A 57671-nucleotide genomic window follows, 5' to 3' on the forward strand; every position below is an offset into this window, starting at 1 on the left:
ACTATGTTAAATAAGTCTTACAATGAAGGAGTTTACAAATTATTTCAAAATGATATAAAGTTAGTGGATTAGTCAGGGACGTCCCCGAGAATTTCAGTCAGGGACGTCCCCGAGAATTTCTCAGAGATGTAGCGCGTAATCCTAAGATGATTGAAAAACCAAAATTTAGCAAATAAACAGGGAAAAAATATGTAAATCCAACTTCATCTAATTCAACAGCCATGAATGCAAGGTTATGAACAAACACAGGCCAAAATACCCAATAGCAAATTTTCAATCGTGCGTATAAAATATAAATACAAAAAATAGCATATAGAATTGCATATGTTTTTAATAGTGAATGTATAATGTCTATACTTACATAAGACATACACATTATTGATACTATTATGATTAAGTTGGCAAGAAATATCTTGCCCTCATTCTGTTTTCGAACTTTCATGGCATCCAATAATATCTTCATATCACATTACCCAATCAATAGCATACTCCCAAAGTTTTTTTAGGCCTTCAACAGGTTTAGTTTTGATGGTTTCTAGAGCATCCGTAACCTGATCTCGCTTCTTCTTAAATGCTTCTGCTATTGTTTCATCAGGATCATCAATGTCCTGCCCCAGAGGCAACAACCCCATCAAATTCTTTATATGTCCCAAGGAGACTTCACCATCTGCTTCACACCAACCTTCAGTAATCTGTTGCGTGCCTCTTATCGTTAAGCCAGGCATTTTAAGTCCTAAATTATATCCCGCAGCAAGGGTCTGAAACATCGAGAGAGGCCAACCCAAACCAGCACCTGCTGACACAACACCTATCGATATGTCAGCGACCCCCTCGCAACCAGCTTTCACTCCTCTCACAAAATTTATAATACCTACCGCAGTTTTTGTAACATTCAAAAGCCCATAAGGATCAACCAAACCAATCGGATTTTTTGAGGCATAGGAATAAAGATTAAGACCTCCCTCTATCCCAATCGGATCCGTTTTCAGATAATGCCCTGTTTCTGGGTCGTAATAACGGAAAAGGTTATAATGAAGCCCCGTTTCAGCTTCAAAATACTGCCCGGGAAACCGTAGATTATTTTCGATGGTAGAGCCTATTTCCACCTCGGCTTCGCCGAATGCATGGTAGACTGCTGACCAAACCACGGCGCCGTTGGAGGCGATGAGCTTCTGGGGCGTTCCCAGATGATCGTTTTGGTAATAATAATACTCCGAATCCCGGACCATGAAAAGGGGATTTGTGGTCCAGGTGGAATTAGGCTTGTATCCATAAGACTTTATTAAAGTCCCTTCAGCCGTATTCAAGGGGACGTCCCTTAATAAATCAATAACTTTTTAACTATTCAAAATCATATATTATTTTTTGGTATTCAAGGGGACGTCCCTTAATAAATCAATAACTTTTTAACTATTCAAAATCATATATTATTTTTTGGTAAACCTCTCGCTAACGTATTCAAGGGGACGTCCCTTAATAAATCAATAACTTTTTAACTATTCAAAATCATATATTATTTTTTGGTATTCAAGGGGACGTCCCTTAATAAATCAATAACTTTTTAACTATTCAAAATCATATATTATTTTTTGGTAAACCTCTCGCTAAAAAGCGAACTTAATCGCCTTTTTCGAAGAACAACATGTCGCTATGCGACACCGGCAGGGTACTGCTCTGCCGGGGCTGCCCGATCAACTGTCATCCCCGCAAGGTCGATCCGCTTTTTGGGATCGGCCGCAAGCGGGGACCCAGCGTCCTTTTTTTTGGATTTACATGGCGCGGGCTGGCTTCCTCCTCGCTGAATTACAGCTGATCTTCATTTGGCGGCAATATGCGCGGCCAGGCGTTTGCCCAGGCTGGCCAGGGTGTAGGAAGGCGGCACGCCCCAGGCTTCGGGGATGACCGAGCAATCGCACACGAACAGGTTTTCTATGCGGGTCATGAGGTTGGCGTCCACCACGTCTCCTATCTTGGCCGTGCCGCCGGGATGTCCGGCGATGTACCAGGTTTTGAAGCAATCCACGGCGCCCGCCCCTTTCAGGATCTTTTTTGCGATCCCGTACCCCTTTCTTAAACGCCCCCAATCCGCTTTGCCCAGGTTTTTCATGACCCCGCCCCGGTCCGTCAGACGGCCGCCCAAGTCGTCCCGGATTTTCACCATAATGCCCAACACCTTTTTATGGGCCAAAACCTGATCGAACCGCATCATTTGGGCTGTAAAGCCCATGTACACCGAGGGATGCACGGAAAGGTCGGTCAGCATGATTCCCTCGTCCTCAAAATGCACGCCCGCGGTCATGGGAACCTCGCCGCCGCCCACGGAATCCCCGGTCACGCCAAAGGCCATCACCAGGGGATCCACGAAAAAGTCGAAGCCCGCCTCTTTTATGCCCGAGCGGCGGAGAATGATAGGCGTTCCCAAGCCTCCGGCGCCCAAAACCACCATGGGCGCAGAAATCTTGCGCTCCCGGCCCTTATGCCGGAAGACGACGCCTTCGGCCCGGCCGTTTTTGACGATCACCCGGCGAACCCGGGCGCGATCCAGCAGTTGGGCGCCGTTGCCAACCGCATCGTGGGCGAAATTGCGCGCGGTCCATTTGGCGCCGTAGGGGCAGCCTGTATAGCACTTGTAGCAATCCAGGCGGCATTTATCCTGATAGATGAACTTGCGGATTTTCTTCCAATCGTATCCCAGGGAGCGGGCCGAGTCGGTCAAACGCCGGACGCCTTCTCCCGTCAGGGAGTCTTTCAAGGGAGCGCAGGGAATATCGTCAAGGACCTCCGCCGCCTCTTGGGAGACGTCCACTCCGTACCGTTCAAGCATTGCAACAGGAGGGTCGAACGCAGTGGCGCAATACAAGGACGTGCTGCCCCCCACGGTGGTCGCCCGGCCGACGATCAATCCCTGGGGCGTGACAAAGACGTTCTTCCCGGGCGCGCCGATCATGGAAAGGCTCTGAACCTGGGAGCCGTTAAAAGGCTCCCCGCCTCCCCATTCCAGCATGAGCACCCTGGCGCCTTTGGCGCTGAGTCCCCGGGCCGTGGAAGCGCCGCCCGGCCCCGTTCCGACGATGATGGCGTCGTATTGCATGGACATTCCTCCGTTCGAGGCCTTTATTCTACGGTTGGTATAAAAAAGGATAATGCAACGGCTGCTGGAATGCAAGAAAATTCGAAATCAGCCGTGTACTAAGAATGGATCAGAAAAAGAAATTCAAAATGTACTTTCCGGCGACGAACAACACGCAAAAGCACAGAACCATTTTAATGGTTCTTGGAGCAAAATACTTCTGGCAGCGGGCGCCCATATAGATGCCGGCCAGGCCTCCCAGGCCGAACAACAGCCCCAGGCCAATGTCCGGGGCGACGGAAACGCCTGGATAGTATCTTGCCAGAAAGCTGTAAAAGGCGACTCCCGCAATGGACGTGGCGAAGGTGCCCATAAGCGCCGCACCGGCCACCGTGTAGACGGGCAAGCCGAATATGGCCACCATGAACGGCGCGATAATGGAGCCTCCGCCGATGCCGTATATGCCCCCGATAATCCCGACAATAAAGCACAGCAGATAAATTTTGAGGGTGGATACGGAATAGGAGTCCTGGTCAAATTCAAAGGAGATGGTGGACATGGAGAATTTCGCCTGTCCCACGGAGGGGCGATTTTCTGCATTAGCCGCCATGCCCTTGCCCTTGCTTCCCTTGAACACGTCCAATACCAGGCGATATCCAAGATATAAAAGCACTATTCCGGCGAAAAACTTGAAATTTTTGGGATCAGGAAGCCATTGCACCCGGACCCAGGCGCCGATAAACACGCCGGGAAGCGTGCCGATCACCACGGCCCAGGCCAGAGGCCAAAGCATGCGCTGCTCCCTGATGAACCGGTAAATCCCTCCCGGGATGGCGACAATGTTAAACAGTTGGTTTGTAGCGCTGACGGACGGGGACGAGTACCCCAGCACGCTCACTTGAAAGGGAAGGAGCATGAATGCGCCTGACACCCCGCCCATGGAGGTGAAAAAGGACACGGCGAACGCCACCAGGGGCGGGACCAGGGGATGGACGTTAATATCTGCAACGGGAAAATACATGGCTGCTCCTGAACGTTAAAAGCTCGGATCCAAGCGCTCGATCGATTTGAAGCATACCCATGCCATATGCTTGCTGATCTTATCTATGCCATATATACGGCTTCCAGCCAAGTAAAATGCGCCCGGCACTACCACAAGGTGGTATACATAATTCAGGCTGCAGGAAGTCTCTTGCGCCCTTAAACCGCCCGTGATACTTTACCTGATCTCCGGGGCGTCCGACAAACGTCCCGATGCGGATCGTTTTTTACCATAACAAGGAGAACCTTTATGCAGGTGCTTGTAGAAAAAAACGGACCGGTCTTTACGGTAGTCATCAACCGGCCTGACAAAAAAAACGCCGTGGACGGCCCCACCGCCCAACTTCTTGCAGACGCATTTCGAGAATTCGACGCAGACGACTCCGCCAGCGTGGCCGTATTGTGCGGCGCGGACGGGACCTTTTGCTCGGGCGCGGACCTATCGGCGGTGGCGGACCCGGAGGGGGGGCGGCTGCATCAGTTGAACGAAGACATGAACCAGGACGGCCCCATGGGCCCCAGCCGCATGCTGTTGTCCAAGCCGGTCATTGCAGCGGTTTCCGGCTACGCCGTGGCCGGCGGTCTGGAACTGGCCCTGTGGTGCGATTTGCGCGTGATGGAGTCGGACGCCGTATTCGGCGTGTATTGCCGCAGGTACGGAGTGCCCTTGATAGACGGGGGAACCCAGCGCCTGGCCCGTTTGATAGGCCAGAGCCGGGCTTTGGACATGGTGCTTACCGGACGCAGCATCGGGGCGGAAGAGGCGTTCGCCATGGGTTTGGCCAACCGGGTGGTCGGCCCGGGATCATCCCGTCAGGCGGCCGAGGAGTTGGCCGCGCGCATTTCCAAATTTCCCCAGACTTGCATGCGAAGCGACCGCATGGCCCTGCTAAAAGGCTTTAACATGGATTTTGACAAAGCCATGGAAATGGAATTTCAAATGGGCCTGAACGTGATTCGAAGCGGAGAAACCGTGTCAGGCGCCCAACGGTTCGTGGCCGGCCAGGATCGGGAAAAGCCCTGAGCTTATTATAATATTTATGGAAGCCGCAAAACCCCATAGCCCCATGCCCCCGAATCTGGAATCCAAGGTGCAGCAAGTCCGGGACATGCTGGCCGCCCAAAAGTCCGTGCTCGTGGCTTTTTCCGGCGGCGTGGATTCCAGTCTGCTCTTAGCCCTGGCCCAACAGGCCCTGGGAAACAAAACCGCCGCAGGCACGGTGGACTCGCCCCTGCTTCCGCAGTGCGAAAAACAGGAAGCCGCCCTTCTTGCGCAACAGCTTGGAATCAAACATCATATTATTAAAGCAGGCGAGATGGAGTCCCGGGAATTCAGGGCCAACCCAAAAAACCGGTGCTATATTTGCAAAGGACTTCATATGCGGGCTCTGATGGAGCTTGCAAAATCGCTGGGGCTTGCTAAAGTCGCCCACGGAGCGAACACGGACGACTATTCGGATTACCGCCCCGGCCTCCAGGCCGCCCGGGAGTTGGGCGTTTTATCTCCCCTGGCGGACGCGGGAATGACTAAGCAGGAAATCAGGGACGCCTCCAAAGTTCTTGGGCTGAAAACCTGGGACAAGCCGTCCATGGCTTGCCTTGCCTCCCGGATTCCTTACGGCAGCGAAGTGACTGCGGAAAAACTGGCGGCCATTGAAAAGGCCGAGGATTTTTTACGCAGCCAGGGATTCAAGCAGTTTCGGGTGCGCCATCACGGCGAAATCGCCCGCATTGAAGTGGATGAGGAAGACTTTGAAAGAATTTTGCTCAAGCCGCTCCGCCAGGCCCTTTTAAAGGAGTTGGAAGGCTTGGGTTTTTCTTATGTAAGCCTGGATCTGTCAGGATATAAAACCGGCAACCTTAATAAAGGGATTGTTTAATGCCGCACCCTGCGGCCAAGCGGTCCGAAGAAGTTGAAAGACATGCCAAAAATAGAACTTAAAGACGCTATCAAGACGCAAAACCAAGATCAGGACAAGGTCATCACGCCGGAGGAAACGTTGGAACGATTCCGGGAAAGGCTAGCCCAGGTGGACCTGGACATCCTGGAGAAAACCGTGCGCGTGGACAACGGCCGCCTGGACATCCCGGTTTTTATGAGCATGTGCGGCGGCGACGCCCGGGCGCTCACCGGAAACCGGAAGCAAATGGGCAAGGGGGGAAACCCGGCCCAGGCCGAAGCCAGCGCGGTCATGGAGTTGGCCGAACGCTTCAGCTTATATGCTTTTTCCAACAATCCGGGCAATTTTGTGGTGGACACCCAGTTGAACCTGCGGGGCCGGGCCATGGCACCCCATTTAATCGCCCAGTCCGTCAATGACGACTCCGAGGATCTGGAAAAGGCCCTGGGGCTGTTCTCCCGCTATCCCCAAAGATGGTGCCTGGGCGCCAATCTCACCACCGGCCAGCAGGTGATGGTTCCCTTTGACTGGTTTTTCTCCATCAACGAGTTCAATGGAACTTCGGCCGGCAACGTGACGGAAGAGGCCTTGTGCCAGGGAATCAGCGAAGTGGTGGAGCGCCATGTTTGCGCCCGGGTTTCCAGGGAATCCATTCCATGCCCCCTGATCCGCAGGGACAGCATTACGGATCCCATGGCCCTGGAGCTTATCCGGAAATTCGATGATAACGGGGTGGAGCTATTCCTTGTGGACCTGACGCTGGACATGGGAATTCCCACGGTCGGGGCTTTGGCCTACGATCCGGCAACCATGGGCGAAAGCAGCGAAATAGTCTGGACCGCCGGAACCGCGCCCAACCCGCAAAAGGCCCTGTGCCGCGCCATTACCGAAGTGGCGCAGCTGGCCGGGGATTTCAACTCCGGCGCCAACTACCTTGCCAGCGGCCTGCCCAAGCCGAAATCTCTGGAAGAACTTGATTTTATCCTAAAATCCGGCCTGGAAACCCGAATTCAGGACATGCCCGACCTGTCCAACGACAATATCCGCCTGGAAGTGGAGGCCCTGGCTGCGGCCCTGGAGCCCAAGAACATGGAGGTCATAGCCATTGAGACCACCCATCCCGGCCTGGGCATCCCGGCTTTTTACAGCATTATTCCCGGCGCTCATTTCAGGGAAAGGGCCAAACGCAACCGGGTGGGCCTGTTCCTCTCAAAGCTCATCTCGGAAAACGAACCGCCCCACGAGGCCATGTCCTGGCTGCTGAACATGGACGCCGCCCTGCCCGGCCGGTATTATTTGATTTTTAATATCGGCGTGCAATACATGGCCCTGGACGATCCGGAAACCGCCCTGACCTGCTTTAAAAAGGCCATGGAGTTCGACCCGGAGCCTGAAGACGCCCCCAGCATCCTGGTTTATATGGGAGTCGCCTTAAAGGACATGGGCCGCTATCAAGAAGCTCTCGGCATCCTGAAAAAAGCCGAAGCCATGGACCCGGACCGCACGGACTGTCACAACCTTATGGGCTTTTGCTATTTCAGCCTCAGGCGGCACGAAGAAGCCATCGCCAGCTTTCAGAAAGTCATAGACCTGGATCCGGGCTCGGCCATCGACTACGCCAATATCGCTTCCAATTACAGGGATATGGGCGAAACGGAAATGGCCATCCAATACTACAAGCAGGCTTTGGCCCTGGATCCCTCCATTGATTTTGCCAGAGCCAACCTGGAGCGTCTGGCAAGCTGACAGACCCAAAACGCCTGTCCGGGGCCGCCCGGACAGGCGTCAAATATTCGTCTCAATGTCATTGATTTGACAACCGTCAATCCCTCAATCTTAGTCCCTAGGCTTTCCCCAGCACCCGGTTTTTAAAGATTTGAAAGCCCTTCACGATAGAGTTCCAGATGAACAGCACCGCGTCCCGCGGGTCGAACATGGGGCTCGGCAGCTTAAACACGTAAGGGACCTTGATCATAAGATCCCGGACTCCTATGGGGCAGCCTTTGATCCTGTATACCTTTTGCGCCTCCAGCTTGCCCGTCACCTTGGCGCAGGAGCCAATAAGCATGACCGGGCCGTCCGGGACGATCACGTCGCCCTCATACACCCCGCACACAATGGCGCCGGGTTTTGCCTGTTTCAAGCTGCCGGGGGTGCGCTTTTCGATGGTTCCCAGGCATCCTTTCAAACCGCCTTCGCAGCCGCCGTCGCAGAGCATGCCCGTGTCCCAGGCGTTACCGGAGTAAAACTTGATGGGCGTATCCAGTTCGCTAAGAACCTGGAACAGGCTGTTCCTGCCCTTGGGCCGGGCCTTGAGTTCTTCCAAATCCGCGTCGCCCGAAACATCGATATCGTCAATATTCAAGGAGCCGTAGCCGCGTTCCTCAGCGATTTTCAGGTGCACCACGTCATGGGGGTCGTAGCCCATAATGTGAGCGGCGACCACGTCGGCCGCCAGGGGGTTGTCCGCAAAAATCAGCAGGCCCAGCCTCACCGGATAAGGGGCGGATTCAAAGCCGTAAGTAATGTCAATGGCGTCCCCGACTACTAGGTCCGGGTATCCGGGTTCCAGAAGGTCCACGATTTTTTCGTGAATGCGGTGGTCGTGATAAAGCATCCGCTCCTTGTGGACCAGCAGGCCGATGTTCAGCTTTAATGCGTGGGTGATGGACGCAAAAATATGGTACTTGAGCTTGGGCATCCAGACTTTGACGTCCGCCTCGGCGATGTATTTGGAAAGCAGCATCTCCTTATGCCATTTGGCTTTGGAGAGCTTTGTCTTAATGAGCGGATGCTCGTTCAGGTCCAGCAGGGTTATTCCTTCCTTTTTCGCCATGTCAAAATAGCCGGACTCTTTAAAAAACAAGCGGGAGGGAATTCCGAATCCCCCGGATTCTCCAATCACCAGGCTTTCCGGCTGATCCTTGCGGATTACTTCGGCCATGGCCGCCGCCAGCTGGGGATGCGTGAAAGAATTGTGGATATATTTTTTGTTAGCTGTCACCACATTAGGTTTTATAAAGACCTTGCCCTGAAACCGAAAGCCCAGTTCCTGCACGGTTTCCTTTATAATCCCCCCCATAAGATCCCGATTGTAGTCGGCGCAGGACCTTAGAATAACCCTCGGTTTTTGCATGAAATTTTCCTCCAGGATGGTATAGAACGTACTGATGCAATATATCATCAGGATAGTGGAATGACAAGCCTTTGGGCTTCGGTATTTCCGTCCTGCGCTGACAATCCCTGACTTCAAGCAAAGATATAAAGGAGTTCAGGACAATCTTCCGGCCCCAAATGCTTGACTCATGAAATTTTTCAGGGTAAACTTACGTACTTACGTCCAGAACAACCCAATTGGCGAAAATGTGAAGTTAAACACTCAACGCTGTTCAGCCCAGAATGCTGTTTTTGTGCGCTTAATCCGGAGGAATTATACTAATGGGCGTCCTTAGAAAGCACCCCGCTGTTTTTCTCGGTCTTTTCATCATGCTGCTTTTTTTTGTTCTTAACGCTGTACGCGTGGAGTTTTTAGACGCTCTGGACAATAAGTTGTACGACATTGCCATGAATATTCGCGGCGATTTTGAAGCGCCCAGCGACGTGGTCCTGGTGGAGGTTGACGAAGAATCCATCAAGCGGCTCGGCCGCTGGCCCTGGCCCCGGACGATCCTGGCCGAGGGCATTGACATTATCGGCCAGGGCCAGCCCAAGGTTATCGGCCTGAATGTTATTTTGTCCGAAGCCCAGACAACGGACAGCGTTGAAATATTGGAAGCTCTCAAAGAGATGTTCTCCACGGCCTTCGGGGACGTGCAAGACCCGGAGCTTCAGGAAAGGGCCGGCGTTTTCATGCAGTCCATGAACGAGGCCCAGCAGGCTCTGGATTTTGACGGCGCCTTGGCTTCAGCCATGGATATGGCCGGGAATGTGGTGCTGCCCGTCTACTATTCCATGTCCGACGCGGTTCCGCCTCCTGATGAGCCTAATGAGGCGCTGTATCCTCTGGCCCTGTCCCTGGAAATTCCCGACGGAACCCTGGTCCCTTACCCCGCTTCGGAAATCATTCTTCCCATAGACCAATTTCTTTACGCCTGCATAGGCATTGGCCATATCAACGTCAGCCCGGACCCGGACGGAGTGGTTCGGCGGGAAGTCCTTTACTTTAACGGCGGCGGGGTGAACGAAGTGCTGCCCATCCCCTCCTATACGGTCAGCCTGCTTTGGCATTACCTTGGCGCAGGCCAGGACGAGGCCACGGCGGCTTTGGGCTACGGCCTCAGGATCAAAGGACGCGAAATACCCACCCTGGCCGACGGCTCCATCATGGTCAGCTACAAGGGCCCCCCGGGAGCGTTCCAGTCCTACTCGTTTTTTGAAGTCGCCAACGGCTCGGTCAAACCCGCCGTGTTTAAAAACAAACTGGTCATCCTGACCATCACGGCCCCCGGCATTACGGACCTTTTATCCACGCCCACAGGGGATATGACTCCCGGCGAATTTTCCGCCAACTCCATCTGGACCATGCTGAATAATGACTTTATTCAACAGCCGCCCTGGACGGGCACGGCCCAGTTGGCGTTCATCCTGGTCATCGGCTTGCTCAGCGCCCTGGTGCTGCCCAGGATCAAAGCCCTGTTCGCCGCGCTCATCTTTATCGTGCTTCTTTTCGGCCTTGCCGGCGGCAGCTTTTACATGTTGACGGCCAGCGGCGTGTGGATGCCGGTCATGTACGCCATCATCCAGCTGATTCTCAGCTATATCGGCGCGGTGACCATCCAGTACTTTGTCAGTGAAACCGGCATGGAAAAAGCCAAGGGCGAGTCCGCCGAAACCAACCGCATGCTGGGCCTTTCCTTCCAGAACCAGGGCATGCTGGACATGGCCTTTGACAAATTCCGGCGGGTTCCCGTGGACGACGAAGTCAAAGACCTTTTGTACAACCTGGCCCTGGACTTTGAGCGCAAAAGACAGTTCAACAAGGCCGCCAGCGTGTATGAATACATTGAAGAGCATGACCAGAAGTTTAAAGACGTCGCCCAAAGAAAAACCAAGCTCATGCAGGCCAGCGAAACCATGGTATTCGGTCCCGGCATTTTGGGAGGCGGCGGGGTAAGCGACACCCTGATCTCCGAAGGCTCGGACACCAAACCCACTTTGGGCCGTTACGAAGTCAGCAAGATGCTCGGCAAGGGCGCCATGGGCATCGTGTACCTGGGCAAGGATCCCCGGATCAACCGCACCACGGCTATTAAGACCGTCCGCTTCTCCGACGATTTCCAGGAAGAGGAAGCCGCAAAGATGAAGGAAAAGTTCTTCCGGGAGGCGGAAAGCGCAGGCACCTTGTCCCACCCCAATATCGTGACCATATACGATGCGGGCGAGGAGCAGGATCTGGCCTACATCGCCATGGAGTTTTTGGAAGGCGGGGACCTGGAGGACCATATCAAGCCGGACAAACTCCTGCCCATGCGCAAGGTCATCGGCCACATGGCTGACATCTGCGACGCGTTGGACTACGCCCACTCCAAGGGCATCGTCCATCGGGACATCAAGCCCGCAAACATCATGCTTTTAAAAACCGGCGTGTGTAAAATTACGGACTTCGGCATCGCCCGCATCACGGCCACGTCCCAGACCCAGACGGGCGTTGTCAAAGGCACGCCTTACTATATGAGTCCCGAGCAAATCGCTGGACAAAAGGTGGACGGCAGGTCCGACATCTTTTCCGTGGGCGTTATGACCTATCAACTGCTCACGGGCAAACTGCCCTTTCACGGCGATTCCGTGGCGGCATTGATGCACCAGATTATGAATGTCGCCCATCCCGACCCCAGGCAGTTCAACCCCAAGATTCCCAAGCCCTTGGCGGCGATCATTAACAAGGCCCTGGAAAAGGATCGGGATAAGCGCTATCAAAAAGCCGGACAGATGGCATCCCACCTTCGTCAACTTGGGCAGAGAATAGACGCCATGGCGGCCCAAAAGAAGGAAGGAGGGGCGTAGACGCCCGAATTTTGTGTTTTTTTCCTGAGTCTTGTTGAATAAACAGGGAAAATCAAGTATAGTACACTATCCATATTGTTGGGATATCAGACGCAAAAAAGGCGCAGCCCAGGAAGGCGGAAATGAATATATGAGCTTGGTAGTGGAGTCAGCCGGCAAAACTGACGTGGGCCAGAAGCGAAAAGGCAATGAAGACAGCCTTTTTCTGGACGACGCGTTAGGCTTGTACGTTGTTGCCGACGGAATGGGGGGACACCTTGCCGGGGAAGTGGCCAGCCGAATGGTTGTAGACACCATGGCCGACTATGTTCGCAGAGCCGCCAACGCCGGAAACGACCGGGAGGATATGGCGATTCATGAACCCGCCTACTCCATGGAAGCCAACCGCCTTTTGTCTTCGGTGTTCCTGGCCAACCAGGTTGTTTACGAAGTCTCCACCCAAAAGAAGGAATACCGCGGCATGGGGTCCACGGTCAGCGGAATCTACCTGACCCAGGACACCTTTGTAGCCGTCAACGTGGGGGACAGCCCCATATATCTTATTCACGACGGTCAAATAGAAACCATCTCCGTGCCTCATACGGTCATGGACGAACAAAGAGCCATAGACCCGGAAGCCGCCGATCAGCTTGACGGCAAGTTTGAGCACATGCTCACCCGGGCCATGGGCGTTCATGCAGACGTGGAGCCCTCTGTCTCCGAAATCCAGTGCTTCGGCGGGGATATTCTGGTAGTCGGATCGGACGGCCTTACCAACAAGGTCAACGACCGGGAAATCCTGGAAGTCGTCACAACTCATAAAGCAGACGCAGCATGCTCTTTCCTGGTGGATATGGCAAACGACCGGGGCGGAGAAGACAATATTACGGTCATCGTCCTGAAAATCAAAAAGGTCAAGCATGGCAACGGCATTTTGTCCATGGTGACCAATTTCTTCAGGCGGTAGCTAAACGGGAATTATGTATCAGGCTTTGCCTGAAGGGGGTTCGCCAGCCCCAATAGATAAACAATAATAAAGAGGGTACAGAAAAATGCCGACTTTGACGCTGAAGTTCAAGGACAATATCATCGCCGAATATCCCGTCAAAACAGGGCAAAGCCTCACCATCGGCAGATTGAGCGACAACAATGTGGTGGTGGAAAACCTTGCTGTCAGCGGGCATCACGCCAAACTGGACTCCGTAGGAGACGGATACCTGCTGACCGACCTGCAAAGTAAAAACCATACCTTTGTCAATGCCCAGATGATTACCTCGCATTGGCTTAAGCACGGGGATGTTGTGACCGTTGGAAAGCACACCCTGTTGTTCACTGACCAGGAAGGCGCCGCCAAGGTTCCCGAAGGCGCCGGCGGCGATATGGATAAAACCATGGTCATGGACACCAGCGATCACCGGCAGATGGTCGCCAAAAGCGCTCCGGCTGAATCCGCCGCCGCCCCGGCCACAGCCATGCTTTCGTATCTGTCCGGCGGAGAAGGCGAAATTCCTTTGAGCAAAAAACTGTTTAAAATCGGCAAGGCTGCTGCCAACGACATTGTGGTGGGCGGGCTGCTCATGGGACAGACGGCGGCTACGATCAGCCAACGGCCCAACGGCTATTTCATTGCCTTCGTCGGCGGCCGGGTTAAACCCAAAGTCAACGGTGAAGTTGTGAAAGATACTGTAAAACTTAACGATTTTGACACCATAGAAGTGGGCTCCGCCAAGATGCAGTTTCTGGCCGGAAAGAGCAAAAAATAAAAAGCCGGTTTTTTGAACCCAAATATTTTTTGATTATCTGCGCCCGAAACGCCCCTGCTTTATGCGGGCGACTCGGGCGCTTTTGGTTGGGCTTCTTGCAAAACACTGGATCTATTTATGTCTACCAACAGCATGGAAGAACGGCTTTTGGCCTTGTCCGACCTTTCCAAAGTCGGACGTTATGAGATTGTGCGCAAACTGGGCCAAGGCGGCGCCAGTTTGGTTTTTTTGGGACGAGATCCCTACATCAAAAGGCTGGTGGCTCTCAAACTGGCGCCCCTGGCGTCCTCCGGAGTAAGCGACAAGTTTTTCAAGGAAATCCAATCCACCGGCAGGATGACTCACCCGAACATAGTGGCTGTGTATGACGCCGGCCTTGCCAGGGATTATTGCTACATAGCCATGGAGTATGTAGACGGCCCCCAGCTTTCTGAGTATTGCAGGCCGGACAGCCTGATGCCCCTGGCCAACGCCGTGGAGTGCATCTACAAAGTCGTACGCGCCATAGGGTTCGCCCATGAAAAAGGGATTGTGCACCGGGACCTGAAACCTTCCAATATCATCATGGAAGATACAAAGACTCCGAAAATCAGCGACTTCGGCATTGCCGTGGTCACGGAGGAAACCGCCCCCTTGGAGCAGGCGGGAACGCCCAGTTACATGTCTCCCGAGCAGTTGAAGGACGAAACGTGCTGCCCTCAAAGCGATATATACGCCCTTGGGTGCGTGCTTTATGAACTGCTTACAGGGCAAAAGGCCTTTGATGGGGACAGCTTTTTTTCCATCATGTACAAGGTGATCAATGAAAAGCCGGTAGGGATTCGCACCCTGAATCCTGAACTGCCGCCTATTTTGGAAAAAATTGTCAGCAAGGCAATGGCCAAGGACAAGCTGTACCGCTACTCCTCCTGCGAAGAGTTCGCCTTTGAGCTTAAAGTCGCCCTCCGCGGCCTGAGCGCCCCGGCGAAACTGGCCAAAAACAATGACGTCATTGAGTATGTGCAAAGCGTTTCGTTTTTCGCCGAGTTTTCCAAAATTCATGTTCGCGAACTTATGCGCGCCAGTGAGATGGTTCAGGTGAAAGACGGCGAATGCATTGTTGAGGAAGGCGAGATCGACGATAGCTTTTACATTGTTCTTTCCGGGGCCGCCAAGGTGGTCCGCAGGGGAAATAAAGTAGCAATCATCGGGGTTGGGGAGTGCTTCGGCGAAATGGCTTATATTGGAGGAAGGCCCCGGAGCGCCTCTGTTATTTCGGAAGGCGACTGCATCCTGATGAAAATCAACGGAGCCCTTCTGGACAGAGCGCCGGCCAAGATTCAGCTGCTTTTCTTCAAGCAATTCGCACTGACCCTGGTCAACCGTTTGTCCCGGAGCAGCTTTGATCCCAAAGCATGTCTTGAGTCGGTTGTATAGTGGATGAAGGCGGCCTGAACGGCCTTGTAAAGAGCCGCCGGCATCAAAACTTTCGCTGCGCCGGGGGTGGCGCAGAATATACAAACGCCGTCGTTTCAGGCGGTATTGCAACAGATTGCTTCACATTGCTTCATCAAAGGCGGCGCCTTGGTATAACCTCGCGCATTTCGCCGATCATCGCTTTTTATCGTCTTGCACGCTCTGCGTTCGCTCGCGGCGCCGGAGTTGAAGCGCATATCAATTACTTCGCATTGATGAGGTCCTCATGGAAGACAAAAAAAGAAAAGTTCCCAGGGCGTCCAAAACTCCCAAAGGCGAAAAAACGCCCAAACCCTCCAAAGCCTCCTCCCTGGCCCGGGGATTGAGCATGGCCAAAGTGGTGGACAAGTTGCAGGCTTCCCTGAAAAACCTGGTGGAAGTGGGGGTTGTGGAGGATCTCAGCGCCCTGCTGAAAGCCGTCGCCGATAACAAGGACAATGTGGTCGCGCTGCTGGAAAGAGGAACTTCCATGGCGGAGGAAGGGGAGCGCCTAGTTACAGACAACCGGGACGAACTGGACAGCATCATCAGAAAAGGCGAGAAATCCCTCGCGGCCCTGGCTTCGTCGGTGGAGCCGCTGCTGGAAAACCTGGTCGGCATTACCGATATGGCGGTCCGGAATAGGGACAAAATCAGCTCCCTGTTAACCAAAGCGGACGACATCCTGGAAGATACGGAGGGCATCAAGGCGCTGACCAAAAGCACCCTGTTCGACGACCTTTCCACCATTGCCCGCACCGTTGCCTCCAACAGCCAGAGGATCGAGTCCATCATCGTGAAGGCCGACGACCTGCTGGACGATACGGACGGCCTGAAAGCCCTCATGAGCGCTCCTTTTATAGATAACTTGAACGTCATAACCGGCGCTGTGGCGGGTGAAAGCAAAGCCATCGCCTCGGTGATCGGCAAGGCGGACGATCTGCTGGACGAGCCGGAGGAAATGAAGGGGCTTTTGAAAAATGCAGGCCGCATGGCAACGGCCCTTGCGGATCAAATGGAGGCCGTAGCCCAGGATCTGCCCACCTTGACGGACGGCGGCAAGTACGTCCTGGACTCCCTGCACCGTCTGCTGCCCAAGGTGGAAGCCATAGACGAAAAAGCCCTGAACAACTTCATGCTGAACAAGGGCATTAGGGTGTTTTTAAAGGCCTTTCCCAAACTTTAAGCAGAGGAAGATATTACCCTGGCTGGCCGGACTGCTTCCCGGTCATTTCCCGCGTATTTACGGCGAAAACCGTCGTGTTTTTAAGCGAAGCCTCGGGAAAAGGCGGCCAGCTTTCCGTGTAACGGGCCATGATCAGGTCCAGGGCCTTCTTTTTTTCCTCCAGGTCCTCGATAAACACGGCTTCGCCCATGGCCGCCACGCTTTGAAAGCGCATGCCCCATTCGCAAGGGCCGTCGCCGGGAACGGGCGTAACCCCGATGTCCAGCTCCACGCATACCAGGGGGTTTTTCCTCAGTATTTCGATTTTCCTGCCCTGGTTTGCGCTGTGGAAATAAAAAACTCCTGAACAATACCCGAAGCTCATGGGGATCACATAAGGCTGACCCTGGTCGGACAAGGCCAGCCTGCAAACCTGCGCCTTGGCAATGATGCTCTCGATATCCTGTAAATCAACAATCTCTTTATCTTTGCGCCTCATGCTTCTCCCTCAATAAGTACATAAGGCGGCTCATGCCGCCTCAAAATCAAAATTGTTTTGTTGTAAATATTTCTGTTAGCGGCCGGCGTCTAGGGCCTTTTTGATGGCCTGGGTCAGCTCGGAGATTTCAATAGGCTTGGACAGGTAGCCGGAAATTTTTTGGCGAACTCCATCTTCCAGCGCATCGGGGCCGGCGTCGTCAAAGCCGGACATCATGATGATTTTAGCGTCGGGATTGATCTCGAGAATATTCTCCACCATCTCGCATCCGCTTGCATCGGGCATGTTTCTATCCAATAGAACGACGTCCGGCTTCCATTCGGAGTATTCCTGCAAGCCCTTCACGGCCGAACTGACCGCTCGGGGAGTGTATCCCGTGGCTGTCAGCAAATCAGCCAGAGGCTCAAGAAATGTTTTGTCGTCGTCAATCACAAGAATTTTTTCCGCCTGGCCGGTGATGGTTTCAAGACAAGCTTCGGGCGCCGCCTTAGGAATCTGCGAGGTATGGGGCAGCAGAACCGTAAAGGCCGTTCCTGCGCCCACCTTGGAATTGACGTGAATTTCGCCGCCGTGGTCTTTAACAATGGCGTACGACGTGGATAAACCAAGACCGGTTCCTTTGCCCGGCTCCTTGGTTGTGAAAAACGGCTTGAAAATTTCCCCGGTCATTTCAGCGTCCATGCCGTGCCCCGTATCGGAAATGGTAATTTCCACTCCGTCCGCTGCGCTGACGGCCTGAATGTCAAGCTGGCCGCCTTTGGGCATGGCATCCCTGGCGTTGGTGCACAGGTTCATGAAAACCTGCCCCAGTTCGGAGCGGTTTCCATAAACAGCCAGCGGGTCGGGCAGGCTGCGATGCGTAACGATGCGCTTGTCGAAGACCTTGGAGACAACCTGATAAATCTCCCGCAGCAATTGGGTGACGTCAAAAACGGTCTTGTCGCCATTGGTGTCAGGCCGAGAGTATTGCAGGATGCTGCGGATAAGGTCCGAGCCCATGGAGGCCAAATCCAGCAAGGCGTCCGTCTGGCGGTCCAGGCCGTCCAGGCCGCCGTACTTCATCTGCATTAATTGCACGTTGGCCGTAATGCCTGAAAGCACGTTGCGGAAGTTGTGCGTCACGCCGGAGACGATCTCCCCCATGACCTCCATACGCTGGGATAGAGCGACCCTGTCGCGAAATACATATTGGCAGGTGTCCACGTCCACTTCTTCTTCAGGGGGCTTGGATTTCTTGGCGGCCGAAGATTCCAGGGACGTGCGCTCCACAAGGATGGCGTCCGCGGTCCGGCCTAAGGCCTCATGGCATTCCTGGGTTTCCTTTTCCCGCTCCAGACCGCGGGAGAAGGAGTCTACGGCGAATTTCAGGATGCTGGCCTCTGCAGCGCGCCACGGCGTCATGGACTTGCAGTTGTCAAAGCCGATAACACCTTGAAATTTACCGCCCACAAAAAGCGGAATAAGCAGGATAGCCTGCACATCTTCGCTTTTAAACCGGAATATGGCGTCATCAGGGGAGCTGGATTCGGTCTCGGAAACAAACCATCCTTTGGCGAACTTCTTCCGCCAGCGCTTGGGATACTTCACACGGGCCAGTTTGGAATCCTTCTCCTGGGAAGGAAAGCCCGAGGCGCACCATTCGGCGACCTGCCTGGCGTAAACCTTGTTATTCTCCACCGCTACATTGGAAAACCAGTAACAGCGGGAGGCGCCGGCCGCCTGCCCCAGCTCGGCCAGGATCAGATCAGCCTGTCCGGAGGCGGACTTGCCGGAAAAGCACAGACCGGACACAATGTTCGCCGCCTTTAAAAGGCCCATCTGCCGGTCCAAAAGGGTGGTGTCCCTGGCAGTGAGCATCAGCCCATGGTTTTCTCCGGAATTTTTGCTTAGAGCATCGGCGTGAACGGACATGATGCGGCCGCCCGCCGAGAGGTTTTTGCACGCCCTTTTAGCTGGTTCGTCCTTCACCTCCGAAGCAATAATCTCGTTTTTAATGCACCCTTCACAGGCTTCCGGCTTATGGAAGAAAATCTCATGGCATTTCTTTCCCAGCACGTCCTTTCTGTTCTTTCGTAAAAAGGACAAGAAGGTCCGGTTCACATAAACCGCCTGCGCTTCCCCATCCAACACCATGACGCCTTCCCCCACCTTCTTAAGTACGGCTTCGTGATAGGCTTGAAAAGCCTCAAGCTCCCGATTGAAGTCCCTTTTTTCGTTGGCGGAATGGGGTTCAGGGGCGCTTTGCGTTTTGTGGGCGGGAATTGGGCGGGCCTTTTCAAAGCCCAGGGCGGCGATGTCCACCAGGATGCTTAGCAAGTTCCTGTCCGTATCGGAAAAGAGTCCCTTTTTTTTATTGAGGATTTCAATGGCGCCAATAACGCGGCCGCGGCTTTTGATGGGGGCGCAGGCAGCGGAATGGGTGCTAAAGCCAGTGAGTTTGTCGGCTGCGCCGGAAAATCGGGGGTCGTTTTTTACGTCGTTGACGACCAGCGGCAGATCATTCTCCACAACCCAGCCAATAATTCCCTGGCCGGAGGGAAAGCGCTCCCCACGCAGCACATCGGCGGCTTTTCCTGAAGTATAATAAAAGGCGAGTTGTGTGGGATCTTCCTGATCTACAAGGGCGATGACGCCGGCCTCGGCTTCAAGCAATTCCACCGAGCCCTCCACCATGGTGGAAAAAACCGCATGGTCCCCTCTGGTGGAATTGACCAGGCGCAGGAACTGACTAATTATTCCAAGCTGCTGGGATCTTGAATCCCGCTGGTTTTCTGACATTATTTAGCCTCATACACGCGGCCGCATGACAAGAAAAATAGGAGGGTTTATCGCCCGGAATATATACGGAATTCGAAATGGGGCCTTAAAACAGCGTGTCGTCCTTGTCGCTTTTTTTCACTTTGACTTCAGGATTTCTCTCATCCTTTTTCACGATCCTGAGGATGTCCAGGCAGCCTTCGCATTTAATAGGCTTGGACTTATCCTCCAAGGCCTCCAGGGGGACGACGTTTTTATGTCCGCATTCTTCACAAAAAATAATGGTGGTTTCCATGGGATGCTGCAACTCCTTGATAAAACTTGACCCGGGCTAGTCCCGGTTTTTTAAATCCTGAATTTCCTTTCTTAAGGCTTCCGATTCCGTCCGAATGGTCTCGGTCAATTCAGCGATGGCAATGACCACCTTTTCCATAACCACTTCCAAAGCGCCCGTATCCATTGAAATGGAAGCTGTGCCCATGCCCGGCACTGCAGCGCCGCCGGCGACTTCCCGTCCCGGCGACTCCACGGAGACCATGGACTCGGCGGTGGAGCCCTCGCCCTCATCAGCCTCGGCCTGCGGCGGAGCTTCCTCGGCAAAATCAAAGTCCGAAGGCGGCGCTCCGGTCTCTTTGGGCGCTTTGGAGGCTGCAATCTCCTCCCGGAGTTTTTTAAACTTGGCCACGTCCTCCATGACGATCTGCTTTCTGGACTCCTGGTCCATACCCGTCATGCTGAGGACTTTTTCCAAGTTTTTATAAGCGTTTTGCAACAGGCCGACCGAGTCGGGGTGGGCTTCCGCCTTGCGCTTTGCAATGTATTTTCCCAGATTATCCAACAAGGAGAGAAAGGTCTTAACTACGGGGTCGTCTTCCCACCTGGATTTCAGCCGGTCCACCTCGCCCTTGAGCTTGGCCATGATCTCGTCTGTAATTTCCCAGTCCAGGGACAGAATCAGGGCTTTTAACTCTTTGATGCCGAGTTCTTCCGCAGGATCCAAGGCTTCGTCTTCAACTTCGGCTTCCCACTCATCTTCCGAGAAAAACTCATCCAAACGAGCATCCGCTTCAGCCGCAATCAATTCTTCCTCTTTGGTGGTCAATGGCCTTCTCCTATTTGAGTTCCTTGTGCAGGGACGCCACGGCGATGGATATGATCTTTTTCAGGGTAGGCACAACATTCTCACCGGTCATGGCGCTGGCGCCGAAACTGGGAACCTTGAGTTTACTGTTGAGGTCCTTTTCCATCCGTTCGATGGTTAAGAGCTGGATGCCTTGCTTGGCCAAATCGCGTTTATTGTACTGCAACACCAGCGGAATTTTAAAGATATTCTTGTTGTACGCCGCCAGGTTCTCCTGAAGGTTTTTCAAGGACAAAAAGTTATGCTCTCTGCGCAACGCCATGGAGTCGGCCACAAACACCACGCCGTCCACGCCTTGCAGCACCAGCCGGCGGGTGGCGTTGTATTTCACCTGGCCAGGCACGGTGTAGAGGTTGACCTTAATGTCGTATCCCTTGATTTTGCCGATATCAAACGGAAAGAAGTCAAAATACAGGGTTCGGTCGCCGTGGGTCTTGATGCTGACCATGTCGGACTTGATCCGTTCCTGGAACTTCTTGAAGATATACTCCAGGTTGGTCGTTTTTCCGCCCCTGCCAGGACCGTAGTAAACGATCTTAACCTGTACTTCCTTCTTTTTCAGATTGATGAATGCCAATGCTGATCCCTCTCATTGCCAGTTTGCGTCTGTGCTCGATGGCCCGCCGGAAATCCGTCATGGACGGAGAGCGCATCCCGCCAGATCAGGTTAGGCCCTAATCTGCGTCCGACTCCGAATCCAGCAGATTGGCAAGGAGCATCGTTTTATAAAGCAACGAATCCTTGATTTTCTTTGCCACCTCTTCCACCCGGAGCCTTAAAAAACCGAGCGAGACGTCATTCCCGAAAATGGTAATGAGCAGAAAGTCATCCTCCACTTTGGAAAAGTGGATGCTTTCCGATTCTCCTTTGTGGAAGAGAAGCGTAAAATTCTCCTCGCCGACAATCTGGGCCATGGCGTTGACAGCGCCGAAGTTCCCCGCGGCCAGCGCAGCCAGCGAGTAAAGATCGTGCTGACAATTTCCGTCGTCGCAACGCGCGATGATATTGCCGGCCATGTCGATGAGCAAGGTGACATTCACCCCGATGTCGATGAGCTCTTCCTTCAGGATGCTCTCAACCCTGTCGAGTTCCTTTTGTCCAAACCCGTATTCCATTCACCCTTGTCCTTTTAAAAGCTATCCATAGTGTTTAACCAGACCTCCACTGTGGCGCCCTGGCCCTTAGCGCTTATGACTCTCAGTTCCCCTCCCATTTTCGCCACAATGCGGTATGAAGTGGAAAGACCCAAACCGTCCCCGCCTTCTTTTGTGGAAAACAATGGAACCAAAATTTTCTTATGATGCTCGTTCATGACGCCTTTTCCGTTGTCCTCCACGGAAATGACCAAACGGCCCTCCCTGGCTTGCGCAGTCAAGGTGATTTTGGGCCTGTCCACGTCCTTCAGGGCGTCAACAGCGTTGTCAATCAGGCAGTCGAGAACGCGCGTCAGCGCGTCCTTATCGGCGGACACCATGCAGGCGCCGGCGCTGCAATCCTGACTGAAGCCGATGTTAAGCCTGGCCAGCCTCTCGCTGACAGGAATAAGATAGTCGCTCCAAAATACCAGTAAAGGAACCGGCCTGTTTTCCGGCTCCGGAGCAGAGTAGCTGCGCAGCTTTTCGATAAAGTGCTGCTGCCTGGCCACCTGGCCCAGCGCTCTATCCAGGTACTCCGAGCGCTTGGCTTCATCAAAGCTGTTGTATTGCGCCGCCAGCACCTGGAGCGTAATCTTTAGCGAGTTGACCGAGTTTGCAAGCTCATGCCGCAACGCCGAGTATGCCTGGTCCAGCAATTCGATCGATTTTATGTTGTCATCCGAAGCCCCTATGTGCTCCTCAGGGCGGCTCATGCGTATTTGCCCTTTCTGTCAAGAGCGTCAATCACTTCCTGCTCGTACTTTTTCATGAGCAGCCTGGCCCTGCCAAGCCACTCATTGCGCTTGGCCATTAAAAACAAAAAACAGGGCTTGGTTTCAATATGCCTTATTAAAAAATAATGCTGGTCCGTGGTGATCAGGATGTCATCCGTCACCTGATCTCCCGCCAGCAGTTTGATGGCCTTCAAATTGGATTTGACAATCACCCCCAGGTACGCAGACGTGGTCTCGGCATCGATTGAGGGATCCCTGGACAACTTGGCCACGGAAAGGCCGTCATCCGCCAACACCACAGCGGAGGCCACAAAGCCCGGCAACTCGTCAGCCATATTCTCCAGGATGCCTTTTAAATGATTAGGCAATGTTGACTCCTGTCATCCTGGGCAAGGGCGCCTGTTTCCCGGCCGCGTTAAGGGTTTCCGTTTTCAGGCAAAACAAGGCCCGTGCCGCCCATTTAGGCATGTTTACCACATTTAAACACAAATTCAAGAAGGATTTATTCCCTGGGGGCTTATGCACGGAATATTTCATCCAATTCCTTGGAATATTTTCCGGCCACCATGCGCACATTCCCCAAGGTGGACTCACGGCCAACGGCAATCACCAAATAATACTCAGGATTCAAAAAGCGGGTCAATACCCAGGCGTTTTCCGTTTGCACCAGGTTCTCCTGGAATTGCCCGATATTCAAATCCTGGGCGGATTTTCCTATCAGTTGCATCACCACGGCGAATTTGCCGCCAAAGGCCTGCACGTCCACTCCCTTGGGATTATAATCCACCAAGCCGATGCCGTCCATGCCGGATACTGCGCAAACGCGAACCCCCTCGATTTCGTCCGCCATGCCCTTCAACACCTCGTTGAGCTTGGCAATTTGCTCTTCAGTGAGCTTGCCGGAAGGCGCGGGCGCGGGCGCCCCGTCTTGAGCGGATTCGGATTTATTCGCCATGGGCGGGATAGGCCTGGGCGCCGGAGCGCTCATAATAGGAGGCGGCGGAGGGACTTCATCCGGAAGCTCCATGTCCAGGTCGGGCAGGCCGTCGTCGCCAAGTTCTTCCTCTCCCGAGCCGGGCAGGTCTTCGAAATCCAAGTCGTCGTCTGCTGTCAGCTCGGAAAAATCTCCGTCCGGCAATTCCTCGTCTATATCAAAAAGCCCGTCATCGCCGCCCGGACTTCCTTCGCCTTCCAGGTCGACCGCCTCGTCCAGGCCTTCGTCGTCCAAATCAAAAAGCTCATCTGGGTCGTCTTCTTCCTGAGTCGGCTCAGAAAGAGAGTCATCCAAATCCATCAGGCCGTCGTCAGAGCCATCCGCGTCTTCCAAAACAAAGTCTTCACCGGAGTCTTCGTCGGCCTCCAACGCCATGGCCCCACCTTCCTCCGAAGCCTCTTCCAATTCCATGAGATCGTCGTCGCCTTCCTCGATCGCATCCATGGATGGAAGTTCTTCCTCTGAGGCGTCCTCGACCGTAAAAAGGCCGTCGTCTCCGGCGTCTTCCTCATCCAGGTCCAGAGGCAGCGGTTCGTCTTCAGAGGCGTCTTCAACGGTAAAAAGGCCGTCATCTCCGGCGTCTTCATCATCCAGCCCCAGAGGCAGCGGTTCGTCTTCAGAGGCGTCTTCAACGGTAAAAAGGCCGCCGTCTCCGGCGTCTTCATCATCCAGGTCCAGAGGCAGCGGTTCGTCTTCAGAGGCGTCTTCAACGGTAAAAAGGCCGTCATCTCCGGCGTCTTCATCATCCAGCCCCAGAGGCAGCGGTTCGTCTTCAGAGGCGTCTTCAACGGTAAAAAGGCCGCCGTCGGCGGAGGGCTCTTCGTCCTCATCAAACATGCCTTCTACTGTCACAGCCTCTTCTTCAACGGTAAACAGATCTCCCGGGCCTTCTTCTGCCAGCGCACTGGCCTCCGGCCCCGGGTCCTCCGCCCCGTCAAAGACGAAATCTTCCTTGATGGGCTCTTCATCCACGGAAAAAAGATCTCCCGATCCCCCTTCTTCGCTTTCGCCGAACAGGTCGTCATCCGAACCGCCGTCATCCACGACAAAAAGATCGTCTTCCCCTTCTGCGGCGAACAGGTCGCCGTCATCGTCGTCAATGGCGGCGTCGTTTATATCGAAAAGATCGCTGTCATCTTCCAGGGCGCCGTCCGGCTCATCCGAACCGCCGCCGAGGCCAAACCCATCCACAACCATTTGTTGGGTTGATTCGCCTTCCGGGTCTTCATCGTCCTGCACGACGACATCGTCTTCATCGTCCGCGCCGAACAAGCCTTTTTCGTCGGCGCCGGGAACCTTTTCCACCACGGTGGAGCCTTCGTCAGGCGCAAGATCCTCCACCAGCCAATCCACGTCGTCCGCGCCCAAATCGCCGGAAACCACATCGCCCTCGCCCAATCCCTCTTCCAACGAGAGATCGTCCGCAAGAACGCTTTCATCTCCGTCCTCTCCCACGTTTTCCAAAGAGAGGTCGTCGGGTTCGCCCAAAGATTCGGAGGGAGGCCCTGCTTCAGCGCCGGCCCGTTCGTCTTCCAGGTGGGAGGCTTCCATAAGCAGGCTCATGAGGCCTTGATGGATATTTTTTTTCAGTTTTTTCTCAGGAAGGGACCTGAAACGAATCTGCGCCCCTTTCCATGTAAGCATTTCTATGGCGGCCTCTTCCCCTTGCAGGTCTCCGCAGACCGCATCGTGAAGCTGGCCTTCGTCCAGGTAGAAAAAGCCTTTTTGCTTGTCTTCCGAAAGCACTTCCAAAAGCGAGGTTTTTTGCTCCGCCTCCATCAACTGCAGAAAGCTGCCCACGGAAATTCCAGCCAGGGAGCCCCCCTGAAACACATGATCCAGGCCTTGCTTGATGGCTTCGGACAGCCGTTCGAAATCCAAAGGCTTGGACAGCACCTGGAGCGCGCCCAGTTCCTTGAGCTTGTCTTCTATGCGGGGCGTGGCGAATGCGCTCATGACAATGGTGGGCGTGGACGGCCTGTTGTCGTTAATATAGGCCAGAAGTTCAAAACCATCCATTTCCGGCATGCGAAGATCTGTCACAACCAAATCCACGGGCTTGGTTTCCAGGGTATCCACGGCTTCCTTGCCGTTATTGGCCGTGTAAACTCTGAACTGGTCTCCCTGGGACTCCAGTCCGTCAGCCATGCTCATAATCAGGGAGTTTTCGTCGTCCACCAAAAGGATGTTTTTCATTTGCACCCCGCTCCTGTACCATTTCCTTAACGAGTAACTCTAAAATATTAGCACACACCCTGTCAGAGTGCAATCCATATACGCGTCAAAGGGAGCAATGTGTGCGCTATTTCACATATTTGCCGATTTTTGATTTCGATTTTTCCCGGGTAATCGGCCTACCGAGGATGGGGACAGGGCCGATATTCAGGTTCACCTTGCCATAATCCGAAGAGATGTGCTAATTTTTTTTAAATAAACTTGCTTTTCCATGTGATGTTTCAACAATGAGGTTCCCATTTTTTTTGCTTTCACCCCCCAAGGAGGAAATCATGATGAAACGCGGACTGTGTATCAAACTCGTTCTACTTGTTGCTATTGCAGCCATGGCCTTCGGTTGTGCAACAGGCCCCAAACCCGCCTGCCCTATTGCGGCGGACCAAAACTTTGAGTTCAGCTTTCCCGGCCAAACCCCGAAAGTTGACTCTTTTTACGTGATTTTGGACGGCTCCGAGTCCATGGCCGGATCATACGGAGGCTTGAAAAAATTCACCTGCGCCAAAAAGATCGTCCTGTTCATGAACCAGGCCGTCGCCAACCTGGACCTTAAAGCAGGGCTCAGAACCTACGGACTGAACGCCGTGCCTTCCGGCCCCCAGACCGATCTGCGGTACGGATTCTCCAAGTATTCGCCTGAGGAATACGCCAACGCCGTAATGCCCCTGTGGGGCCCCAACGGACCCAGCCCCCTGGGACTGGCCATCACGGAAGCCGACAAGGACCTGTGCTCCACGTCCGGCCGGACCGCCGTCATCATTCTTTCTGACGGACACCCCAGCGACGACGCTGTCAAAGCGGCCAGGAAGCTGAAAGACCGCATGGGCGGCAAGCTCTGCATTGCAACCATCGCGGTGGGCGCTGACGCCTCGGGCAAGGAAATTTTGAGCGGCATCGCCAAAATCGGCGGCTGCGACGCATCCTTTGACGCCAAAGACCTCTGCTCCGGCGCGGGCATGACCCAATTCGTCAACCAGGTTTTCTACAACCAGCCCAAAGCGGCTCCGCCCAAGCCCAATAATGACATTGACGGCGACGGCGTTCCTAATTTCAAGGATCGCTGCCCCTTCACCCCCAAAGGCGCCGCGGTCAATGAAAACGGCTGCTGGGAAATCATGGGCCTGACCTTTGACACGGACAAAGCGGATGTCAAGCCCGAGTTCCTGCCTTTGGTATACAAGGTGATCCCGATTCTGAACAATAACCCCGGGATGAAAATCGAACTCCAGGGACACGCAGACAACCGGGGCGCCAAGGATTACAATCAGGATCTTTCCGAACGCCGGGCGGAATCCGTCAAAAAGATCCTGGTGGACAAAGGCGTGGACGCCGGCCGCCTTTCCACCAAAGGATGGGGCTTTACCAAGCCCATCGTTCCCAATGATTCCGAAGCCAACATGCGCCGGAACCGCCGGGTGGAAGTTCGCGAAATAAAATAAAAACCTTTGTAAACGTTCCGGGGGAGCCGGCGCCCAACGGCTCCCCCGGATTTTTTTGGGAGAAACCGGATGTCAGACAATACCATGACCCGGGTCACGGACTCGGATCAACCCATGTACGGCCCAAGAACCCTTTTGGTTTGCGGCTATTCCGCAGACGCTCAGGACGCCTTCCTGAACATGCTGAAAACCGAGGTGAAAGCCCCTACGCCCGTGGTCTTCTGCACCCCGGAAGACGGAGACACGCTCCTCTCCGAACTGGTCTCCCTTCCTGACGGCCGCCAAAAAGGCAGGGAAGGGAAAATGCCCCCCGCCGTCATCATGAGCGGAATCACGGAAAAAGAGCTTAAACTCATTATGAACGGCTGGAAAACCCTGGGCCTGCCCCGCCAGCTGTGGGCTGCGCTCACCCCCACGTCCGAAACATGGACCCTGCGCGCCCTCATCCGGGAGCTGCAATCCGAATACATGGCCATGCTCAAACAGCAGCAGCAACAGCAGCAGCAGCAATAAAAATGCCGCAAAAAAATCCGGGGGGAAAACTCTTTTTTCATAAAAGGAGTTTCCCGCCGCCTCTTCCTTCCTAAATATTTTATTGAAAATCAATAAGTTAAATTCAGAAACAAAAAATCATGCGCCATTCCTGAGCGCCTTGCCTGCATTTTCCCTTGATTAGATTTTCAGTCTAGACTACAAGTCTAATAAAACTCTTGAACGGAGAAACATGGCGACCCCAAGAAAACCCAATAAAACAACGCCGAAAAGAAAGCGGCAGATTATTCTGGCCGCCCTGGAAATCTTTAATGAAAAGGGCTTTACGGACGCGACCATGCAGGAAATCCGGCAAAAGTCGGGGGCGTCCTACGGCAGCGTGTACCACCATTTCAAAAGCAAGGAATTGCTGGCGGCGGCGGTCTACATGGAAGGCCTGAAGGATTACCAGGAAGGGATGGCCGTCTTTTTGGAAGAGAGGCCCGATGCAGAGGAGGGCGTAAGGGGTATGGTCGGCCGGCACCTTGACTGGGTCGCCTCCAACCCGGCCTGGGCCAAATTCCTGCTGAATATGCGCCATGCGGACTTCATGCAGGATTCCGAAGACCGCATAAAGACGGCGAACCAGGATTTCATCCCGGCCATCGGGTTATTTTTGGACAAGCACATGGCCTCGGGAAAGCTGCGGCCGATTCCTCGGGACGTGGGTATTTCCATCATTTTGGGGCCTTGCCAGGAGTTCACCCGGCTTTGGGTGCAGGGAATAGCCTACACGGACATGGAGCAGGCCAAGGAGCTGATCGGCTATGCGGCCTGGCAGGCTATGAAGGCGCAGCAACAAGCAAGGAGGGAGACATGAGCAGGCTGGATGCCATAGACAAAAAGGACTTGAGGGAATTGTTGTGCATGGGCTGGATGACCCATGACGGATGCTGGTTCAGCAGCGTTTTGCAAAAATACGGCGCCAAGGCGGCCAGCGATCTGAACAGGCAGGCGATTCTGGCTATGAGCGCTTTCGAGGTTCCCCGCCTGAAAAAGGCCTTGGGCATGGACGAGGTGACTACCTACGAGCAGTTGCAGGAATTCATCGAGGGCGGATTCGACCTGATTGGGGCGGATTTCATGCAGTTCAAGCGCAGTTATCCCGGAGACAATATCATTCGCTGGGAGGAGCCCGACAACGTGTGCTTCGCATACAAGGGCGTTAAGCGATTGGGCGCCCTGGACGATTACGACTGCGGCATATTCTACCGTGTGGAAGCCTGGCTCAAGGGGCTGGGGATCAAATACACCGTCACTCCCGAGGTGCACGGGTGCATGAGACACCAGGGCAAGCCGTGCTTCCGGGAGTATCAATTGGCTTTATAGGGGCCTGGGGTCGATGATGGCCATGGCTTCCTGGACCTTTTCCACGTTTTCCCGGGTGGTCAGCATCTCCAGCAGGATGAATGCGACCTCCAGGCCGGTTGCCGGGCCGGTGGACGTAATGATATTGCGGTCCACGACCACGTGCTGATCCAAAACCACAGCGCCGAATTCAGCGAGCTGCTTGCGCCTTCGGGCGTTCACCAAATGATAGGTCGTGGCGTTTCTTCCGGTGAGCACGCCGCTTTTCCCCACGGGCATGGCGCCCACGCAAATGGCAGCGATGGGCTTTCCGGTTTTGTCAAAATGGCGAACGGCCTCCAAAAAGTCCTCATGATAGGCGTCTTCATAAAACCCGGCGCGCTGGAAGCCGCCCGGGATCGCCAGGGCGTCGAACTCCGCAAGATCCAGATCCTTTAACTGCGCCTGGGGTTTGACGATCAAGCTCCAGGTGCATTGAATTTCCGGCCGGAGTCCGGCCGTGACCACCTCCACCGGGACGTCGCCCACAACCCGGCTCCACCCCAAAACATCCGTGAACACGGCGGCCTCGTATTCCTCAAAGCCTTGGGCCAAAAACAACAGGACTTTTTTCATATGGGCAAGACTCCTTGAATACTGGGGGATTCCCGGCTATACTTTTTTAAATTCCGGCCGTCAAGCCTGTATATCATGGACGCTCCGCACTTGAAAACCGGAGAACGCCGCTTGGATGCAATTCCTTGAAGGCGGCCTAAGCCGCACAACGGGCGATGTTATGGAATGGAAGCATCTTGATTACATTATATCGGACGACAAGTCTTTAATTAATCCCGCCGCAGTGCACGGTTTTTTGCGCGCTTCCTATTGGGCTGCGGACAGAAGCCTGGAGACCGTTCAAAAAAGCATTGAAAATTCCCTGTGCTTCGGCGCTTATTTGGACGGCGAGCAGGTGGGCTTTGCCAGGGCGGTGACGGACGGAGCCACGACGGCTTTTCTCGCCGACGTTATCATTGAACAAAGCCACCGGGGCCGCGGATTGGGAAAAAAAGTTGTGGCGGCGGCCATGGAGCATCCCGAAATTGCAGAATTGACGCATATCCTGAAAACCAAGGACGCCCACGGGCTCTATGAGCAGTTTGGATTCATCCGCAGCGAGTTCATGATGAGGAGGCGTTAGGCCTTTTCAATTGTGAAGCTCCAAGGGCAGATCGATAATAAAACAGGTCCCTTGGCCAGGCTCGGACTGCACCTGCATTCTTCCGGCATGAAATTCGGTGATTAAGAAATAGGCCACCGAAAGCCCCAGGCCCGTGCCTTTTCCCACGGTTTTCGTCGTGAAAAAGGGTTCAAAAACCCGTTTGCGGGTTTCCTCGTCCATGCCCGGGCCGTTGTCGCAAAGTTCGATGCGCGCCAATGAGCCCTGCAGGGACGTCTTTATGGTAATGGAAGGGATGATCGAAGGGTCTTCAAGGTCATTCAAGGCCTGGGCGGCATTTTGCAACAGGCTGAAAACCACCTGCTGAATCCTTGAGGGGTCGCAGGGAACCCCCGGGAGCGCCGGATCGTATTCCTTGATTATGGATATGCTTTTAAAGTCAAACCGCCGGTGGAGGTTATAGTCGCTGGAGGCCAGTTCAATGGTCTTATCCAGCAGTCTTGCGATATTCTGCGGGAAAAAGCCGCTATCCTGATTTCCCGCAAAATCAAGCATATTGCTGACTATGCCTGAAATCCGCCCCCCCGCCTCGCGCAGGGCTTTGAGCATGCGCACAACGCCCCGGTTCTCCATGAAGGCCCGGATGCCGTCCATCGTGGTTCCACATTCCCGGGCGGCTTTTTCACTGGCCGGATTATCGCCGGTCATCCGGTGGATTATCACTTCCGAATTTTGCATGAGGACGGCCAAAGGATTATTGATCTCATGGGCCATGCCTGCGGCAAGCCCTCCCAATGAGACCATTTTTTCGGTCTGAATCATCATTTCCTCCCAGCGCACCCGCTCCGTCACATCGTCCATTTTCACCACGGCGCCTTCCATGTCCCCGCTCATCAAGGGATAGATAGTCAGGTCCCAAAAATGAACCCGGCCGTCAATAATCATGGCGACTTTCTCTTCGTTGCGGATGCGCCGATCCTGAATGGCGCTTTTCAAATGTCCCATATACTGGGCGAAATTCGGAAAGACCTCGTCAAGCATTTGGCCTAAAGCCTCTGAGGAGGGCACACAGGCAACCTGTTCCGCCTTGCTGTTCCATGAATGCACCCGGCCTTCTTTTTCCACGCCAATGATAATGGAAGGCATGGAATTGATTAGATCTTGGAGGTAGAGCTTGGCGATTCTGGCCTCGTTTTCAGCCAGGCGCTTTTTTGTTATCATTTCATTGGCCGATGCAGCCAGGTTGGCGAAATCCTGAAAATGAATCCTTTGCAAGTCAATCAGAACGTCCTGATGAGCGGCCTCTCTAAAAAAGCCCTCAAACTCCAAAAAACTTTTTTCCAGGCCCTTTCCCAGCACATAACTAATCGTCAGGATAACCATGCAAGCCAGAAACAAAACCAGGATAATGATTAAAACGTTTCTGTTGACGGCTTTTTGCAAAGCCATTGTTTTTGCCGCCAACTCCCTCTCTATGTCCGGGCGGTTTATCCCGGCGCCTATATACCAGCCCCAGTCGGAAACCTCTTTGACATAGCTGATTTTTTTTATATCCGCTCCTGTTGCAGGGTCAGGAATGGAGTATTCCACAAAACCGCCGCCCTCCTTTGCCGTGGACGTCATCTTATTTGCGGCTGCATACCCCCAATGGCTTTTGTCTTCAAGGAAGCTCCTTCCTTTGTCCGGCCCAAGCAGCATAAGCCCGTCATGTGTTGCGGCGAAAACATATCCGTCCTGGCCGAAATGGACCGTATCCAAGCGGCTTAATACTTCCTCCTTGATTTCATTCTCCACATCATCCAGGTATTCCCCGGCGCCTATATACCAATCCAAGGGGGGATAATATTTTATAAATGAAATTTTTTTATGATTGCTGCCTGCAAAACCCGGCTTGGAGGCGGAGTATTCGAAGTAGCCCTCCCCTTCCCGGCTGACTTCTTCGATTATACGCCATACGATTTTCGTACCCTCTTGGGTCGTAAGATCTCCAATATATTCGCCTTCCAGGTCCTCCATTGCCGGCAACAGGCGCGCTATTCCTTGGGAATCCACGGCGAAGTAATATCCTCGGCCGCCTTTAAACCGAAACGGCTTAAGCGAATCGATGATTTTTTTCGCCTTTTCTTCCCGGGGTTTGTCAGCGTTTTGGCGAAAAATATAGTCGGCGCTGGCGATCGCCTCATATGTCCTGTCTTTGATGTATGCTTTTAATCGGTCCTTTGTTTGAGATTTTGCATAGTCGACATATTCAAGGCTGTTCTCCACCTCCTCTTTGACACGCTCCATGTACAGGCTATGCAGGTGCGTTTTCAGGTCCAAAGCCTTTTCATTAAACATGTCATATTGATGGGATACCCAAGCATATCCAACGATTAGAATTGCGATGATGGTGGGCGCAAGAAATCCTAATTGCAGCACCCGCACCAGTTTTTGCCCCGAACCTAAATTTTTGTTCAATTAAATTTCCTCACGCAAATTAAACCCGCAGTTTTCCAGGGCATTGAGAAGCAATATCCATGCCCGTTTGCCGCCTTTGACGGCAGGATTTGCAGCCCTTTAAAAAAACCGTTTGATAATAGCGGAGCCAAAATGAAATCTTTCCGCATTCTTGCCGTAATTGGTTCACAATAACTTGATAGATTGGACAAATCAGATTATGAGTTTGACTGGAGAAACCATTTGCACCAACGCTTGTCAAACGGCCTTGACAATCACAATCGTAAATCTGTTTTCACAACAATTTGAAATAAAAAGACTTATGAGGCGCCTTCAATGAAGACTCTATCAGGAAGCCAGGTCCTGGCGCGCAGCATCGCCGGCGCCGGAATCGGTTTTGTATTCACGGTTGCCGCGCCCAGGCTGCAACCGGTAGTAAAAAGCCTGACCAGCATTGACGGCATGACCGTGATTCATGCCAGGGATGAAACCGCCGCCGCTATGATGGCGGACGGGTATATTCGCAGGTCAGGACGGTTCGCCGCGGTTCTGACGGAATGCCACGGCCGCAGCCTGTGCCAAATCGCCGGCGTCACCAACGCCTGGGCTGATAAGATTCCCCTTATTTCCATCAGTTTATGCGACGACCAGGCTCCCGACGCTAATAAAGGGGTGAACCGTTCGGCTTATGACGCCAACCGGGTTTTTGAGCCGGTTACCGTGTGGAGAAATCGCGTTTCCTCCCTGGCCGATGCGCCCAAAGCCTTTCAGGACGCCGTAACCCATAGTCAGGGAAGCCGCCGGGGGCCTGTTCACCTGGACATCGAAGCAGGACTTTTAGAGCGGCAAATTGAAGATGAAATTCCCGGCCTGCCTCAGGAAGGCCCTGTAGCGCACCGAAAACTTACGCACTTACGCACGGAGGGAGCTGAAAGCGCCCTGGGGCAGGCCGTAAAGCTGTTGCAAACGGCTCGCAAGCCCCTGATCATGGCGGGCGGGGGAGTCAAAGCCTCCGGCGCCAGCTTGGATGTGGTGCAATTCATGGAGCGTTACGGCGTCCCCGGCTGCACCAGCATGGCGGGGATTGGCGCCATTCCGGCCGATCATGCCTATTGCCTGGGCGGGCCGAGCTATACCGCCGGGGAGGCTTTCCACGCAGCCATCAAACAGGCGGACGTGGTTCTTGCCCTGGGCTGCAGCTTTTCCGGCCTGGAAGGATTCGGCCTGCCTCCGCTGTGGTCCAAAAAAATCAAATGCATCCATGTGGATAACAATCCCAATCAGATCGGTCTTAACATAAGCCCTGAAATTCCGGTTTTAGGCGACGTCAAGACGGTCCTGGCTCAAATGGCGGGCATGTTGGAGGCTTCCTCCTTCGTCGCTCCGGACGCTTGGGCCAACTGGAGGCTTTTTCTCTCCAACCTGAAACGGGAGCGCAAAACCAGGCTGCACAATTTCGCAAGCCGTCCCTGGGGCGCCCTGCACCAGGGGCTCCTGGCCCTGGAAATGGGCAAAATAGTGGAGAAGGAAAACCTGGTCATGGTCATCGACGGCGGCAACACGCCATTATACGCGGCCATGTACGGACCGGGCATGAGCCCCCGGCAGACGTTCTTTCCCTTTGGCATGGCGGCCCTGGGCGGAGGAGTTCCCTACGCCATTGGCGTCGCCCTGGCTGCGCCGGAAAAACGGGTGATGCTCATCACCGGGGACGGCTCCTGCCTGTACGCCGTCAGCGAACTGGAAACCATCCAGCGCCTGAATCTGCCCATCACCATTGTGGTCAACAACGACTCTTCGTGGAACATGATCAAGGCTCTCCAGGATTCCCTGTTTGAATGCAATTATGTGGGGACCTGCCTGCCGGACATCGATTACGCCAGGATTGCGGCGGGCTTCGGCCTGCATGGGGAAAGGGTCAAGTCCGCGGACCAGCTGGCCCCGGCTTATGAACGGGCGGTTCAATCCGGCGGCCCGGCCCTGATCGATTGCGTGACGGATTGCAAGAACCTGCCGGACAGCCTTCTGAGCTTCGCCATGGTGGAATTCGAGGGGGCGCAGATCAATCCCGTCAAACTGGTCAAAAGCCTTTGGAAAGGAAGGGACATGGGCCTGAGCCGCGCCTTGCACCAGGCATCCTACGTCCGAAAGGCGCTTGTCGGCTTTAACCCCATGGCGAAAAGGCGGGTGTAATTATGAAGATAACCACCGGCGGAGAAATTGTTGTTAAATCCCTTCTGGATCAGGGCGTGCGATACGTATTTTCCATTATCGGCGGACAAATGGGAACCATCTACGACGCCATAGGCAAAAACCCCTCCATTGACGTCATTACGCCCAGGTCCGAGACTTCCACGGCCCTTATGGCATGCGGATACACGGTCACTACCGGCCTGCCGGCCGTCGCCATGTGCACGGTTGGCGCCGGCGTGGTTTACGAAGTGGGCGGACTCATAAAAGCCTGGCTTGACTACCTGCCCGTGATCTCCATTGCGCCCCAGGTTCAAAGCTACAAAATGAAGCCCAACCAGGAAAACCTCCAGGCCTGCGAGCAGGACCTTCTGTTTTCCCCCATTACTAAATTCAACGCCATCGTCTATCACTGGGAGCGCATTCCCCAGTTGATCAACCGGGCCTTTCGCGAAGCCGCTTCAGGAATACCAGGCCCCGTCCACCTGGACATCCCCGTGGACGTGCTGTTCAAGCACCGTTTTCTGACCTCCCAGCGGAAAAAGCGCCTGCTGCCGCCGCCCCATCAGTCCCGGTATATCGGACCGATCCCCGGCGACGCCCCGTCCCTGGAAAAAGCATGCGGCCTTCTTAAGCAGGCGAAAAAGCCTGTCGCCGTCATCGGCCAGGGAATGGGCCGGGCCGGCAGGTTCCCTCAGATTAAAGCATGCCTGGAAAGGCTGGAGGTTCCCTTTTTAGGAACCCGGCTTTCCGCCGGAGCTTTTGACGCGGAGGACTCCTTTTTTATGGGGGATGCCGGGAGCTTTGCAAACTTTGAGGCAGGAAGAAAAATTCTGGAGCAGGCCGACTGCCTGCTGATCGCCGGCCTTGATCCCGAATCGCAACAAATCCTGAAAATCGCCCAAAATGCGACGATAATTCAAGTGGAGACCGACCCGGACGCCCTGCTGGGCCAGGAAACGGCGGCCCCGGTGTTCGCCGATCCCGAATCCGCGCTTAATCGCCTGGCCGAGGCTTTGGCCCGGCGTAAAGGCCGCAAGCCTGTCGCGTGGAAAAACAAAGCCCTTAAAACCGGCGAAGCCGCAGCGCAGCAAGTTTTGAAGGCGGCGGATGGCCCCATCCGAACCGCCTTTGAATTGCTGGACGGAGACTCTCTTAAGGACTGCATTTTGGTGGCGGACGGTGCGCCGGCCGCTTTTGCCCCTGCTTTTCTGAAAAGCCGCAAGCACGCAGGCGGACACATTATGGACCAGGGGGCCACGGCGGGCGCAGGCCTTCCCTATGCCATCGGCGCCGCGTTGGGAAACCCGGATCGCTCCGTAATTCTTTTGTGCGACAAGGAATCCTTGTTTCATCATCTCCGGGAGCTTCAACCCGCGGAGGAGTTGGGCGCCGGCATAACCATACTTTGCGTGGATGCGGCGCAGGGGCCGAACAACGCCGCAGACCTGGAAAAGGTTTTGCAAGGCTTTGGCTGCCACGTCCATCGGGCGGGGGAAAAAATCAGCATGGCAAACGTACTGAGGCATAAGGGGCAAGCAGGGGCGGTGCTGGTTTAATCTCTTGGTGCAGGATCAGCAGCCGAGGGAAAGCCTCAGCGTTTTAGTAATTTTTATCAAGTATGGACTAAATCTTTTTTATGCATTATTATACGATTGGGGGAATTGGCGAGGCATGCGCTTCTTGTTACCATCAAGGCGCTGATGCCGGCAGTATACTTAGGGCCTGACAATTAATTTAATCACTACAGGACGGTAGCTTTGTTAAAATACTGTTTTGCTCGATTCCCGCTGATCGCAATTTTGACTTTTTTCCTTGGCTTTCCCCTTTCCGCATGGGCGGATCAGGCCCAATTCTCAGGCTTGTATTTCACCGCCAAGCAATCCAATCTGGGCATGCCCGTTCTCCTGAAAGCCCAATTGGTGGATTCCTCCGGCGATCCCATTCCGGAAGCGGCAATCTATTTTGACATTTATCATGACGGCGCCTGGCATATAATCAACGAGGACGACGGAGGATACATTACCGACTCCACCGGCGCGGCCAGCGCCTATTTTTATGTGGACCCGACGCTCTCCGCCGGCGATTATCAAATCCGCGCCCGTTTTGACGGCAATACGAAGTCGGAAAGCACGGTTCTGGAACAAACCCTTGAGGCCAATGAAGCCGGAATCACCTTCGCCCTGTATTTAAATGGAGATAACAATCTGGAGTCCTACGCCATAACGGATTTCTATAACGAGCTTTACCCCCACGGCCTGAACGAGTATGTCAATTTCATCGTTTTGTTCGACAGAAGGCCCGGATATTCCGCGGCGCAGGGCAATTGGACCGAAACCAGGATGTTCATCATCACCCCGGAAGCTGTGGCGGCGGGGACTTATCCTTATCAGGATTGGGGCGAGCAAAACATGGGCGACCAATCCACCTTGCAGAATTTTGTGGAAACGGCCTTTACGGACTTTCCCGCGGATAACTCGGTCCTGGTGATTTGGGATCATGGCAGCGGATGGCAGGGTGAAACCAAATCCGCCGTATTGGAGGAAACGGACGAAACCATAACCGGCACGGAAGTGGAACTGCCCTTGCCACCCCAGGTTGCAGCCCGGTTGGCGTCAAAAAAGTCAGCGACCATGGAGACAGACGCGGAAGAGGAAACTGTCGTCAAAGGCATCAGCTATGACGACACCTCCTACGGAGACCGCCTAAGCCTGCCGGAAGTGTCCGGCGCCATTGAAGGGTCGGGCCATACCGTAGATGTTGTCGCCATGGACGCCTGCCTGATGGGCATGGTGGAAGTGGCGTACGAGTTAAAAAATGCAGCAAATTTCTTCGTGGCGTCGGCCGACACCGTTGCAGTCTATGGCTTTGATTATGATGATATCGGAGGAAGGCTGACGGCGGCCAACACGCCGGACGGCCGCTCCATTGCTTCGGCGTTGGTGACTTCCTATGCGAATTATTACGGGAATGACAATTATCATGCCACCCTGTCCGCCTGGGACCTAACCCTATCGGAGCCGTTATTCAGCGCCTTGGAAAATTTTTCCGCCGTATTATCAGCCAAGTTGGACCAAATTCCCTTTGCGGAAAGATCCGCTCTAAAGTCTGCAACCCAGGATATGATCGATGAAGAAGAATATCTGGACCTGGGCTCTTTAGCGTATCACGCCCAACGGGAAATTTCGAACTCCCAGGTAGTCAATGCAGCCGCCGTCCTGCAAACCCAATTGCAAGGAAGCGCGTGCGTTAACTACTTTATCCACAGCGGTATATATAGCAGTTACAGATACTCGGACACGAGGGGCATGCGGGGCCTGACAATCTATTGGCCGTCACTAACCGCATGGGACTCTACCTACACAGATCCTGATGTTCTTGCTTTCACGGACCTTTCCTGGAACCAAACCGTTCGCCTGCTATTGGACTACATCCCGCCGTCCGCCGATAACAATACAGTCCTTTGGGTCGCTGCGCCTCAAGCCGTGGATGACGTCTCCATCTCCATGGAGTCCTTCTCAGCTGTGGATCAACGGGACAACACGGTCTATTATCAATTCACATTCACCCAAAGCCCCACCGGCGGGTCCGGCGGAAGCGATTCCAGCAACAGATACGAGTCCACCATCTACACGGACGACGGATTGGAGCCCAACCATCAATACTGTTACACGGTCTACGCCCATGACGGCGCAGGCAATGAAACCGGCGCAACTGACGAGGCTTGCGCCGTAACATTGGCCCAGACGCCCGCAGCAATAAGCCTGACCCGCAAAAACTGTGATCAGGTCCTCGCAGCCTGGGATCCGGGAGACAACCCGGACGGCACGGAATACTATTGCGAGAATATAACCACGGGAAACGCCTCAGGCTGGATTACGGATGCGGAGTGGGTAAGCGGCGACCTGCCCATCACCGCGACCTACTCATTTCGCGTCAAAGCCAGAAACTTGGAAGAGGTGGAGACCGAATGGGTGAGTCTGGGTGATTTTGAATTAGGTCCGTGCGCGGGAGACATTAACGCAGACGGCGGCATAAACATCGCAGACGCCATTCTGTGCCTGCAGATTGCTGTGGGCCTGGAGCCGGCAGGCGTGGATAAAAGCAAGTCAATCGACGCCGAATTACAAGTTGGACTTGACGAAGCCCTGTATATTTTGCAAATTAACAGCGAACACAGATAAGGAGATTTTTATCAGTTAATTAATCATAAAGGAACGCAGCTTTGTTTAAAATTTTTCTGGCTCGACTTCCGCTGTTTGCAATTCCGTTTTTTTTTCTTGCCGCCCCCCTTTCCTCGTGGGCGGCGGCGCCCTGTCAGTTCCCCGGCGCCCATTTTATAAACAAGCACTCCAACCTGGGCATGCCCGTTCTTCTGGAAGCCAAATTGGTCGACGAATCCGGCGATGCCATCTATAATGCGGCCATCTATTTTGATATTTATTACAATGACGCCTGGCACGTCTTTAATGAAGATGACGGAGGCTACCCAACGGACTACTTGGGCGTAGCCAAAGCCTTCTATTATGTGGATCCCGCATTCCCGAAAGGCGATTATCCCATTCGCGCCCGCTTTGAGGGCGACGCTTCTTATGCTCCGGCCTCCATTCAAAAAACGCTGACGGCCAATCTGGCCGGAGTCACCTTCGCTTTGTTTTTAAACGGGGACAATAATCTGGAGCCCTATGCCATTGAAGATTTTTACGATGAACTGCATCCGCAGGGAACCAACGAGTACATAAACTTCATCGTTCTATTCGATAGAATCAACGGCTATGACTGGACCCATGACAATTGGTTCGGAACCAGGATGTATGTCGTCACCCCCGACACGGTGCGCTCGGACGTGTATTTGTATCAGGATTGGGGCGAGCAAAACATGGGCGACCAATCCACCTTACGGAATTTTGTAGAAACGGCCTTTACGGATTTTCCCGCGGAGCACTCGGTGCTGGTGATTTGGGATCACGGCAGCGGTTGGCAGGGAGAGTACAAATCTTTGCCAGCGGAGGAACGGGACGCCCCTTTCACCGGCAAGGAAGTGGAACTGTCCTTGCCGCCCCATGTGGCCGCCCGATTGGCTTCCAAAAAGTCAACGGCGCCGCCCGCAGGGGAGGATGAGGACGCTTTCCCCGTTAAGGCCATAAGCTACGACAACACCTCGGGCAGCGACAGCCTGAGCCTGACCGAGGTTTCCGGCGCCATCGAAAATGCAGGCCTTGTTGTCGATGTTGTAGCCATGGACGCCTGCCTCATGGGCATGGTGGAAGTGGCTTACGAATTGAGGAATGTCGCCCGCTATTTCGTGGCGTCAGGCGACAACGTCAGCGCCAAAGGCTTTGATTACGCGGATATAGGCCAGAGGCTAACGGCGGACAATGCTCCCGGCGCCCGGTCCCTTGCTTCGGCGCTTGTCGACTCTTACGAAAATTTTTACGGCTCATACGACTACATGGCAACCCTTTCCGCCTGGGACCTGACCCTTATGGCGCCTTTTTTCAGCGCCCTGGAAAACTTCTCCTCCGTCCTGCTGGAAAAAATGGACCAAATCCCTTTTGCTGAAAGGGCCGATTTATACCTTGCGACCGAAAATATGATCCAAGGCCCTCTCTATTTGGACCTGGGCTCCCTGGCTTACCACGCCCAGCAGGAAATCTCGGACGCTCAGGTGATTTCTGCGGCGGCGGAATTGGAAAGCCAGGCGCTTGGAGCCGCCTGCGTTAATTATTTTATCCACAGCGGCTATTACGGCAGTTACAAATACACGGACGAAACCAGCATGCGGGGGCTGACCATCTATTTGCCTCCTCCTGATTACTGGGATCACAGCTACACCTATCCCCAGATATTGAGCTTTACGGACCTTTCCTGGAACCAAACCGTTCGTCTGTTATTGGATTCAACGCCCCCCGCTGCGGAAAATTCTTTTGATTGGGCGACGGCCCCCTACGCCGTCAACGAGTCATCCATTGCCATGGAGTCCTTTTCCGCCGTGGATCAATGGGAAAACCCCGTGTACTATCAATTTACATTCACTGAAAGCCCCACCGGCGGCTCGGGCGGGAATGATTCGAACAGCCATTACGAGTCCACGGCCTATACGGACGACGGCCTGGAGCCCAACCATCAATACTGCTACACGGTCTACGCTTATGACGGCGCCGGAAACCCGACCGAAGCCATCGGCGAGGCTTGCGCAGTCACCCTGGCTCTGGCGCCGGAAGCAGGGGCCTTAAAAGCAAAAGGCTGCGACAAAATTGAGGCCGCCTGGAACACAGGGGGCAATCCGGAAGAGACGGAGTATTTTTGCGAAAACATAACCACCGGAGAAGCCTCGGGCTGGACCACAGATTCTCTATGGACCAGCAGCGGCCTTGCGACCAAAAGCGCCTATGCGTTCCGCGTCAAAGCCAGAAACTCTGCATATGTCGAGACGGATTGGGTGAGCCTGGGCGATTGCGAAACCGGGGTGTGTCACGGGGACGCCAATGCAGACGGCGCCCTTAGCCTGTCTGACGCCATAGTATGCCTGCAGATGGCAGCGGGCTTAGAGCCTGTTGGCTTGGACAAAAGCGCCGCCATTGACGCATTGCAGCAAATCGGGCTTGACGAAGCCCTGTATATTTTGCAAATTGAGGGCGAATCCAGATAGGGAGGGGTTAAACTTTTACGGAGGGGAAAAATGAATCGCCGTCAATTTCTGGCCGTGTCTTCGGCCGTCAGCAGCGCCTTACTGCTGGGATCCTGCGCATCCACCACCAATCGCTACCAATTGCCCGAAGCCCTGGTCAAGCCGGACGACAAACTGGCCTTGACCAATCTGTCCATAGTGGACGTTCAAACCGGGACGATCCGCCGGGAAAACTGCATCCTGATTCAGCAGGGACGCATCGCCCAACTGTTCACCAAGGAAGACTGGCCTTCCGTCCAGGCGGACAGGGAAATCGACCTGCAAGGCGGCTATGTCATGCCCGGGCTTATCAACGCACACTGCCACATGACCGCGCCTTGCAGCATCGCCGTCAGTCCGGCGGCTTTGTTTTCGTACAAACGCCAGGTGGAAAGAAACGCCGAGGAATGCATCAAGCACGGAGTCACCACGGTCAGGGACATGCTATCCGTGGCGGATTGGGTTTCCGGCGTCCAATGGCTCCAGGAGCGCATGGACAGGGGCAAAATCGCCGGCCCCCGGATTATGAGATCCGTGGCCATAGACATTAACAACGGCTACGGGGACATGCTCACCAATTTCTCCACCTGGGAATCCTGGCACAACGTAGGCAGCATCAAGGAAGCCAGGAAGGCCGTCCGATCCTCGGCCGCCGGAGGCGCCGACGCCATCAAACTGTTCCAGCAGGAGACCAAGCTCCTGCTGCCATGCAATGACATGCCCCTCATGGACAAGGAAATGGTGGCGGCCGTCTGCGACGAAGCAGCCAAATGCGGCCTGCCGGTAGCCATGCATCATATGGAGATCGGCGGCCTGGGCAAAGGCCTGTACGGCGGAGTGAACACCCTGGAGCATATGGTGTGCGACGCCCCCGTACCGGAGGAAGCCTTGGAGAAACTAATTTCCCAAGGGACTTATGTCGTCCCGACAATCAGCATTCCTTACGGATATGTTTTCCCCGTAAGAGGAGACGAAAACTGGGGTACGGAAAGCACGGACTTTTACAATAACCTGAGAAGCGACACCTTGCAGGGCTTTTTGGGAGAATTCTGCGAACCCGTGTTCGTAGAGGGCGGCATGGATTTTTGCCGCAAGTTTTCCGATCCCGACTCCTACGAGAAGCATCACCTCATCCCCTGGCTGTGCCCTTCCATATTCAACGCATACGCCAACCAGGGCGTGGCCAATATCAAGGCTCTGTATGAAGCGGGGGTCAAAATGGGCTGCGGAAACGACGGCGGCGTGCCGTTCGTCTTTCCCGGGAACATCGGGTTTGAAATGGTCCTTTTGGAGGAGGCGGGATTGCAAACCACAGACATCCTGAAAATGGCGACCATAAACAACGCCCATATTATTGGCATGGAAAACGATCTTGGAACCGTGGAAAGCCCCAAAATTGCGGACTTGGCGGTTTTCCCAGATAATCCTCTGGAAACAGCCTCAAACGCCCTCAAACCTTCCATGGTTTTGCAGGCGGGCAGAGTGGTTTTTCAGGCATAAGATTCCACAAAGCCCCAAAAGGGGCGCCTCCCTTGCCTGGAAACGCCCCTTTTCAGCCGTGTTTATTTCATTTTTTCATGAAGATATGCGGTGTGAGTTTTTTCATACCCGGGTCTTAATTTTTTAATTGCCAATTATACTCGGGATACTTTATACTTTATTCACGCTTTACAAGAGAGTGTTCGAGGTCTTTGTTTTTGGAATCCGGGCGATAACAAGCCGGGATTCCTTTGTCCTGATTACGGCAAAATATTATCCGGTCAATCCCCATTGGTTAAACCAAAGGGGATTGACCGGTTTTTTTTATTGTTTAACGGCGCTCATGATGATCCATCGCCGAGCGTCATGATGGCAATGAATTCCCGAAAAGCCCTTCCGCTCCAAGGTTTGGGACAGCTCATCGGAAGTAAACCCCCGAAAGCCCATGCTGCGTGTATACTTTTCCCTGACCGCGCCCAGCAATCCATGACCCCTGCGGACAGCCGCCACGGTAAAGCAGCCTCCGGGCGCCAGAACCCGGCTGATCTCCTCCAAAGCCTTGTCCGGGTCCGGAAACAAGTGCAGAGCCCCGCAGCAATTGACCGCTTCGAAACTTTCCTCTTCAAAGGGCAGATCCAAAGCGCTGGCCCGCACATAAACCACGTTGTCCAGGCCCTGCTTTTTCGCCCGGGAGGCGCCCCAGCGCAGCATGGGAGCGGAGAGATCCAGGCCCACAACCCTGCCCTTGCCCATGGTCCTTGCGAAAGCCCGCGTATAGATGCCCGGGCCGCAGGCCAGGTCCAGCACCGAGTCGGCGTCGGCTATGTTGGCCGCCCCGGATATGAGTTTGGCTTCCTTGTTAAAGGAAATCCCCAGGATCATGGCGGCGGCAATGCTTTTGCGCCATAACCGGCTTTCGTAAATGTTGACGATGGCGGGCGACTCCATAAAGAACTGGGCCACGGTTTTCCTCAAATGGAGCTCCGGGACCAAATCCGCAAAGCCGTCCCTGATAGGGTAGCGCTCGCCGCAAACCTTGCAGGTGAAAAAATCCTTTTCGTCCCGATTGACGGAACAATAGCCCCCCTTGCACGAAGGACAACGAACCAGGTTTTCCGTAATCCTTTCCATACCCCCTCCTATTTCCGGTAAAAATGAAAAACCCGGAAGGCGGGCGGCCTTCCGGGTGAATCTGCGGCTTGAACGGCCGATATGCAGACATGCTCCGGCCTGCAGGACTTTGCAGGCCGGAGATTTTTTCTTTTTAGTAGCGGTAAATGTCCGACTTGAAGGGACCTTCCACGGGCACGCCGATGTAATCGGCCTGATCCGGGGTCAGGGTGGTCAGCTTGGCGCCCAGTTTGTCCAGGTGCAGACGGGCCACTTCCTCGTCCAGTTGCTTGCTCAGGCAGCTGACCCCAATTTCTCCGGGATTCTGCCACAGGTCGATTTGAGCCAAGGTCTGGTTGGTGAAGGAAGAGCTCATGACAAAGCTGGGATGCCCGGTGGCGCAGCCCAAATTCACAAGGCGGCCTTCAGCCAGGATGTAAATGCAGTGTCCGTCAGGGAACACCCACTTGTCCACCTGGGGCTTGATATTGATTTTTTTCACCCCGGGCCAGTTGCTAAGTTTGTCCATCTGGATTTCGTTGTCAAAATGGCCGATGTTGCACACAATGGCCTGATCTTTCATTTTGGACATATGCTCGGCGGTGATGATGTCCTTGTTGCCCGTGCAGGTGACATAGATGTCGGTATACGCAAGGGCGTCTTCAATGGTGACCACCTGAAAGCCGGCCATGCATGCCTGAAGCGCGCAGATGGGATCGATTTCGGTCACGCTCACCCGGGCGTTCTGGCCGGCCAGGGATTCGGCCGAGCCTTTACCCACGTCGCCGTATCCGCAAATCAGAGCGTTTTTGCCGGACACCATCACGTCCGTGGCTCTCTTGATGCCGTCCACCAGGGACTCGCGGCAGCCGTAGATGTTGTCGAACTTGCTTTTGGTCACCGAGTCGTTCACGTTGATGGCCCGGGTCAGGAGTTCGCCCCTTGCCTGCATCTGGTAAAGACGGTTGACGCCGGTGGTTGTTTCTTCGGAAACGCCTTTCCACTCGGCGGCCACTTTGTGCCAGAACTGGGGGTCCTCCTTAAGGGTGGCTTTCAGGACATCGTTGATGCACTGGAGTTCGTGATTATCCGTGGGCTCGTCCAGGATGGAGGCGTCATTTTCCGCCGCATATCCCCGGTGAATCAGCAGGGTGGCGTCTCCGCCGTCGTCCACGATCAGGTTGGGGCCTGTTCCGTCAGGCCAGGTCAGGGCCTGTTTGGTGCACCACCAGTATTCTTCCAGAGTTTCGCCTTTCCAGGCAAAAACCGGAACGCCGGCCTTGGCGATAGCCGCTGCGGCATGATCCTGGGTGGAAAATATATTGCAGGAGGCCCAGCGCACGTCCGCACCCAGTTCTACCAGGGTTTCAATAAGAACGGCGGTCTGAATGGTCATATGCAGGCTTCCGCTGATTTTGGCGCCTTTCAAAGGTTTTTGGGGGCCATATTTCTCACGTGTGGCCATCAGGCCGGGCATTTCGTGCTCGGCGATTTCCAATTCCCGGCGTCCAAAATCCGCAAGGCCAATGTCCGCGACCTTGTATTTCAATGCAGCGTCAGTCATTTAGGGCTCCTGTAATTCTATCTGATGTTCTATGGGAAGCGAAACCCGGCGCCCGTTCGGCAATGCCACGTTTCGCAGCTAATCCTAAAAGATAAGACCTATATCGAATTTTGCAAGGATTGCACCTTATTGGTCTTTTCCCAGGGAAAAATTTCCCGGCCGAAATGCCCGTAACTCGCCGACCTCTGATAAGACCATCCGTTGGGATGGAGCAAATCCAGATCCTTGATGATTCCGGCGGGCCGGAAATCGAAAATCTCCCCGGATTCCAGGACGGCCTGAAGCTTGTCCTGGGAAACCTTGCCGGTGCCGTAGGTGTCCACATTAATGCTCATGGGCTTGGCCACGCCAATGGCGTAAGCCACTTGAATTTCGCATTTGTCGGCCAGGCCCGCGGCCACAATGTTTTTTGCGGCGTAACGGGAGTAATAGGCTGCGGAACGGTCCACCTTGGAGGGATCCTTGCCGGAAAAGGCGCCGCCTCCATGGCTGCCTACGCCGCCGTAAGTGTCCACGATAATCTTCCGGCCGGTCAGCCCTGCGTCGGCCCAGGGGCCTCCCAAGGTAAACTTGCCGGTGGGGTTGATGTAATACAAGGTGTCGGGACGCAGCAGGCCTGTGGGTTCCAGCAGCTCCTGCACTTCCTTCACAATGTCCTCCCGGATCTGATCCAGGGACACGTCGTCGGTCTGATGCGAAACCACGACGCTGGTGATGTACTCCGGCTTGCCGTCTTTGTATTTGACCGACACCTGAGACTTGGAATCCGGCCTTAAATAAGCCAGCTTGCCGGATTTCCTGACCTTTTCCAGATGGCGCAAAATCCTGTGGGAAAAGGCAATGGGCGTAGGCATAAGCTCCGGCGTTTCGTTGGTGGCGTAGCCGAACATCATGCCCTGGTCCCCGGCGCCCTGTTCGGCAAAAAGCCCTTCGCCTTCGGTCACGCCCTGGGAAATATCCGGGGACTGCCCATGAATATGGGTGCTGTAATGAAAAGCCCCATCCCAAAAAAGCAACTCCTCGCGATTGTAGCCGATTCCCCGCACAACCTCACGGGCGATGGCTTCCGTGTCGATTTCATCCCATGCCCCGCAGGTGATCTCCCCCGCGGTAATGATGGAATCGTGTGCGGCCATGGTTTCGCAGGCCACCCGGCTTCTGGGGTCTTTTAACAAGCAGGCGTCGAGGATTGCATCGGAAATCTGATCGCAAATTTTATCAGGATGTCCCTCGCTTACCGATTCTGAGGTAAAAACATGATCTGCAGATATTTTACTCATGGACAATTCTCCTAACAATGGACATATTCAGGCAATGGAAGCAACGGGCCAAATAGATGCGCAATCCGCCGGGTGCAATGAATACGTCCCTGGAGAAGTTGTACAAGTTGGTCGCTTTGCCGATTAACCTTGCCGGTCCAGTTTTTGGATGGCGACAAAAGAGTTTGAATTCACAACAAAACCGGCGGAATCCGTACCATGATTAGACTCGACTGTCAAGCCGCCCTTCCCCTTTGTTTGTGGGCCCGCCGCGGCCGGCTTGCGCTATGATTTTCGATGGGGTAGAATAAACTATGGAAAATCTTAAGATACTGATAACCGGCAATCAGGGGCTCTTGGGAACTGAGTGCGTCCGGGTTCTATATCCCACCCACGAAATACATGGTTTTTCTTCAAAAGTTTTGGATATTCGTGATAAATCTCAGGTGGAGGGCCGGATTAAGGAAATCAGGCCCGATATTATAGTCAATTGCGCCGCTTACACCAAGGTGGACGCCTGCGAAACCCATTTCCAGGACGCCTGGGATGTAAACGCAATCGGACCTGAAAACCTTGCGCAAGCCGTGCGCAGATGCGGCGGCTTCCTGGTTCACGTATCCACGGATTACGTCTTTGACGGTGTCCGCAGCATTCCACACCCATACACCGAAGAAGACTCTCCCAACCCCTTATCCGCGTATGGCAAAAGCAAACTGGCGGGAGAAGAGGCCGTGCGCTCCTTGTGCCCGCTGCATGCCATTGTGAGGACGGCCTGGTTATACGGCGCTGCAGGCCCGAATTTTCTGAAAACCATGCTCAGGCTCAGCAAGGAAAACCCCTCCTTCCTCCGCAAGGTGGTGAACGACCAGTTCGGCTCCCCCACCTGGACCTATTCGCTGGCGAAACAAATCAAAGTGTTGATCGAGTCGGGAGCGACGGGAACCTTCCACGCCACGGACCAGGGCTATTGCACGTGGTATGAGCTGGCCGAGACCTTTCTATCCCTGATGGGCGTGAAGCATAACCTGACCCCTTGCGAAACCAGGGACTACCCCACTCCGGCCCGCAGGCCTTTCAATTCCATCCTGGAAAACAAACGCCTCAAGGAGTTCGGCATAGACGTCATGCCCCCCTGGCAGGACGACCTCAAGGCCTTTGTAAAAGCCAATAAAAAGCAACTGCTGAAAAGCATCACAAAATAAAAAAACAAAGAATAACCCCGCCTCCGGCGAAAGCCTAAAAATCTGAAAAGAAAGCAATAACTGCGCCTCCGGCGGCTTACTTTTTGAAAAAAGCAAGACAAAAACTTTTCAATGGCGCTGCGCGCAAGGACATGTCCACCGGCAACACAGCATCCATTAAGCTGTAGGTTAGGTTAGGTTAAGATTGCAAAACCCAAAAAGAACAGCCTTGAAGCTGCATCCGGATTTCATGGGGGCAGGCCTTTCGGCGTCCATGCCTCTATTCTTGGGCGGCGCAGGTTGGAGCCTACTTGTCAGTTCTCTTATAAACCACCAGGCGCTGGCCGGGGACGATGGGCTTGTTCAGGTTGATGCGGTTCCACATGGCCAGGGTGGGCAGGGGGATTCCATGGGCTTCGGCGATGCGCGTGAGGGAGTCTCCGGGCTTGACCACGTAAATGTGTCCGGCTTTTTGCTCGAACCATTTGGAGAACAGGGTCAGAAAGCGTTCGTTAAAACCGTCCGAAGCGCCTTTGGGAACCATGATGTTATGTTCTCCGGCGGAAAGGTCGTAGCCCCTTAAGTGGGGATTGAGGTCCTTGATGTGTTTGAATGAGGTGTTCGCCGCCTTGGCCGCCAGGGTCAGAGGGGCCTTGGCCACGGTCTTGAATTCCACGTTCTCCACCTCAATCAGAGGGTAATAGTCCTCGGGTTTGAGGTGAAAGCCGAATTTTTCCGGGTGCTCCATGAGCAGCTTGGCCGATAAAATCCTAAAGATATACCGCTGGGTTTCCAGGGGAAGGTACAACTGGTAATAATTGATCTGCTCCTGGACCAGAATCTGGGACTCCAGGCCGTCTTCCCCCATGTTATAGGCGGCCGCCGCCAAAGTCCATGAACCGAACCGCTTATACAACTCCTTGAAATACAAAATGGCGGCGTCCGTGGATCGCCTGATTTCCCGGCGGTCGTCCACGTCCCTGTTGATTTCCAGGCCGTAGCGCTTGCCCGTCCCTTTTATGAACTGCCAGAACCCCATGGCGCCTTTGGGGGAGCCCGCATGGGGCCTCAGGGCGCTTTCCGCCACGGCCACGTATCGCAGATCCCGCGGCATGCCGGCCGCTTTCAGCTTGGAGTCGATAATAGGCATGTACCGTGTGGAGCGTTTGATCCAAAGCAGCACCTGGGGCCGGTCCCACAAGGAAAGCATCAACTCCTTTTCCAGGCGCTCCCTTACCTCGGGGTTGTCCAAAGGAACCTGCTCCCCGCAAAAATACAATGGGCCTGTGACTCTCAACGAATCCAACAGGGAAGGGACTGTCTCGTCGCCCGGGGGGGATAAAGGAAATTCGTCCACCGGCTCGTTTATGTCCACCTGCACCATGGACGCAGCCGACGCCATGCTTGGAGCTCCGGCCTCTTCCGGGATTTCGTCCTCACTCCCGTCAAGACTTTGTTCATCGTCGTAAACGATGTACTCGTCCGCCACGGAGGGAAACTCCAGGTCCTGGCTTTCTTCCTCCACAATCCATTTGTCTTCGTCAGGATCCTCGTCTTGGATGTCAATGTCCTGGGATGGGGGGGGCGCCGCCTCGCTTTTCCGCGTCTGGCTTTCCGGCGCCTCCGCCTGGGCGAGGCTCGCGGAAAGACTCCGAGTCATCGGAGGGCGGGAAATCGTTACCGTGTATCCGGACGCCTGAAGGCCGTAATATGCGGCGGCTCCAAGCCCGGCGAAAATCAAGAGGAATAAGAGCTTTTTCATGGTCACCCTAAGGCGCTCACTAAATCTTTTTCGAACGGCGCGCCGTTCGTGCTGGTCGACAAGGGATTCATTGACGAAATCATAACATAGGCCAAGACTTCCTTTCCAGCCCCCTAAAGAAATTTTAATATAGGCCCGGGAAAGGCGGTTTTTTTCGAAGCCTGTGCATTTTCAGGCCCTTCGTTGTGTATATTATTCCACATTATTAGGGGATAAGGATAGGAAATGCATCACAGTCCGCCCCAAAAAGGACGGACTGCGCCATTTTTATATGGATGAGGATTAAAGATTGATCACTTGTTAAGGCCTGCCATGCCTTCGGCGGTGTAGCGCTCCCCCCGGATGCTTCCTGGCGCGAAAGCCTGATCCAGTGCTTCCATTTCATCCCGGGTCAGGACGACGTCCAGGGCGCCCAGGTTCTCCCGGAGGTATTTCAAACGCCTTGTTCCTGGAATGGGGACGATATCCTCCCCTTGAGCCAGTATCCAGGCCAGGGCGGCCTGGGCCGGGGTGACGCCCTTGGAGGCGGCCAGGTCCAGCAACACCTGGGTTCGCTCCATGTTGGCTTGAAAATTTTCCTCCGAAAACCGGGGCAGAAAAGGCCGCAAATCCCCTTCTTTGGATATGCCGGCGGCGTCCAGCTTGCCGGTCAACGCGCCCCGTCCCAGGGGGCTGTAAGGAACCAGGGCCACGCCCAACTCCCGCATGACAGGCAGCATCTCCTCCTCCACCTCACGGGTCCACAGGGAATACTCGGATTGAACCGCGGCGATGGGATGCATCGCATGGGCTTTTTTCAAGGTCTCGGCCGCGGGCTCGGACAAGCCGACATAACGCACCTTGCCTTCCTTCACCAAATCGGCCATGGCGCCCACGGTATCCTCGATGGGCGTGGTCTCGTCTATACGGTGGGCGTAATACAGGTCAATGCAATCCCGATCCAGCCTCTTCAAGCTGGCCTCGCAAGCCTGGCGGACGTACTCCGGCCTGCCGCAGATGGTCCTGGCGTATTCCCCCGGCTTGCGCACAATGCCGAACTTGGAGGCCGCAAAAACCTCCCCGCGCCACTCTTTGAGCGTCTTGCCGATCAATTCCTCATTATGCCCGAACCCGTACTGATCCGCCGTATCCAGCATGGTCACCCCCATTTCCAAGGCTGCCAGCAGCACTTTTCTCGACGCCTCGTCGTCCGAAGGCCCATAGAACTCGCTCATGGCCATGCATCCCAGGCCCATTGCCGAAACCTCGGGGCCGTTTGCCCCCAATTGCCGTTTTTTCATATCATCTCCTTTGGTTGGGCTTCCATGTCAGTTTACGTCACGGATGATACGCAAAAACTGCTTGACCTTCATCAGAAAAAAAGTCATTTTATTCCGAATTATGGACATAATTATGAACAACACTCCCAGAAAAGCCCAGCAAATAGACTTAATCCCCCACGGCCTGGACGCGCGCACCATGGCTGGGGTCATGGCCGAATATTCCAGCGAGGACCTGCACAGCCACAATCATCACCAGGTTTTGAGAATCCGGAGCGGCGTAGCCTTGCTGGTGGATGAAAACCGCAGGCAGCCCATGTTCGGGCCCTTGACGGCGGTGATTCCCGCGGGCCTGGCCCACCGGTCCGTGGTGTTGGGACAATCGGCTAGCTTTAAATCCATCTATTTGAAAAAGGATCTGCTTCCGGATTTGGAGCAGGAAATTCGCTTGTTTTTTATAAGCCCCTTGAATTCGGCGTTGTTTGACAGGCTGAAGATATGGGGCGCGCAGGATCTTTTCCGCAATCTGAACCGGGAGTGTTTGGATTTATTTCTAAAAACGCTGCCCGAAGACATGGAAAAGCAGGCCAATCTGGTGCGTTTGCCCGAGGCGGGCACGCCTTTGGCCCGGGACGCGGCTGCATTTGTGGAAAAGAATTATTTCCGGCCGTTGTCCATGGACGACTTTGCCAAGGCCCTGCCCTACTCCGGCCGGCATCTTTCAAGGCGGTTTAAGGAGGATATGCAGATCACCCTGTTCGAGTACCTAAGGCTGTACAGGGTCCTCATGGCGTCCCTGGCTTTATGCGGGCCTGAAAAAGCCATCACGGAAATCGCCCTGGAATGCGGGTATGAGTCCCTTTCCTCGTTTTACCGGGATTTTAATATGATTTACGGAGCGCCGCCGAAATCTTTCAAAGAGATCTTTTCACAAAAGCAATAAGCATTTATTAAACAGGCCATTATGCAACGGCTTTTTCCGGTGCAGCCATTTCCTTAAAGGCTGCGGCCTGCTCCCCATTGCCGATGATGGCGACCATGTCGCCCGGCTGAAACGCCAGCCGCCCTTCCGGGTTTGGATAAAGTATTCCCTTGCGAACGACTCCTACCACGGACGCGCCGGTTGATGTGCGAATCCGGAGCTCCAGCAGGCTTTTTCCTTTCATGAAGCTGTTCTCGGGAATTTCAACCCAGACAAGCTCCAGTTGATCCGTGGCCCGTTGCAGGTGGTCCAGGGTGGAGTATTCCACCTGCTGGCTGAGAAGCGACTCATACAGATCCAGCCGCACTGCGTTGGTGAACCGCTGGATTTCCGTGGCCGGAATGTGCAAATCCATCAAGGCCTGGCGAGCGAATTCCAACCCTGCTTCATACTTGGGCATGATCACGTCGCAAGTCCCGGCTTCTCTGAGCAATTTCATGTGCTCCATGGAGTCGGCCATGGCAATGACGCGGATATCCGGGTTGGCATGCCTGGCGAGACGTAAAACGGTTTGAGAAGTCACCAGAGCCGGAGTGGTTATCAACACCAGCCTGGCCTTGTCCACCATCGCCCCTTCCAAAACGACTTCCTGGGAGGCGTCTCCGTACAAAACCGGCATTCCCAACTCTTTGACCTTTTCCACCTGCCTGAAATCCTGCTCGACCATTAAGAAGGCCTCGTCCATACGCTGCAGAACGCGCCCCACGTATTGGCCGGTCCTGCCGCCGCCGACTATGATTACATGGTTTTCCATATTTTCTTCGGAAATTTGAATGGTTTCCATGGGGGCGTCTTTTCGCAGGCGCTTCTGCAGGCTGTACAGAGGGACGGTCAAACGGGAGACGACGGGCGTCAAAATCATGGTTACAATGGCCACGCTTAAAAACAGGGAGTATAGATTCTTATCTATGGCCTGGGCGGCCACGCCGGTTCTGGCCAGGACAAAGCCGAACTCGCCCATTTGAAACAGGCCGAAGCCCACGGCAAGCGGAACCACGTTGCCGTAGCCAAAGGCATGGGACAGCGAGTAAAAAACCAGGAACTTTCCTATACTGATCAAAGCCGCCAGCATCAGGATGTTTTTCAGGTTGGCCGCCAGAAAATTCAGGTCCAGCAGCATGCCCACGGACGCGAAAAACAACAGTCCGAAAAGGTCCCGCAGCGGGACGATGTCGCTCAAGGCCTGGTACCCAAAGTCAGATTCGCTAAGCACCATCCCGGCCACAAAAGCGCCGAAAGCAAAGGAAAGGCCCACAAGATAGGTGCCGTATCCCACCCCCAGGCCGATGGCCGTGATGGATAGCAGGAACAACTCCCGGGAGTTCCACCCGGCCACCCTTTTCATGACCCAAGGCAAAAGCCGGACGCCCACCAAAATCATGGCCCCCAAAAACAGCACCGCCTTGACGGCCGCCACGCCCAGAATGGGAAGGCCGGCTTTGGGGTTGCTCATCTGGGGCAGGATGATCATCAAGGGCACAACAGCCAAATCCTGCACGATGAGCATGCCGATCATGACCCGGCTGGACAAGGTGCCCATCCACCCCTGGCTTTCCAGGGTTTTCAACAAAACCATGGTGCTGGACAGCGAGGCCAGGCCCCCAAGCCACAATGCGTGGACCGGCTCCCAGTCGAAAAAACGGCCTATCAGGTAGCCGTAGGCAATGATCAATATAATCTGTATGGGCGTGCCGATAAGCGCAATCCGGCTGACCGGCTTGAGCTTCTTGAACGAAAATTCCAGGCCCAGGGCGAAAAGCAGCAGGGCAACGCCTATTTCCGCAAGCAGTTCAATGTTGTGGATTTCCTCCGGACTGATCCGGCCCCAGGTATAAGGCCCCACCAGAACCCCGGCCAGGATATAGCCCAAAATCAGCGGCTGTTTAAGCCTTTGCGCAATCAACCCGCCTGCCAGAGCCGTCACTACAATCACAACAATGTCCGCTGCAATGCCCATTCATCAGCCTCCATGATCTTTGAAACATGCCAAATGCCGCATTGGGATTCTATGGCAGATACTACACCTTGTCCTGAAAGACAAACGTTTGAGTCCCCCGTTCCCCGGGAAGCGCTATTCAACGCCTTCCTTTCCATTTCCGGATACATGAAGCGGCCAAACCAGTTCAGTGCGGATATGCCAATATCGCGTTCCAGGCAAACCGGCGATGAGGTTGTGGGAGGCAGGGTCCAAACGCCCCCTTAGTCTGAGACTCTCCATGAAAAACTTGCCTTGCGCCGGCGATGCAAGGTATCCTAATAAAAATGGAAATGATGGCTTTGCCGCAACTGTACCGAGATAGCCATGTTTGAGACGAGAATCCATCCCGGCTTTGATGCAAATTGACCGGGATGGAAGTTGCCAGGCTCGCACAGTCTGCCGGCATCCTATCGCGCAAGGTATTTGGCACAATAGTTGCTTTACCACTTTTCGATTCCGTTCATTATCACGGCCTGATTTTACAATGGGAATACTGTTTTGTTCAACCCATGGAGTTGATGAGGCCCAGATAACCGGCTGCTTGAATATTAAGTGAAATGACGATCATGACTTCCTACCGCATGCATTCTTACAGGTATTGCTACTTTCCGTACGCACTAACCATAATCTGTCTCACTATCGTCTTCCTGGGAGGCAATTTCGCCCTTGCAAAAGAAAACGCCTTCAGCAACCAGCAGGTTTTAAGATCCGCGGCGGAAATTGACTATCCTCCTTTTAGCGCAATCGATAAGAATGGGCAGGCAATAGGTTTTTCCGTGGAACTTATGCGTGCAGCGCTTAAGTCCATGGGACGGGAAGTCACATTTCGCACCGGGCTCTGGCCGCAAGTGAAGGGCTGGCTGGAACAGGGCGAAGTACAGGCTCTTCCCCTGGTTGGACGAACCCCGGAAAGGGAAGCGGCTTTTGATTTTACCTTCCCTTACATGTCCATTCATGGAGCCATTGTTGTTCGAGAGGGCGAGGCCGGCATCCGCGATCTGGAAGATTTGAAAGGGCGTGAGGTCGCTGTCATGAAAAGCGACAACGCCGAGGAGTTTTTAAGGCGGGAAGACCCCGGCGCGATCATCCATACGACCGACACTTTTGAACAGGCTTTGGCTGAGCTTTCCCAAGGCAGGTATGATGCGGTCGTCATTCAAAGACTGGTCGCCCTGCGGCTCATCCAGGAAGCCCGGCTTACCAATTTGAAAATCATCAATAAGCCCATCGAAGGTTTTCGCCAGGATTTTTGCTTTGCGGTCAAAGAGGGGGATCGGGACACCCTGGCTCTCCTGAACGAAGGCCTCTCCCTGGTGATGGCGGATGGGACCTATCGCCATCTGCACGCCAAATGGTTCGCCGCTTTGCAGCTGCCTACTAATCGACGCATAATCATTGGAGGGGATTACAATTACCCGCCCTATGAGTTTTTAAACGAAAACAACCTTCCAGCCGGCATGAATGTTGATCTCACACGGGCCATCGCCCGGGAAATGGGGTTGAACATTGATATCCGCCTGGGGCCCTGGTCAAAGGCCGTGGAAGATCTTGAAAATGGCGCTATAGACGCTTTGGAAGGCATGTTTTATAGTCCGGAGCGTGATTTGAAATTCGACTTTACGCCTCCCCATACTCTGAATCATTATGTCTCGATAACCCGCAAGGGAGAAGGCCCTCCTCCCCTGAGCATGGAGGAGTTGACGGGCAAAAGCATTGTCGTTCAAAAGGGCGACATGATTTACAGCTATGCCGTAAAACATGGACTCAAGGACAATATCTCGCTCAAAGACACCCAGGAAGATGTTTTGAGGGGCGTCTCCAATGGAATTTACGATTGCGCACTTTCCGCCAGAGTAACCACCCTATACCTGATCAATAAAAATAATTGGACGAATCTGGAACTGGGCCGTCAACCAATTCTGACAACAGAATACTGCTATGCCGTCCCCAATGGTCACAAAGCCCTCCTTGCACAGTTTAGCGAAGGCCTTAAAATTATAGAAGAAACTGGCGAATATCGCCGCATACGCAATAAGTGGCTTGGATTGTATGAGGAATCCCACACCAATCTCACCGCCATCATTCGCTATGTCGCCATAGTCGCCATCCCCCTGCTTTTGCTCTTGCTGGCTTTTTTCCTGTGGTCCTGGTCATTACGCAAACAGGTTGCAGCCAGAACCGCCGAACTCCAAAAGAGTGAAGAACAATACAGACTGCTGGCGGACAACACGCTGGATGTAATCTGGACCTTAAATCCAAAACTTGAATTCACCTATATCAACCCCGCGATTATAGAACTGACAGGGTACACCGCGGAAAAATGGATAAACACCCCGTTGTCCGATCATTGCGACGCCGCAAACTTGGAATTCATTAAACAGGTGTTCGCGGAGGAGGCGGCCAAAGGGCCGGAAGGCCCCGGCGTTATTTTTGAAGCTGAGTGGCTTAAAAAAAACGGCGAACCCGTTCAAGTGGAAATACACGGCAAAGTGCTTCATGACGAGAACGGCCAGGTGTCGAAATTTCAGGGAACCGCTCGTGATATTACCATGCGCAAACAGGCGGAAAATGAACTCCGTCAAAGAGAGTCCCAGTACAATGCCATTGTGGAAAATTCCGGCGATTATATTATGCGCTATGACAGAAGCCATCGCCATATTTTTGCGAACCGCGAAGCGATAGAGGCGACAGGACTGACTCCGGAGCAATATCTGGGCAAAACCCACCGCGAAATGGGTTTCCCCAAGCACTTGTGCGAATTATGGGAAAACAGCATCGATGAGGTTTTTTTGACGGGGGAAGTCCGCTGCGTGGATTTTGACGTTGAACTGGAGAACGGCTGGGTCTCCCTGGAAATGCAACTCAACCCTGAATTTAACGAAGAGGGAAGCGTTCAGTCCGTCATTGGAATTTCCCGGGACATAACAAAGCGAAAGGCGGCTCAACAAGAAGACCGCTTGAACAAAGGGCGTCTGGAAATTATCCATGTCATTCAAAATCTGACGGATATTTCGGAAAAAAAGGTATGTGACATCATTCTGGAAAGAATGGTTGATTTGTTGGATAGTGAAATTGGTTTTTTAGGCTTTATGAGTAAAGACGAAAAAATCATGCACATCCACGCATGGTCTTCTTCCGCCATGGAACAATGCACAATCCAGCACAAACCCATCACTTTTTCCATTGCCGAGGCAGGCGTTTGGGGGGAGCCTGTCCGGAATCGAAAAGCGATTATCATTAATGATTATAATAAGCCCCATCCCGCCAAGAAAGGCTGTCCGGAAGGACATGTAGCCATTTCCCGCTTTTTATCTGTTCCTGTGTTCGACAGCGGTCGTATTGTGATGCTCGCGGCTGTGGCCAATAAGGTGAATCCCTATACTGAAAGCGATCTTCGTCAATTTGAGCTGTTGATAGGCAGCGCATGGGAGCAGATCCAACGCAGACGCATGGAAAAAGAAAGGGAGTCTTTGATTACCCAACTCCAAAGAGCCCAAAAAATGGAATCCATCGGCAAC

Annotated in this window: 42 protein-coding genes (1 of these 42 running past the window's edge); 21 read left to right on the forward strand and 21 right to left on the reverse strand. The window is 54.0% G+C overall.

All coding sequences use genetic code 11. The features are described 5' to 3' along the window. Positions 1 to 464 precede the first annotated feature (464 nt). The 3 genes from BUE18_RS21405 to BUE18_RS21415 form a co-directional block, all read right to left on the reverse strand. The gene (locus BUE18_RS21405; protein ID WP_073478222.1) at positions 465 to 1307 is read right to left on the reverse strand and encodes an RHS repeat domain-containing protein; all 843 of its coding nucleotides are present in this window, start codon (positions 1305 to 1307) and stop codon (positions 465 to 467) included. Between the two features lie 509 nt (positions 1308 to 1816). Further along, positions 1817 to 3091 carry a GMC family oxidoreductase N-terminal domain-containing protein gene (locus tag BUE18_RS21410; RefSeq protein WP_083611207.1) on the reverse strand — a complete coding sequence of 425 codons (1275 nt, stop codon included), beginning with the start codon at positions 3089 to 3091 and terminating at the stop codon, positions 1817 to 1819. Between the two features lie 109 nt (positions 3092 to 3200). Further along, positions 3201 to 4091, reverse strand: coding sequence for a sulfite exporter TauE/SafE family protein (locus tag BUE18_RS21415; protein WP_073478224.1), 891 nt, complete (start codon positions 4089 to 4091; stop codon positions 3201 to 3203). Between the two features lie 270 nt (positions 4092 to 4361). Here BUE18_RS21415 and BUE18_RS21420 point away from each other — a divergent pair, with 270 nt between their 5' ends. The 3 genes from BUE18_RS21420 to BUE18_RS21430 are packed head-to-tail and all read left to right on the forward strand — an operon-like array spanning position 4362 to position 7758. Further along, the gene (locus BUE18_RS21420; RefSeq protein ID WP_073478225.1) at positions 4362 to 5135 is read left to right on the forward strand and encodes a crotonase/enoyl-CoA hydratase family protein; all 774 of its coding nucleotides are present in this window, start codon (positions 4362 to 4364) and stop codon (positions 5133 to 5135) included. A gap of 16 nt (positions 5136 to 5151) precedes the next feature. Then, positions 5152 to 5991, forward strand: coding sequence for an ATP-dependent sacrificial sulfur transferase LarE (gene larE, locus BUE18_RS21425; RefSeq protein ID WP_083611208.1), 840 nt, complete (start codon positions 5152 to 5154; stop codon positions 5989 to 5991). A gap of 42 nt (positions 5992 to 6033) precedes the next feature. Next, entirely contained in the window at positions 6034 to 7758 is a 1725-nt protein-coding gene (locus BUE18_RS21430) for a YcaO-like family protein (protein ID WP_073478227.1), read from the forward strand. A gap of 97 nt (positions 7759 to 7855) precedes the next feature. On the opposite strand, the gene BUE18_RS21435 is transcribed toward BUE18_RS21430, so the two are convergent. After that, positions 7856 to 9148 (reverse strand): DUF362 domain-containing protein, encoded by a 1293-nt coding sequence (locus tag BUE18_RS21435; protein WP_073478228.1) that lies wholly within the window; start codon positions 9146 to 9148, stop codon positions 7856 to 7858. Positions 9149 to 9450: 302 nt separating this feature from the next. Here BUE18_RS21435 and BUE18_RS21440 point away from each other — a divergent pair, with 302 nt between their 5' ends. From BUE18_RS21440 to BUE18_RS21460, 5 genes are all read left to right on the forward strand, one after another. Then, entirely contained in the window at positions 9451 to 12015 is a 2565-nt protein-coding gene (locus tag BUE18_RS21440) for a CHASE2 domain-containing serine/threonine-protein kinase (RefSeq protein WP_073478229.1), read from the forward strand. Positions 12016 to 12145: 130 nt separating this feature from the next. Next, the gene (locus tag BUE18_RS21445) at positions 12146 to 12961 is read left to right on the forward strand and encodes a PP2C family protein-serine/threonine phosphatase (protein ID WP_073478230.1); all 816 of its coding nucleotides are present in this window, start codon (positions 12146 to 12148) and stop codon (positions 12959 to 12961) included. A gap of 85 nt (positions 12962 to 13046) precedes the next feature. Next, entirely contained in the window at positions 13047 to 13757 is a 711-nt protein-coding gene (locus tag BUE18_RS21450) for an FHA domain-containing protein (RefSeq protein ID WP_073478231.1), read from the forward strand. 117 nt (positions 13758 to 13874) lie between these two features. Beyond that, the gene (locus BUE18_RS21455; protein ID WP_073478232.1) at positions 13875 to 15173 is read left to right on the forward strand and encodes a serine/threonine-protein kinase; all 1299 of its coding nucleotides are present in this window, start codon (positions 13875 to 13877) and stop codon (positions 15171 to 15173) included. A 265-nt stretch (positions 15174 to 15438) separates the two neighbouring features. Continuing rightward, positions 15439 to 16377, forward strand: coding sequence for a hypothetical protein (locus BUE18_RS21460; RefSeq protein ID WP_073478233.1), 939 nt, complete (start codon positions 15439 to 15441; stop codon positions 16375 to 16377). Between the two features lie 13 nt (positions 16378 to 16390). Here BUE18_RS21460 and BUE18_RS21465 read toward each other — a convergent pair whose 3' ends face one another. The 9 genes from BUE18_RS21465 to BUE18_RS21505 form a co-directional block, all read right to left on the reverse strand. Continuing rightward, positions 16391 to 16855 (reverse strand): pyridoxamine 5'-phosphate oxidase family protein, encoded by a 465-nt coding sequence (locus BUE18_RS21465; RefSeq protein WP_073478234.1) that lies wholly within the window; start codon positions 16853 to 16855, stop codon positions 16391 to 16393. Positions 16856 to 16930: 75 nt separating this feature from the next. After that, positions 16931 to 19633, reverse strand: a complete 2703-nt coding sequence (locus BUE18_RS21470; RefSeq protein WP_073478235.1) for an ATP-binding protein — start codon at positions 19631 to 19633, stop codon at positions 16931 to 16933. An 85-nt stretch (positions 19634 to 19718) separates the two neighbouring features. Beyond that, positions 19719 to 19907: a hypothetical protein gene (locus tag BUE18_RS21475; RefSeq protein WP_073478236.1), complete on the reverse strand. Its 189-nt coding sequence runs from the start codon at positions 19905 to 19907 to the stop codon at positions 19719 to 19721. Positions 19908 to 19943: 36 nt separating this feature from the next. Then, positions 19944 to 20714 (reverse strand): hypothetical protein, encoded by a 771-nt coding sequence (locus BUE18_RS21480; protein WP_073478237.1) that lies wholly within the window; start codon positions 20712 to 20714, stop codon positions 19944 to 19946. 10 nt (positions 20715 to 20724) lie between these two features. Continuing rightward, on the reverse strand, positions 20725 to 21330 hold the full coding sequence (locus tag BUE18_RS21485) for a GTP-binding protein (protein ID WP_015947252.1): 606 nt from the start codon (positions 21328 to 21330) through the stop codon (positions 20725 to 20727). Positions 21331 to 21427: 97 nt separating this feature from the next. Continuing rightward, a complete protein-coding gene (locus tag BUE18_RS21490) occupies positions 21428 to 21868 on the reverse strand; it encodes a roadblock/LC7 domain-containing protein (protein WP_015947253.1) in 441 nt (146 codons plus the stop codon). Between the two features lie 14 nt (positions 21869 to 21882). Next, positions 21883 to 22602, reverse strand: a complete 720-nt coding sequence (locus tag BUE18_RS21495; protein WP_073478238.1) for a sensor histidine kinase — start codon at positions 22600 to 22602, stop codon at positions 21883 to 21885. Continuing rightward, on the reverse strand, positions 22599 to 22991 hold the full coding sequence (locus BUE18_RS21500) for a roadblock/LC7 domain-containing protein (protein ID WP_015947255.1): 393 nt from the start codon (positions 22989 to 22991) through the stop codon (positions 22599 to 22601). The genes BUE18_RS21495 and BUE18_RS21500 overlap by 4 nt, the downstream gene beginning before the upstream one ends. 149 nt (positions 22992 to 23140) lie before the next feature. Then, entirely contained in the window at positions 23141 to 25813 is a 2673-nt protein-coding gene (locus tag BUE18_RS21505; RefSeq protein WP_073478239.1) for a response regulator, read from the reverse strand. A gap of 311 nt (positions 25814 to 26124) precedes the next feature. Between BUE18_RS21505 and BUE18_RS21510 the strand changes: the two genes are divergently transcribed. The 4 genes from BUE18_RS21510 to BUE18_RS21525 all read left to right on the forward strand — a co-directional run bounded on the left by BUE18_RS21510 (position 26125) and on the right by BUE18_RS21525 (position 29148). Next, positions 26125 to 27288 (forward strand): OmpA family protein, encoded by a 1164-nt coding sequence (locus BUE18_RS21510; protein WP_073478240.1) that lies wholly within the window; start codon positions 26125 to 26127, stop codon positions 27286 to 27288. Positions 27289 to 27357: 69 nt separating this feature from the next. Further along, positions 27358 to 27801, forward strand: coding sequence for a DUF3783 domain-containing protein (locus BUE18_RS21515; protein WP_073478241.1), 444 nt, complete (start codon positions 27358 to 27360; stop codon positions 27799 to 27801). Between the two features lie 211 nt (positions 27802 to 28012). Continuing rightward, positions 28013 to 28639 (forward strand): TetR/AcrR family transcriptional regulator, encoded by a 627-nt coding sequence (locus BUE18_RS21520; RefSeq protein ID WP_073478242.1) that lies wholly within the window; start codon positions 28013 to 28015, stop codon positions 28637 to 28639. Next, positions 28636 to 29148, forward strand: coding sequence for a DUF6125 family protein (locus BUE18_RS21525; protein WP_073478243.1), 513 nt, complete (start codon positions 28636 to 28638; stop codon positions 29146 to 29148). The genes BUE18_RS21520 and BUE18_RS21525 overlap by 4 nt, the downstream gene beginning before the upstream one ends. Here the strand turns inward: BUE18_RS21525 and BUE18_RS21530 are convergent. Next, positions 29143 to 29742: a DJ-1/PfpI family protein gene (locus BUE18_RS21530; protein WP_073478244.1), complete on the reverse strand. Its 600-nt coding sequence runs from the start codon at positions 29740 to 29742 to the stop codon at positions 29143 to 29145. The two genes, BUE18_RS21525 and BUE18_RS21530, sit on opposite strands and share 6 nt — an antisense overlap. A 115-nt stretch (positions 29743 to 29857) precedes the next feature. Between BUE18_RS21530 and BUE18_RS21535 the strand changes: the two genes are divergently transcribed. Further along, positions 29858 to 30304, forward strand: coding sequence for a GNAT family N-acetyltransferase (locus BUE18_RS21535; RefSeq protein WP_083611211.1), 447 nt, complete (start codon positions 29858 to 29860; stop codon positions 30302 to 30304). 6 nt (positions 30305 to 30310) lie between these two features. On the opposite strand, the gene BUE18_RS21540 is transcribed toward BUE18_RS21535, so the two are convergent. Further along, entirely contained in the window at positions 30311 to 32740 is a 2430-nt protein-coding gene (locus tag BUE18_RS21540) for a cache domain-containing protein (RefSeq protein WP_073478245.1), read from the reverse strand. Between the two features lie 315 nt (positions 32741 to 33055). On the opposite strand from BUE18_RS21540, the gene BUE18_RS21545 reads away from it, so the two are divergent. The 5 genes from BUE18_RS21545 (at position 33056) to BUE18_RS21565 (ending at position 43079) form a co-directional block, all read left to right on the forward strand. Further along, positions 33056 to 34912, forward strand: a complete 1857-nt coding sequence (locus BUE18_RS21545) for a thiamine pyrophosphate-binding protein (protein ID WP_073478246.1) — start codon at positions 33056 to 33058, stop codon at positions 34910 to 34912. Between the two features lie 2 nt (positions 34913 to 34914). Then, a complete protein-coding gene (locus BUE18_RS21550) occupies positions 34915 to 36468 on the forward strand; it encodes a thiamine pyrophosphate-binding protein (protein WP_073478247.1) in 1554 nt (517 codons plus the stop codon). Positions 36469 to 36711: 243 nt separating this feature from the next. Then, positions 36712 to 39093 (forward strand): clostripain-related cysteine peptidase, encoded by a 2382-nt coding sequence (locus BUE18_RS21555; protein ID WP_244549361.1) that lies wholly within the window; start codon positions 36712 to 36714, stop codon positions 39091 to 39093. 41 nt (positions 39094 to 39134) lie between these two features. Then, positions 39135 to 41561, forward strand: a complete 2427-nt coding sequence (locus BUE18_RS21560; RefSeq protein WP_073478249.1) for a clostripain-related cysteine peptidase — start codon at positions 39135 to 39137, stop codon at positions 41559 to 41561. A 30-nt stretch (positions 41562 to 41591) separates the two neighbouring features. After that, complete coding sequence (locus BUE18_RS21565; RefSeq protein ID WP_073478250.1) at positions 41592 to 43079, forward strand: amidohydrolase family protein; 1488 nt, start codon at positions 41592 to 41594, stop codon at positions 43077 to 43079. Between the two features lie 303 nt (positions 43080 to 43382). Here BUE18_RS21565 and BUE18_RS21570 read toward each other — a convergent pair whose 3' ends face one another. The 3 genes from BUE18_RS21570 to metK form a co-directional block, all read right to left on the reverse strand. After that, entirely contained in the window at positions 43383 to 44189 is an 807-nt protein-coding gene (locus tag BUE18_RS21570; protein ID WP_073478251.1) for a methyltransferase domain-containing protein, read from the reverse strand. Positions 44190 to 44322: 133 nt separating this feature from the next. Continuing rightward, positions 44323 to 45732: an adenosylhomocysteinase gene (gene ahcY / locus BUE18_RS21575; RefSeq protein ID WP_073478252.1), complete on the reverse strand. Its 1410-nt coding sequence runs from the start codon at positions 45730 to 45732 to the stop codon at positions 44323 to 44325. A gap of 98 nt (positions 45733 to 45830) precedes the next feature. Next, complete coding sequence (gene metK / locus BUE18_RS21580) at positions 45831 to 47012, reverse strand: methionine adenosyltransferase (protein ID WP_073478253.1); 1182 nt, start codon at positions 47010 to 47012, stop codon at positions 45831 to 45833. Between the two features lie 293 nt (positions 47013 to 47305). On the opposite strand from metK, the gene rfbD reads away from it, so the two are divergent. Then, a complete protein-coding gene (gene rfbD / locus BUE18_RS21585; RefSeq protein WP_073478254.1) occupies positions 47306 to 48193 on the forward strand; it encodes a dTDP-4-dehydrorhamnose reductase in 888 nt (295 codons plus the stop codon). A 286-nt stretch (positions 48194 to 48479) separates the two neighbouring features. On the opposite strand, the gene BUE18_RS21590 is transcribed toward rfbD, so the two are convergent. Both BUE18_RS21590 and BUE18_RS21595 read right to left on the reverse strand, forming a co-directional pair. Further along, complete coding sequence (locus tag BUE18_RS21590) at positions 48480 to 49934, reverse strand: lytic transglycosylase domain-containing protein (protein WP_073478255.1); 1455 nt, start codon at positions 49932 to 49934, stop codon at positions 48480 to 48482. Positions 49935 to 50227: 293 nt separating this feature from the next. After that, on the reverse strand, positions 50228 to 51214 hold the full coding sequence (locus tag BUE18_RS21595; RefSeq protein WP_073478256.1) for an aldo/keto reductase: 987 nt from the start codon (positions 51212 to 51214) through the stop codon (positions 50228 to 50230). A gap of 112 nt (positions 51215 to 51326) precedes the next feature. Between BUE18_RS21595 and BUE18_RS21600 the strand changes: the two genes are divergently transcribed. After that, positions 51327 to 52136 (forward strand): helix-turn-helix transcriptional regulator, encoded by an 810-nt coding sequence (locus BUE18_RS21600; RefSeq protein ID WP_244549362.1) that lies wholly within the window; start codon positions 51327 to 51329, stop codon positions 52134 to 52136. Between the two features lie 19 nt (positions 52137 to 52155). On the opposite strand, the gene BUE18_RS21605 is transcribed toward BUE18_RS21600, so the two are convergent. After that, the gene (locus BUE18_RS21605; protein WP_073478258.1) at positions 52156 to 54132 is read right to left on the reverse strand and encodes a monovalent cation:proton antiporter family protein; all 1977 of its coding nucleotides are present in this window, start codon (positions 54130 to 54132) and stop codon (positions 52156 to 52158) included. Between the two features lie 602 nt (positions 54133 to 54734). Between BUE18_RS21605 and BUE18_RS28355 the strand changes: the two genes are divergently transcribed. Beyond that, on the forward strand, positions 54735 to 57671 hold the 5' portion of the coding sequence (locus tag BUE18_RS28355) for a transporter substrate-binding domain-containing protein (RefSeq protein ID WP_244549363.1). Its footprint extends 1113 nt past the window's final position; the window shows 2937 of its 4050 coding nt (coding positions 1-2937); its start codon is at positions 54735 to 54737; its stop codon lies off the right edge, out of view.

Origin of the sequence: Desulfatibacillum alkenivorans DSM 16219, from assembly GCF_900142135.1 — a bacterium.
GTDB lineage: Bacteria > Desulfobacterota > Desulfobacteria > Desulfobacterales > Desulfatibacillaceae > Desulfatibacillum > Desulfatibacillum alkenivorans.

Excerpts from the sequence above, each read along its gene's own strand:
- BUE18_RS21410 (WP_083611207.1), bottom strand. The coding sequence starts at position 3,091 with ATGCAATACGACGCCATCATCGTCGGAACGGGGCCGGGCGGCGCTTCC.
- BUE18_RS21415 (WP_073478224.1), bottom strand. The coding sequence starts at position 4,091 with ATGTATTTTCCCGTTGCAGATATTAACGTCCATCCCCTGGTCCCGCCC.
- BUE18_RS21420 (WP_073478225.1), top strand. The coding sequence starts at position 4,362 with ATGCAGGTGCTTGTAGAAAAAAACGGACCGGTCTTTACGGTAGTCATC.
- larE (WP_083611208.1), top strand. The coding sequence starts at position 5,152 with ATGGAAGCCGCAAAACCCCATAGCCCCATGCCCCCGAATCTGGAATCC.
- BUE18_RS21430 (WP_073478227.1), top strand. The coding sequence starts at position 6,034 with ATGCCAAAAATAGAACTTAAAGACGCTATCAAGACGCAAAACCAAGAT.
- BUE18_RS21435 (WP_073478228.1), bottom strand. The coding sequence starts at position 9,148 with ATGCAAAAACCGAGGGTTATTCTAAGGTCCTGCGCCGACTACAATCGG.
- BUE18_RS21440 (WP_073478229.1), top strand. The coding sequence starts at position 9,451 with ATGGGCGTCCTTAGAAAGCACCCCGCTGTTTTTCTCGGTCTTTTCATC.
- BUE18_RS21445 (WP_073478230.1), top strand. The coding sequence starts at position 12,146 with ATGAGCTTGGTAGTGGAGTCAGCCGGCAAAACTGACGTGGGCCAGAAG.
- BUE18_RS21450 (WP_073478231.1), top strand. The coding sequence starts at position 13,047 with ATGCCGACTTTGACGCTGAAGTTCAAGGACAATATCATCGCCGAATAT.
- BUE18_RS21455 (WP_073478232.1), top strand. The coding sequence starts at position 13,875 with ATGTCTACCAACAGCATGGAAGAACGGCTTTTGGCCTTGTCCGACCTT.
- BUE18_RS21460 (WP_073478233.1), top strand. The coding sequence starts at position 15,439 with ATGGAAGACAAAAAAAGAAAAGTTCCCAGGGCGTCCAAAACTCCCAAA.
- BUE18_RS21465 (WP_073478234.1), bottom strand. The coding sequence starts at position 16,855 with ATGAGGCGCAAAGATAAAGAGATTGTTGATTTACAGGATATCGAGAGC.
- BUE18_RS21470 (WP_073478235.1), bottom strand. The coding sequence starts at position 19,633 with ATGTCAGAAAACCAGCGGGATTCAAGATCCCAGCAGCTTGGAATAATT.
- BUE18_RS21475 (WP_073478236.1), bottom strand. The coding sequence starts at position 19,907 with ATGGAAACCACCATTATTTTTTGTGAAGAATGCGGACATAAAAACGTC.
- BUE18_RS21490 (WP_015947253.1), bottom strand. The coding sequence starts at position 21,868 with ATGGAATACGGGTTTGGACAAAAGGAACTCGACAGGGTTGAGAGCATC.
- BUE18_RS21495 (WP_073478238.1), bottom strand. The coding sequence starts at position 22,602 with ATGAGCCGCCCTGAGGAGCACATAGGGGCTTCGGATGACAACATAAAA.
- BUE18_RS21505 (WP_073478239.1), bottom strand. The coding sequence starts at position 25,813 with ATGAAAAACATCCTTTTGGTGGACGACGAAAACTCCCTGATTATGAGC.
- BUE18_RS21510 (WP_073478240.1), top strand. The coding sequence starts at position 26,125 with ATGATGAAACGCGGACTGTGTATCAAACTCGTTCTACTTGTTGCTATT.
- BUE18_RS21515 (WP_073478241.1), top strand. The coding sequence starts at position 27,358 with ATGTCAGACAATACCATGACCCGGGTCACGGACTCGGATCAACCCATG.
- BUE18_RS21520 (WP_073478242.1), top strand. The coding sequence starts at position 28,013 with ATGGCGACCCCAAGAAAACCCAATAAAACAACGCCGAAAAGAAAGCGG.
- BUE18_RS21525 (WP_073478243.1), top strand. The coding sequence starts at position 28,636 with ATGAGCAGGCTGGATGCCATAGACAAAAAGGACTTGAGGGAATTGTTG.
- BUE18_RS21530 (WP_073478244.1), bottom strand. The coding sequence starts at position 29,742 with ATGAAAAAAGTCCTGTTGTTTTTGGCCCAAGGCTTTGAGGAATACGAG.
- BUE18_RS21535 (WP_083611211.1), top strand. The coding sequence starts at position 29,858 with ATGCAATTCCTTGAAGGCGGCCTAAGCCGCACAACGGGCGATGTTATG.
- BUE18_RS21545 (WP_073478246.1), top strand. The coding sequence starts at position 33,056 with ATGAAGACTCTATCAGGAAGCCAGGTCCTGGCGCGCAGCATCGCCGGC.
- BUE18_RS21550 (WP_073478247.1), top strand. The coding sequence starts at position 34,915 with ATGAAGATAACCACCGGCGGAGAAATTGTTGTTAAATCCCTTCTGGAT.
- BUE18_RS21565 (WP_073478250.1), top strand. The coding sequence starts at position 41,592 with ATGAATCGCCGTCAATTTCTGGCCGTGTCTTCGGCCGTCAGCAGCGCC.
- BUE18_RS21570 (WP_073478251.1), bottom strand. The coding sequence starts at position 44,189 with ATGGAAAGGATTACGGAAAACCTGGTTCGTTGTCCTTCGTGCAAGGGG.
- ahcY (WP_073478252.1), bottom strand. The coding sequence starts at position 45,732 with ATGACTGACGCTGCATTGAAATACAAGGTCGCGGACATTGGCCTTGCG.
- metK (WP_073478253.1), bottom strand. The coding sequence starts at position 47,012 with ATGAGTAAAATATCTGCAGATCATGTTTTTACCTCAGAATCGGTAAGC.
- rfbD (WP_073478254.1), top strand. The coding sequence starts at position 47,306 with ATGGAAAATCTTAAGATACTGATAACCGGCAATCAGGGGCTCTTGGGA.
- BUE18_RS21590 (WP_073478255.1), bottom strand. The coding sequence starts at position 49,934 with ATGAAAAAGCTCTTATTCCTCTTGATTTTCGCCGGGCTTGGAGCCGCC.
- BUE18_RS21595 (WP_073478256.1), bottom strand. The coding sequence starts at position 51,214 with ATGAAAAAACGGCAATTGGGGGCAAACGGCCCCGAGGTTTCGGCAATG.
- BUE18_RS21600 (WP_244549362.1), top strand. The coding sequence starts at position 51,327 with ATGAACAACACTCCCAGAAAAGCCCAGCAAATAGACTTAATCCCCCAC.
- BUE18_RS21605 (WP_073478258.1), bottom strand. The coding sequence starts at position 54,132 with ATGGGCATTGCAGCGGACATTGTTGTGATTGTAGTGACGGCTCTGGCA.